This is a genomic window from Paraburkholderia tropica (genome assembly GCF_014171495.1).
Lineage (GTDB): Bacteria > Pseudomonadota > Gammaproteobacteria > Burkholderiales > Burkholderiaceae > Paraburkholderia > Paraburkholderia tropica.
Genome location: NZ_CP049134.1, coordinates 2119930 through 2177600 on the forward strand (window position 1 = coordinate 2119930; position 57671 = coordinate 2177600).

40 protein-coding genes, 1 tRNA gene and 1 pseudogene (2 of these 42 only partly in view) are annotated in these 57671 nt (G+C 62.1%); 14 read left to right on the plus strand and 28 right to left on the minus strand.

Annotated elements, in window-relative coordinates:
* Positions 1-448: the 5' portion of an excinuclease ABC subunit UvrB gene (gene uvrB / locus G5S35_RS09540; RefSeq protein ID WP_074986421.1), read on the minus strand. 1634 nt of this gene lie to the left of the window's left edge; 448 of the gene's 2082 nt are visible here — the first part of the coding sequence; it begins with the start codon at positions 446-448; the stop codon falls past the left edge of the window.
* 469 nt (positions 449-917) lie between these two features.
* On the opposite strand from uvrB, the gene G5S35_RS09545 reads away from it, so the two are divergent.
* Complete coding sequence (locus G5S35_RS09545) at positions 918-2117, plus strand: amino acid aminotransferase (protein ID WP_065061368.1); 1200 nt, start codon at positions 918-920, stop codon at positions 2115-2117.
* A gap of 143 nt (positions 2118-2260) precedes the next feature.
* Here the strand turns inward: G5S35_RS09545 and G5S35_RS09550 are convergent, their stop codons facing one another.
* Positions 2261-3571, minus strand: a complete 1311-nt coding sequence (locus G5S35_RS09550) for a DUF3734 domain-containing protein (protein WP_183038242.1) — start codon at positions 3569-3571, stop codon at positions 2261-2263.
* A 15-nt stretch (positions 3572-3586) separates the two neighbouring features.
* Positions 3587-4390, minus strand: coding sequence for a 3-hydroxybutyrate dehydrogenase (locus tag G5S35_RS09555; RefSeq protein ID WP_183038243.1), 804 nt, complete (start codon positions 4388-4390; stop codon positions 3587-3589).
* A 345-nt stretch (positions 4391-4735) separates the two neighbouring features.
* Between G5S35_RS09555 and G5S35_RS09560 the strand changes: the two genes are divergently transcribed.
* Both G5S35_RS09560 and G5S35_RS09565 read left to right on the plus strand, forming a co-directional pair.
* Positions 4736-5707, plus strand: a complete 972-nt coding sequence (locus G5S35_RS09560) for a potassium channel beta subunit family protein (protein ID WP_074986426.1) — start codon at positions 4736-4738, stop codon at positions 5705-5707.
* A gap of 243 nt (positions 5708-5950) precedes the next feature.
* Positions 5951-6796 carry a 23S rRNA (adenine(2030)-N(6))-methyltransferase RlmJ gene (locus G5S35_RS09565; protein ID WP_074986428.1) on the plus strand — a complete coding sequence of 282 codons (846 nt, stop codon included), beginning with the start codon at positions 5951-5953 and terminating at the stop codon, positions 6794-6796.
* 133 nt (positions 6797-6929) lie between these two features.
* Here G5S35_RS09565 and G5S35_RS09570 read toward each other — a convergent pair whose 3' ends face one another.
* From G5S35_RS09570 to cueR, 3 genes are all read right to left on the minus strand, one after another.
* Positions 6930-7253: a hypothetical protein gene (locus G5S35_RS09570; protein WP_110328365.1), complete on the minus strand. Its 324-nt coding sequence runs from the start codon at positions 7251-7253 to the stop codon at positions 6930-6932.
* Between the two features lie 206 nt (positions 7254-7459).
* Positions 7460-7606 carry a DUF3563 family protein gene (locus tag G5S35_RS09575; RefSeq protein WP_074986432.1) on the minus strand — a complete coding sequence of 49 codons (147 nt, stop codon included), beginning with the start codon at positions 7604-7606 and terminating at the stop codon, positions 7460-7462.
* Positions 7607-7917: 311 nt separating this feature from the next.
* The gene (cueR, locus tag G5S35_RS09580) at positions 7918-8334 is read right to left on the minus strand and encodes a Cu(I)-responsive transcriptional regulator (protein ID WP_065061362.1); all 417 of its coding nucleotides are present in this window, start codon (positions 8332-8334) and stop codon (positions 7918-7920) included.
* Between the two features lie 178 nt (positions 8335-8512).
* Between cueR and G5S35_RS09585 the strand changes: the two genes are divergently transcribed.
* Positions 8513-8716 (plus strand): heavy-metal-associated domain-containing protein, encoded by a 204-nt coding sequence (locus tag G5S35_RS09585; RefSeq protein ID WP_221224594.1) that lies wholly within the window; start codon positions 8513-8515, stop codon positions 8714-8716.
* Positions 8717-8729: 13 nt separating this feature from the next.
* On the plus strand, positions 8730-9659 hold the full coding sequence (locus tag G5S35_RS09590; protein ID WP_183038244.1) for a dTDP-4-dehydrorhamnose reductase family protein: 930 nt from the start codon (positions 8730-8732) through the stop codon (positions 9657-9659).
* Positions 9660-9741: 82 nt separating this feature from the next.
* Here G5S35_RS09590 and G5S35_RS09595 read toward each other — a convergent pair whose 3' ends face one another.
* From G5S35_RS09595 to imuA, 3 genes are read right to left on the minus strand one after another with little or no spacing between them, the layout of a single operon-like run.
* Complete coding sequence (locus tag G5S35_RS09595) at positions 9742-13254, minus strand: error-prone DNA polymerase (RefSeq protein ID WP_110328364.1); 3513 nt, start codon at positions 13252-13254, stop codon at positions 9742-9744.
* 18 nt (positions 13255-13272) lie between these two features.
* Positions 13273-14934 carry a Y-family DNA polymerase gene (locus tag G5S35_RS09600; protein ID WP_237181370.1) on the minus strand — a complete coding sequence of 554 codons (1662 nt, stop codon included), beginning with the start codon at positions 14932-14934 and terminating at the stop codon, positions 13273-13275.
* Positions 14816-15682, minus strand: a complete 867-nt coding sequence (imuA, locus tag G5S35_RS09605) for a translesion DNA synthesis-associated protein ImuA (protein WP_183038245.1) — start codon at positions 15680-15682, stop codon at positions 14816-14818. Before imuA ends, G5S35_RS09600 begins: the two co-directional genes overlap by 119 nt.
* Positions 15683-16001: 319 nt before the next feature.
* Between imuA and G5S35_RS09610 the strand changes: the two genes are divergently transcribed.
* Both G5S35_RS09610 and G5S35_RS09615 read left to right on the plus strand, forming a co-directional pair.
* Positions 16002-16078 (plus strand) — tRNA-Pro (locus G5S35_RS09610).
* Positions 16079-16517: 439 nt separating this feature from the next.
* Positions 16518-17396 (plus strand): hypothetical protein, encoded by an 879-nt coding sequence (locus G5S35_RS09615; RefSeq protein WP_183038246.1) that lies wholly within the window; start codon positions 16518-16520, stop codon positions 17394-17396.
* Between the two features lie 551 nt (positions 17397-17947).
* Here G5S35_RS09615 and G5S35_RS09625 read toward each other — a convergent pair.
* From G5S35_RS09625 to G5S35_RS09640, 6 genes and pseudogenes are all read right to left on the minus strand, one after another.
* Positions 17948-18172, minus strand: a pseudogene (locus tag G5S35_RS09625) (recombinase family protein); the annotation flags it as partial.
* Positions 18173-18223: 51 nt separating this feature from the next.
* Complete coding sequence (locus G5S35_RS09630) at positions 18224-19984, minus strand: AIPR family protein (RefSeq protein ID WP_183038248.1); 1761 nt, start codon at positions 19982-19984, stop codon at positions 18224-18226.
* A gap of 178 nt (positions 19985-20162) precedes the next feature.
* Positions 20163-21044 carry a hypothetical protein gene (locus G5S35_RS39275; RefSeq protein ID WP_202034982.1) on the minus strand — a complete coding sequence of 294 codons (882 nt, stop codon included), beginning with the start codon at positions 21042-21044 and terminating at the stop codon, positions 20163-20165.
* Between the two features lie 18 nt (positions 21045-21062).
* The gene (locus G5S35_RS39280; RefSeq protein WP_202034983.1) at positions 21063-21257 is read right to left on the minus strand and encodes a hypothetical protein; all 195 of its coding nucleotides are present in this window, start codon (positions 21255-21257) and stop codon (positions 21063-21065) included.
* Positions 21254-22027, minus strand: coding sequence for an ATP-binding protein (locus tag G5S35_RS39285; RefSeq protein WP_202034984.1), 774 nt, complete (start codon positions 22025-22027; stop codon positions 21254-21256). The genes G5S35_RS39280 and G5S35_RS39285 overlap by 4 nt, the downstream gene beginning before the upstream one ends.
* 146 nt (positions 22028-22173) lie before the next feature.
* On the minus strand, positions 22174-22773 hold the full coding sequence (locus G5S35_RS09640) for a recombinase family protein (protein WP_059721183.1): 600 nt from the start codon (positions 22771-22773) through the stop codon (positions 22174-22176).
* Between the two features lie 424 nt (positions 22774-23197).
* Between G5S35_RS09640 and G5S35_RS09645 the strand changes: the two genes are divergently transcribed.
* From G5S35_RS09645 to G5S35_RS09660, 4 genes are all read left to right on the plus strand, one after another.
* Positions 23198-25732: a type VI secretion system Vgr family protein gene (locus G5S35_RS09645; protein WP_183038249.1), complete on the plus strand. Its 2535-nt coding sequence runs from the start codon at positions 23198-23200 to the stop codon at positions 25730-25732.
* A 2-nt stretch (positions 25733-25734) separates the two neighbouring features.
* Complete coding sequence (locus G5S35_RS09650) at positions 25735-28107, plus strand: M23 family metallopeptidase (protein WP_183038250.1); 2373 nt, start codon at positions 25735-25737, stop codon at positions 28105-28107.
* A 12-nt stretch (positions 28108-28119) separates the two neighbouring features.
* Positions 28120-28536 (plus strand): hypothetical protein, encoded by a 417-nt coding sequence (locus G5S35_RS09655; RefSeq protein ID WP_183038251.1) that lies wholly within the window; start codon positions 28120-28122, stop codon positions 28534-28536.
* A 262-nt stretch (positions 28537-28798) separates the two neighbouring features.
* Complete coding sequence (locus G5S35_RS09660; protein ID WP_181441098.1) at positions 28799-29233, plus strand: hypothetical protein; 435 nt, start codon at positions 28799-28801, stop codon at positions 29231-29233.
* On the opposite strand, the gene G5S35_RS09665 is transcribed toward G5S35_RS09660, so the two are convergent.
* The 4 genes from G5S35_RS09665 to G5S35_RS09680 all read right to left on the minus strand — a co-directional run bounded on the left by G5S35_RS09665 (position 29217) and on the right by G5S35_RS09680 (position 42895).
* Positions 29217-30953 carry a ShlB/FhaC/HecB family hemolysin secretion/activation protein gene (locus G5S35_RS09665; RefSeq protein ID WP_183038252.1) on the minus strand — a complete coding sequence of 579 codons (1737 nt, stop codon included), beginning with the start codon at positions 30951-30953 and terminating at the stop codon, positions 29217-29219. The two genes, G5S35_RS09660 and G5S35_RS09665, sit on opposite strands and share 17 nt — an antisense overlap.
* Positions 30954-31488: 535 nt before the next feature.
* Entirely contained in the window at positions 31489-31899 is a 411-nt protein-coding gene (locus tag G5S35_RS09670; protein WP_183038253.1) for a hypothetical protein, read from the minus strand.
* On the minus strand, positions 31899-40985 hold the full coding sequence (locus tag G5S35_RS09675) for a hemagglutinin repeat-containing protein (protein ID WP_183038254.1): 9087 nt from the start codon (positions 40983-40985) through the stop codon (positions 31899-31901). The genes G5S35_RS09670 and G5S35_RS09675 overlap by 1 nt, the downstream gene beginning before the upstream one ends.
* A gap of 554 nt (positions 40986-41539) precedes the next feature.
* On the minus strand, positions 41540-42895 hold the full coding sequence (locus G5S35_RS09680; protein WP_183038255.1) for a tyrosine-type recombinase/integrase: 1356 nt from the start codon (positions 42893-42895) through the stop codon (positions 41540-41542).
* Between the two features lie 457 nt (positions 42896-43352).
* On the opposite strand from G5S35_RS09680, the gene sixA reads away from it, so the two are divergent.
* Entirely contained in the window at positions 43353-43817 is a 465-nt protein-coding gene (sixA, locus tag G5S35_RS09685) for a phosphohistidine phosphatase SixA (RefSeq protein ID WP_065061357.1), read from the plus strand.
* Positions 43818-44108: 291 nt separating this feature from the next.
* Positions 44109-44927 carry a GNAT family N-acetyltransferase gene (locus G5S35_RS09690; RefSeq protein ID WP_065061356.1) on the plus strand — a complete coding sequence of 273 codons (819 nt, stop codon included), beginning with the start codon at positions 44109-44111 and terminating at the stop codon, positions 44925-44927.
* Between the two features lie 116 nt (positions 44928-45043).
* Here G5S35_RS09690 and ppx read toward each other — a convergent pair whose 3' ends face one another.
* A complete protein-coding gene (ppx, locus tag G5S35_RS09695) occupies positions 45044-46633 on the minus strand; it encodes an exopolyphosphatase (RefSeq protein WP_065061412.1) in 1590 nt (529 codons plus the stop codon).
* A 238-nt stretch (positions 46634-46871) separates the two neighbouring features.
* Between ppx and ppk1 the strand changes: the two genes are divergently transcribed.
* Positions 46872-48935, plus strand: coding sequence for a polyphosphate kinase 1 (gene ppk1, locus G5S35_RS09700; protein WP_065061355.1), 2064 nt, complete (start codon positions 46872-46874; stop codon positions 48933-48935).
* Positions 48936-49062: 127 nt separating this feature from the next.
* Here ppk1 and phoR read toward each other — a convergent pair whose 3' ends face one another.
* The 8 genes from phoR to glmM form a co-directional block, all read right to left on the minus strand.
* A complete protein-coding gene (gene phoR, locus G5S35_RS09705; protein ID WP_065061354.1) occupies positions 49063-50376 on the minus strand; it encodes a phosphate regulon sensor histidine kinase PhoR in 1314 nt (437 codons plus the stop codon).
* A 175-nt stretch (positions 50377-50551) separates the two neighbouring features.
* Complete coding sequence (gene phoB / locus G5S35_RS09710) at positions 50552-51253, minus strand: phosphate regulon transcriptional regulator PhoB (RefSeq protein WP_027817258.1); 702 nt, start codon at positions 51251-51253, stop codon at positions 50552-50554.
* A 52-nt stretch (positions 51254-51305) separates the two neighbouring features.
* Positions 51306-52010 carry a phosphate signaling complex protein PhoU gene (gene phoU / locus G5S35_RS09715; RefSeq protein ID WP_065061353.1) on the minus strand — a complete coding sequence of 235 codons (705 nt, stop codon included), beginning with the start codon at positions 52008-52010 and terminating at the stop codon, positions 51306-51308.
* A 40-nt stretch (positions 52011-52050) separates the two neighbouring features.
* Positions 52051-52899, minus strand: a complete 849-nt coding sequence (gene pstB / locus G5S35_RS09720; protein WP_065061352.1) for a phosphate ABC transporter ATP-binding protein PstB — start codon at positions 52897-52899, stop codon at positions 52051-52053.
* Positions 52900-52914: 15 nt separating this feature from the next.
* Positions 52915-53811 carry a phosphate ABC transporter permease PstA gene (gene pstA, locus G5S35_RS09725; RefSeq protein WP_065061351.1) on the minus strand — a complete coding sequence of 299 codons (897 nt, stop codon included), beginning with the start codon at positions 53809-53811 and terminating at the stop codon, positions 52915-52917.
* Positions 53808-54794: a phosphate ABC transporter permease PstC gene (gene pstC / locus G5S35_RS09730; protein ID WP_065061350.1), complete on the minus strand. Its 987-nt coding sequence runs from the start codon at positions 54792-54794 to the stop codon at positions 53808-53810. Before pstC ends, pstA begins: the two co-directional genes overlap by 4 nt.
* Before the next feature lie 237 nt (positions 54795-55031).
* Positions 55032-56063: a phosphate ABC transporter substrate-binding protein PstS gene (gene pstS, locus G5S35_RS09735; protein ID WP_065061349.1), complete on the minus strand. Its 1032-nt coding sequence runs from the start codon at positions 56061-56063 to the stop codon at positions 55032-55034.
* 448 nt (positions 56064-56511) lie between these two features.
* Positions 56512-57671 carry the 3' portion of a phosphoglucosamine mutase gene (glmM, locus tag G5S35_RS09740; RefSeq protein WP_065061348.1) on the minus strand. It continues 193 nt past the right edge of the window, so the window shows 1160 of its 1353 coding nt (coding positions 194-1353); the start codon falls outside the window, past its right edge; it ends in the stop codon at positions 56512-56514.

A 57671-nucleotide genomic window follows, 5' to 3' on the forward strand; every position in this document is an offset into this window, starting at 1 on the left:
GGCTCTTGGTCGCCGACAGCCGCATCTGCTCGATGTGCTCGTTGATCGACGAATCCTTCTCGATGAAGAGATCGCGCTGCGGCACATAGGCTTCCGGCTGGTAGTAGTCGTAGTACGAGACGAAGTACTCGACGGCGTTGCGCGGAAAGAACTCGCGGAACTCGGCGTAGAGCTGCGCGGCGAGCGTCTTGTTCGGCGCGAACACGATGGCCGGACGGCCGAGGCGCGCGATGGTGTTCGCCATCGTGTAGGTCTTGCCCGAGCCCGTCACGCCGAGCAGCGTCTGGAACGAGAGGCCGTCGCCCACGCCTTCGCAGAGCGTCTCGATGGCCGTCGGCTGGTCGCCGGCCGGCAGGTAGGGCTGATAAAGCTGGAACGGCGAGCCTTCGTACTGGACGAATTTCGACTCGTCGAGCGCGGGCGCGTCGGCCACGGAATGGTCGGACATGGGTGACATCCTGTGCGCGGAGCAAACAACTATTCTAGCGTCTCGCCCGATCTTGCCGGGGGCGAGCCTTGGGGGCGCCTGCCGGGTCTTGCGGGGCGCGACGGCGCGGCTGCGGCGTGCGTTCCGGAACCGTTTTCGCCATCGGCAAAAGGCAAGCGGAGAGCTGACAGAAGGAACAGATGGGGCGTCGCAGGCGCCGCTGCAAGGGCCGCGCCGCACGCTGCGGCGGAAATTCACGCGCGGGCGCGGCGGCTGCGACATCAGGTGCAGACCAAATGGCCCCGCTGGCGTCGCAGTCGGCGGAAATACGGCCGGCGGATTCGTTACAATAGCGAGTTGCGTGGCCGGCTGCCCGGCGCTCGTCGCTCGCGAGGAGCGCGCCAAAGAAGTCCCGAATCTGCCGAAGTACCGGCGAATATCGGCAGCGTGTGGTCCACCGAGCTTCTCCCTTCACTTTTGCCGAACCATCATGTCCCTCTTTTCCGCTGTCGAACTCGCCCCCCGCGACCCGATCCTGGGTCTGAACGAAGCCTATAACGCCGATACGCGCGCGACCAAGGTGAACCTCGGTGTGGGCGTGTACACCAACGAGGACGGCAAGATTCCGCTGCTGCGCGCGGTGCGCGATGCGGAAATGGCCCGCGTGGAAGCCGGCCTGCCGCGCGGCTATCTGCCGATCGAAGGTATCGCCGCCTATGACGCGGCCGTGCAGAAGCTGCTGCTCGGCGACGACTCGCCGCTGCTGGCCGCGGGCCGCGTCGTCACGGCGCAGGCGCTGGGCGGCACGGGCGCGCTGAAGATCGGCGCCGACTTCCTGAAGCGCGTGAACCCGAACGCCAAGGTTGCGATCAGCGACCCGAGCTGGGAAAACCACCGCGCGCTGTTCGAAAGCGCCGGCTTCGAAGTCATCGCCTACCCGTACTACGACGCGCAGACCAACGGCGTGAACTTCGAAGGCATGCTGAGCGCGCTCAACGGCTACGCCGCGGGCACGGTCGTCGTGCTGCACGCGTGCTGCCACAACCCGACCGGCGTCGACCTCACGATCGACCAGTGGAAGCAGGTGATCGAAGTCGTGAAGGCGCGCGAGCTCGTGCCCTTCCTCGACATCGCCTACCAGGGTTTCGGTGACGGCATCGCCGAAGACGGCGAAGTCGTGCGCCTGTTCGCCGCTTCGGAACTGAACGTGTTCGTGTCGTCGTCGTTCTCGAAGTCGTTCTCGCTGTACGGCGAGCGCGTCGGCGCGCTGTCGATCATCACGAGCAGCAAGGAAGAATCGACGCGCGTGCTGTCGCAACTCAAGCGCGTGATCCGCACGAACTACTCGAACCCGCCGACGCACGGCGGTTCGGTGGTCGCCGCCGTGCTCGGCTCGGCCGACCTGCGCGCCATGTGGGAAGCCGAACTCGGCGAAATGCGCAACCGCATCCGCGCGATGCGCACGGGCCTCGTCGAACGCCTGACGGCGGCCGGCGTCGACCGCGACTTCAACTTCATCAACGTGCAGCGCGGCATGTTCTCGTACTCGGGCCTGACGGCGGCGCAAGTCGACCGCCTGCGCGAAGAGTTCGGCATCTACGCCGTGAGCACCGGCCGCATCTGCGTGGCCGCGCTGAACACGCGCAACCTCGACGCCGTCGCGACCGCCGTCGCCGCCGTGCTGAAGTAAGCGTGCCGAAATAAGCGATTCGCCTCGATGCGCCGTTTTCGGACGGCGCGTCGAAGTGAGACGAAAAAGGCGTCCGTTCGCAAGAACGGACGCCTTTTGTTTGGGCGCAGACTACTGCGCCTGCCTGAGCGCAAATCGCGCGTTCAACCGTGCCCGTGCATATCGCGATGGATATCGTGCGTGACGAAGCCCGAATCGTTATCGGGTTTGTCGAGCCACCCCGGTTGCCCGAGCGACGCGCGGATGTCCTGCAAGCCGCTCGTCCAGTGCTCGCGCATCGTCGAAATGCCGAACTGGAAGTCCTTGAAGTGGCCTTCGTACTCCTTGTGCCGGTAGATCAGGTGGATCACGTTGTACTTCTTCGAGCACGAGAGTTCGTCCGCCAGCTCGATCCACCTGTCCTGCCGATGCTCGGGCGCGACGCGCTCCAGCACCTCGCGCAGCACGTGCCGGAAACGCTGCGAGCGTTGCAGCATGTCGGTGACCATCCGCGTGCGGCTCGAATACTGGATGTCCTTCATGCGGCCCTGCACGTCGGTGATGTTGTCGGGCACCGGACCGCGCGCGCTCCATAAATCGACCTGAAACGCGAGCGTGTCGCGCCGCGGCGTGGTCTGAATCACCTCGTAGAGCGGCGTGTTCGACATCAGACCGCCGTCCCAGTAATACTCGCCGTCGATTTCCACCGCCGCGAAACCCGGCGGCAACGCGCCCGACGCGATGAAATGCTCGGGGCGCAGCGTGGTGGTCGAATTGTCGAAGTAGACGAAGTTGCCCGTGCCCACGTTCACCGCGCCCACCGAGACGCGTATCTCGCGCGAATTGATGCGGTCGAAATCGCAGAGCCGTTCGAGCGTGGCCTTGAGCGGCGTGGTGTCGTAATAGCTCGCCTTGCCCGGCTCGCCCGCCGCGGTGGGCAGCGGCGGCGGAAAGCGCGGCGTGAAGAAGCCCTTCTGCCCTTCGATCACCGCGCCCGCCGCCTGCAAGGCCGTGAAGCTCTTGCGCACGGCGTCGCCGGAATTGAACAGCGCGTGCTCGATGAAGGCCGGCAGCGGCGGACTCCACGCGGGCTGGCAGATCGTCTCCCAGAACTCGCGCAGACGCGCCACGCGATGCTCGGGCGCATTGCCTGCGATCAGCGCCGTATTGAGCGCGCCGATGGAAATGCCCGCGATCCAGTTGGGCGCAATGCCCGCCTCGAACAGCCCTTCGTACACGCCCGCCTGATACGCGCCGAGCGCACCGCCGCCTTGCAGCGTGAGCGCGACCGTCTCCCATTGATCGGAGTCGCTCGCGCAGCGCGAGACGCGCGAGTGCGCGCCGGAACGGGGAGCGGTTTCAGCGCCCGCCTGTACGCCTGCCGGTTCGCCAACCTGTGCGCCCGTGGCCGCGCGCAAGCCGGTTGCGTCGTCGACGGCGCTCGACTGCGCCTGCCCTTTCTTGCGTTGCGCCATGACCGGCCCTCCGCGTTACTGCATGAACCAGCCGTGGCTCACCACGAACGACTGACCCGTGAAGGCCGCCGTGGGGAATGCCGAGAGGAACAGCACCGTTTGCGCGACGTCCTCGACGGTCGTGAAGATGCCGTCGACGGTGCCGCCAAGCATGACGCGCTTGACCACTTCCTCTTCCGAAATGCCGAGTTCCTTGGCCTGCTCGGGAATCTGCTTTTCGACCAGCGGCGTGCGCACGAAGCCCGGACAGACCACATGCGAGCGCACGTTGTGCTTGCCGCCTTCCTTCGCGAGCACGCGCGCGAGGCCGAGCAGCGCATGCTTGGCCGCCACGTAGGCCGACTTGAGCGGCGACGCTTCGTGCGAGTGCACCGAGCCCATGTAGATCACCACGCCGCCGCGGTCGTCCTTGTACATATGCTGGAGCGCGGCTTTGGTCGTGAGGAACGCGCCGTCGACGTGAATCGCCTGCATCTTCTTCCAGTCGGAGAACGCGTAATTCTCGATGGGATTGACGATCTGAATGCCGGCGTTCGAAACGAGAATGTCGATCGAGCCGAATTCGGCGGCCACGCGGTCGATGCCCTGATTGACGGCGTCTTCGTTGGTGACGTCCATGGCCACGCCGATCGCCTTGCCGCCCGCGCCCTTGATCTCTTCGGCGACGGCGTCGGCGCCGCTCTGGTTAAGGTCGGCGATGGCGACGGCCGCGCCCGCCTGGGCGAGCGTGAGTGCGATCTGCTTGCCAATACCGCTGGCCGCGCCGGTAACGACCGCGACCTTGCCATCGAGCTTCGAATTCAGAGTGAGAGACGACATCGAGCACCTCCAGGAATGGGACAACGACGTAGAAGAGATGAGACCTCGACGCGCGCATACCGTCAAACCTGTCGAATGGCTTAAGCGTTTTCCTGCATTTGTCCTACGCCATCCGGCCGGATGTTGCGCCGCGGCCAACCGCGCTATTGTGCATGAAGCCGCGTGTCGCAAGCGTCGATCTGGACAAGGCGGCGCAGGCTTGCCGCAGCGCATCGTCGCGCGCAGGCACGGCGGCGGTTCGGCCATCCATGCGGTCCGGCTGTTCAACCGCTTGCACAACGCCGCGCGCGCTCAGCGCGGCCCGCGCGATCGTGCTAATTTGGCGAGCTCAACAAGGAGGCGTTCATGAACTATCGGCGACTGGGCCGCTCGGGCCTGCAGGTTAGCGAACTGTCTATCGGCTCGTGGGTCACGTACGGCAATCAGGTCGATCGCAATCTCGCGCGCGAGTCGCTCGCCGCGGCGCGCGATGCGGGCGTCAACTTCTTCGACAACGCCGAGGTCTACGCAGGCGGCAAGTCCGAGGAAATCATGGGCCAGGCGCTCAAGGAACTCGCCTGGCCGCGCGTCAGCTACGTGGTCTCCACCAAGTTCTTCTGGGGCTTGAACGAAGCGCCCAATCAGTACCACACGCTCAATCGCAAATATCTGCTGAATGCCATCGACGAATCGCTCAAGCGGCTGCAGCTCGATTACGTCGACCTCGTGTTCTGCCACCGCCCCGACCCGAACACGCCGGTTGAAGAAACCGTCTGGGCGATGAGCGACATGATCACGCGCGGCAAGGCCTTGTACTGGGGCACGTCGGAATGGAGCGCGGAGGAAATCCGCGCCGCGTGGGAAATTGCCGAACGGCATCATCTTCACAAGCCGGTCATGGAACAGCCGCAGTACAACCTGTTCCATCGCCGCCGCGTGGAAGACGAATATCGCCGCCTGTACGAAGACATCGGCCTTGGCCTCACCACGTGGAGCCCGCTCGCCTCGGGGCTGCTGACCGGCAAGTATCGCAGCGGCGTGCCGTCGGACAGCCGGGCGCAACTGCAAGGCTACGACTGGCTGCGCAAGGAAGTCACCGACGCGGACAAGAACGCCATCGTCGGCAAGCTCGCCGACTTCGCGAAGGAACTCGATTGCACGGTCGGCCAGCTCGCGCTCGCGTGGATCCTGAAGAACCCGCACGTGAGCACGGTCATCACGGGCGCGTCGCGCGTCGAGCAGATCGGCGAGAATATGAAAGCGCGCGATGTGGCCGAAAAGATCACGCCCGAAGTGAAGGCGAAGATCGAGGCGATCGTCGGCGAGCATTACGAGTAAGGCGGCAACTCAGCCTTTGGGCCGGGCCGCGCTGCACGACGCTGTACAATACGCGGCCTCGCCGGCATGCCTCGTTCCCGAAGCACGTGAAACGCCGCCGGCGCGCATCGCCAGCGGCGCGTCCCGAAAGAGCTTGCTCGAAAGAAGCTCTCGAAAGAACCTGAGCGCCGCCGTTTATCGTTTCACCGCCATTGGCGCGCAAGTGCGCGCGCCGGTCGCCACCTTCCTCGCGTCCGCCCCAACATGCTGAGCTACCGCCACGCCTTCCACGCCGGCAATCACGCCGATGTCCTCAAGCACGCCATCGTCGTGCAACTGCTGCAGTACCTCGGCAAGAAGGACAAGGCCTACTGGTACATCGACACCCACGCGGGCGCGGGCGCCTATGCGCTGCGCGAGGGCTACGCCACCAAGAATGCCGAATTCGACACGGGTATCGGCAAACTCTGGGGTCGCAGCGACCTGCCGCCGATGCTTTCGGATTACGTCGACGAAGTCGCGGCGCTCAATCCCGACGGCAATCTGCGCTTCTATCCGGGTTCGCCCTATCTCGCGTGGCGTCTGATGCGCGAGCAGGACCGCATGCGTCTGTTCGAGCTGCACAGCACGGAAATCGACGTGCTGCGCCATCGTTTTCACGACGCCGGCCGCCGCGTGATGATCTACGCGGGCGACGGTTTCGACGGCATCAAGCCACTTCTGCCGCCGCCGCCGCGCCGCGCGCTGGTGCTGATCGATCCGTCGTACGAGGACAAGCGCGATTATTCGCGCACGATCAAGTGCGTCGAGGATGGACTGCAGCGCTTCGCGACCGGCACCTACGCGGTCTGGTATCCGCAGGTCACGCGTCCCGAATCGCAGCGCTTTCCCGAGCAGCTCAAGCGTCTGCAGGACAAGAACTGGCTGCACGTCTCGCTGTCGGTGAAGCGTCCGCCGCACGATGGTTTTGGTCTGTTCGGCAGCGGCATGTTCATCGTCAACCCGCCGTACACGCTGGTCGCCGCGCTCAAGGAAACAATGCCCTGGCTCGTCAAGACGCTCGGCGAGGACGACGGCGCGCAATTCAAGCTCGAATCGCGCGGCGATTGATGCCTGGCGACTAACGCCAGGCACCTGACGCCTCGCCCCTGACGCCAGACGATTTCACGCGGCATGCCCGTTCGCGGCATGCCCACTCGATTCATCCCGCTACTTACCGCACCTTGTTGCGCCCTGTTGCGCTTTATTGCGCAGGCGCGTACTGCTGCTGCGCGGGCCGCGGACGCGGCGGCCGCCCGCCCCCGCCACCCGGCACTTCCACATACGGCGCGACGATGATCGGCTGCTGATTATTGGCATCCGGCGACGGTAGCTGCTGCATCGGCACCATCTGCGACTGGCCGAGCGGCGCATTCTGCAACACGATGCCCTTCTGGCCGTCACTGATCCCATGCTGCGTATCGAGGATCAGCGGCTGTCCCGCCTGCGCGCCGGCGCTGGTCAATGCGCCAAGCGTCACGAGCACAATCGCGCACACGGAATGGTGAAAAAAGCTGACTGGCGCCATGAACGTCCCCCGGTAGAAGAAAGCGACTCCACTGTGTTGTCGGCTTGTCGCAAAAAAGACTTTACCTTACCGCGGTGGGAAGGCTGAGACTGCCTTCATCGAAGCGTTTCAGACACGGAGCGCCGGAGCACCAGAACGCCGGACCGCAGAAATGACAAAGCCCCGCCAGGGCGGGGCTTGCGACAGCGCAGATTGCCTGCGGCTGCTTACAGCGAGTAGCCGTTCGATTCGAGCGAGCGGATACGCTGTTCGAGTTGCACGATGTCCGACGAAGAAGCGAGATACGCTTCGCGGCGACGACGTTCGGCAGTTTCAAACCAGGTGCTCAGCTTTTCAAGAAGGTACGCAAACATGATGGTGTTCTCCAAGGATCGGTCGTATCCCCGGTGGATTTGCATCAGGGATTACCCTCGTAAGGGATAACCCGCATTATAGCGGTTGCACCTGACTTTACCAGTGAATTGCTCGAATGCGGTGCATTCCAATCTGGAATGATGCGCCGCGCGTATTTGGCAACTTAATGATTTATCGACACATTTCTTGCATGGATCGGATCAGGGCGGAGTCGGGCGGCACTTTTAGCACCGACATGGTGCAAAAAAGCTCCCCCGGCGAGTCGGTTGCGACAATTTGCCTGCGCGGGTTGCACCCTCGGTTGCGGCGCTCAAGCCGCGCCAGTCTGCTCCACCGGCTCAGGATCGGCGAGGCGCTCGATGATCGGGCAGTCGGGCCGATCGTCGCCGTGGCAGTGCGCGGCCAGATGGCGCAGCGTGTCGCGCATCTGCGTGAGTTCGGCGATGCGCTGGTCGAGTTCGGCCACGTGCTCCATTGCGATGGCCTTGACCTCGGCGCTCGCGCGCGAGCGGTCGTGCCAGAGCGCCAGCAGGCGGCGGATATCGTCGACGAGAAAACCCAGACGCCGCGCCTGCCGGATGAAGCGCAACGCGTGCACCTCCTCCATGCCGTACACGCGGTAGCCCGATTCCGTGCGCGCCTTGGGCGCGAGCAGGTCCACGCTCTCGTAGTAGCGGATCATTTTCGCGGTGACGCCCGAGGCGCGCGCCGCTTCGCCAATGTTCATGCTGCTCTCCTGCCGAATTGTCATCGATGTATCGATGCTACACCTTCCCACGATGGGAAGGTCCAGCGCTCGCCGGCAGTCCCGCCGATGAGCGCCTGGCCCCCACTGGCATAATCCGGCACAGGCCGCATATGTCTTTTGTCTCCTCCGTTCCGTTCACTCAGCAAAGGAAAACATCATGATCCAGTTCAACGTCGAAGGCATGAGCTGCCAGCACTGCGTCGGCGCCGTCACGCGCGCGATCCACGAGCAGGACGCCGCCGCCCAGGTCCAGATCGACCTGGCCGCGGGCCGCGTGAGCGTCGAATCGACCCAGAGCGCCGACGTGCTCAAGGCCGCCATCGACGAAGCCGGCTACACGGTCAAGAGCACGGCGGCCTGAGGCCGGGCGCGCCATGTTCAAGGTCGCCGTCATCGGCGCGTCCGGCCTGCTCGGACGCGCGCTCGTGCGCGAACTCGACGCCGAAACCGGCTGGCAGGTCGTGCAGACCGCGCACAGCCGCGTGGGGCCGCGCCAGGTCGCGCTCGACGTGCGCGATGCGCAAGCCGTCGCGGCCTTCGTCGCGCGTGAAGCGCCCGATGCCATCGTGATCGCCGCCGCCGAGCGACGCCCCGATGTCTGCGAGCACGATCCCGCCGCGGCGCGCGCGCTCAACGTCGACGCGGTGCGCAGCATCGCCACGGCGGCGAAAGCGCGCGGCGCGTGGGTGCTGTCGATCTCCACCGATTACGTGTTCGACGGCACGCAGCCGCCTTATTTGCCGGATGCCGCGCCGAATCCGCTCAACGCCTACGGCCACAGCAAGCTCGAAGGCGAGCGCGCGCTGCTCGACGCGAGCGACGATGTGCTCGTGCTGCGTCTGCCGCTGCTGTACGGGCCGATCGTCGACTGGAACGAGTCGGCGGTCACGAGCCTCGTACCGGCGATCCGCGCGGCGGCAGCGACTGCGAACGCCGCGGCCAAACCGGCGCCGATGGACGCGTGGGCCACGCGCTATCCAACTTTCACGCCCGACGTGGCCGTCGTGATCCGCGAACTGCTCACGCGCTGTGCGGATGGCGAGGCCGTGCGCGGCATCGCGCAATGGTCCGGCGACGAGCCGATGACCAAGTACGACATCGCGCAACGCATCGCGCGCGCGCTCGGGATCGAGGCGCAGTTGATCGCGCAGACGCAACCCACGGACGCGACGCCGCGTCCGCGTGACTGTCATCTCGATTCGGGCCGCCTCGAAGCGCTCGGCATCGGGCGGCGCACGCCGTTCGACGCGGGCATCGGTGCAGTGCTCGATGCGTTCGAGCGCGAGCACTGCGGCAAAAACTGACCTCGGCGGCGATGCACGCAGCACAGCCAGGCTGCGAAGCGCGCATCGCCCTCTCCTTTTTTCTCCTGTCGGCAAACAACGCTCAGTGGAAATCGCGGCTTTCCGTCGCGAGCCGCCCGAGCAGACGGCTGTGATCTTCGAGCCGATGCGCGACCAGGTGCACCACCTCGCCCTCGCGCTGCACGACGCCCGCCACCGCCAGTAGCGACGCCCCCAGCAATTCCTTGCGCTGCGACTCCACGAGCGCGGCGTGCACGATCACGTTGACCGAGCCGGTTTCGTCCTCCAGCGACACGAAGATCGTGCCGTTCGCCGTGCCCGGCCGCTGCCGCACCGTGACGATGCCGCACACGCGCGCGAGCATGCCGTGGCGGCAACGCGCGAGTTGCGCCGCGCTGCGAAAACGCTGTTTCGCGAGCCCTTCGCGCAGCAGTTCGAGCGGATGGCGATTGAGCGTGAGACGCAGGCTGGCGTAATCGGCGACGATCTCCGCGCCTTCCGAGGCGCGCGGCAAGTCGAGCCGCGCCTCGGCCACGGGCGCGTCGCGCAGCAAGGCCGGCACCGCATGCTGCGCGGTCACGGCCCACCACGCCTCGCGCCGATGCCCGGCGATGCTCGCGAGCGCATTGGACGCCGCCAGCGCTTCCAGCTCGCGGCGCGTAAGCCCGGCGCGGCGCGCGAGGTCGTCGACATCGGTGAACGGCGCCTCGGCGCGGGCGGCCATCACGCGGCGCGCGGCGTCCTCGGAGAAGCCCTTGATGAGACTGAAGCCGAGCCGCACCGCCGGGCCGTGGCGGCCGTAATGACGCGGCGCGAGCAGGACGCGCGCGCGCACGACGCCGCGATAGCCGCGCATGAGCGGCCGGCGACGCGTTTTTTTCTGCGCGACAAAGCTCGCCGCGTTTCCATGCACCTCATCGTTGAACGTCGCGGCGCGCAACAACGCGCGATAACGCGCGACGTCGGCACAACGCGCGGCCTCGCCATCGGCATCGGCGGCAAGACGCACGCCCGGCGCGCCGCGCACTTCCAGCACCGACTCCCAGTCGCTCAAGCCGATATCGGGCGCGCGCACCTTCACGCCATGCCGCTTCGCGTCCTGCACGAGTTGCGACGGCGAATAAAATCCGAGCGGCTGACTGTTCAGCAAGCCCGCGAGAAACGCCGCGGGCTCGTAACGCTTGAGCCATGAACTCGTGTAGACGAGCAGCGCAAAGCTCGCCGCGTGACTCTCCGGAAAGCCGTAATCGCCGAAACCCTCGATCTGCTTGCAGATGCGTTCCGCGAACTCCGGCGAGTAGCCCTTGCGCAGCATGCGCTGCGTCAGATCGGCCTGATACGGTCGCAGATCGCCATCGCGCCGCCACGCCGCCATCGCGCGGCGCAGCTTGTCGGCCTCTTCGCCGGTGTAGTCGGCAGCGACCATCGCGAGGTGCATGACCTGCTCCTGGAAAATCGGCACGCCGAGCGTGCGTTCGAGCACCGGACGCAGTTCCTCCTTCGCGTATTCCACCGCTTCCTCGCCGTGCCGGCGCTTCAGATACGGATGCACCATGTCGCCCTGAATCGGCCCCGGCCGCACGATCGCCACCTGAATCACGAGGTCGTAATACGTCTGCGGCCGCAGACGCGGCAACATGCTCTGCTGGGCGCGCGATTCGATCTGGAAGACGCCGACCGTATCGGCGTGCGTGCACATCTCGTACACGGCGCGATCTTCGACGCCGATGTCCTGCACGCGGAACTGCGGCAAGCCGCGCCGCAGCGCGACGCATTCGAGCGAACGCCGGATCGCCGAAAGCATGCCGAGCGCGAGCACATCGACTTTCAACAGGCGCAACGCGTCGATGTCGTCCTTGTCCCACTCGATCACGTAGCGGTCCTTCATGGCCGCGTTTTCGATCGGCACGAGCCGCGAGAGCTTGTCGCGCGCGATCACGAAACCGCCCACGTGCTGCGAGAGATGCCGCGGAAAACCGCGCAGCTCGCGCGTGAGGCGAATGAGCTGCTGCGTGACGTGCGAATCGGGCGAGAAGCCCGCTTCCTCGAGATGATGCGCGATCGAATCGGGACCGTCCCACCACTGATGCGCGCCCGAGAGTTTTTCGACCAGCATGGTGTCGAGCCCGAGCGCCTTGCCCACGTCGCGCAAGGCGCTGCGCGAGCGATAGGTGATCAGCGTCGCGGCCAGCGCGGCGCGGCGCGTGCCGTATTTGCGATAGATGTACTGGATGACTTCCTCGCGGCGCTGGTGCTCGAAATCGACGTCGATGTCGGGCGGCTCGTTGCGCGCGCGGGACAGAAAACGCGCGACCAGCATGTTCATGCGCACGGGGTCGATCTCCGTGATCATGAGGCAGTAGCAGACCACCGAATTCGCCGCCGAGCCGCGGCCCTGACACAGGATCTTCTGCTCGCGCGCGAAGCGCACGATGTCGTGCACAGTGAGGAAATATTTCTCGTACTGCAGCTCGGTGATGAGCGCGAGTTCCTGCTCGATCTGGTCGCTGCGCTTCTTGTTCAGGCCGTCGGGCCAACGCTCGGCCACGCCCTTCATGACGAGCTTGCGCAGCCACGAGCCCGGCGTTTCGCCCGGCGGCACGAGTTCCTCGGGATACTCGTAGGCCAGCTCGCCGAGACTGAAAGTGCAGCGGCGCGCGACGTCGAGCGTCGCGTCGAGCGCCTCGCGCGGATAGATCGCGCCGAGCCGCACGCGCGAACGCAGATGGCGCTCCGCGTTGACTTCCAGCGCGCGGCCGCACGCCGTCAACGGCTTGCCGATGCGGATCGCGCTCAGCGTGTCCTGCAAGGGCTTGCGCGAGCGAGCGTGCATCAGCACGCCGCCCGTCGCCACGAGCGGCAGACCGCTTTCCTGCGAGACGTGGCGCAGGACTTCGATCTGCGCGTCATCGCTGCCGGTTTGCCAGAGTTCGAGCGCGAGCCACGCGCGCTCGGCCGCGAAACCCGCGAGCCAGTGCGCGGCGCGCAAGGTCTGCGCGAGCGTGGCCGTGCGCTGCGGCACGAGCAGCAGCACGCAGTCGCGCAGATGCTTCAGGTGCGTGAAATCCTGGGCGGAATCGGCGGCATGGGTTTGCGGATCGGTGAAGTCGGACGGCGTCACGCGGTACTGGCCCTTCGGCGCCCGCGAACGCGCGAGCGTGATCAGCTCGCAGAGATTGCCGTAGCCCTCGCGGTTCATCGCGATCGCCACGAGCGTGCAGAACGGCGCGCCGTCTTCGTCGACGAGATTCAGTTCGCTGCCCGTCAGCAAGTGCAGCGACGGCACGAACGGGCCGGGCGTGCGCGCCTCGGCGTGCGCCTTGCGGCGCGCCTCGTCGTAGTCGTTGAGCGCACTCCAGGCGCGCACGATGCCCGCGAACGAGCACTCGTCGGTGATGGCGAGCGCGCGATAGCCGTGACGGATCGCCTGCTCGACCAGCTCGCTCGGACGCGACGCGCCGCGCAGGAACGAGAAGTTGGTCAGGCAGTGCAGCTCCGCGTACTCAGGCAACTGCGCCGGCAACTGCGCGGGCAGCGACGAAGACGACGATGATGGTTGCGCGGGCAACGAATCGCCCGCTCCGCTGATCGACATGATGCTCGATAAAAACCGCTAGCCGAACAGGCCTTGCAGATACCACTGGCCGCCGATGCGCTCGCGATACAGCCAGAACATGCGGCCCTGATCGTCGGCGGCGACGTAGTAGTCGCGCTCGACGCCCTCGCCGTCCCACCAGCCGGCCTCGATGCGCTCGGTACGCGTGAGCGTCTTGAGCGGACGCCGATACACCGGCCGGTCGCCGCGCATCGCGAGCTTGAGCGGTTTTTCGAGCAGCCACGCCGGACGCGGCTGCGACGGCAGCGGCACCTCGGGCAGATCGAACGCACTCTGCGCCGGCGTGCTTTCCGGCGGCTCGCCGCTCGGCGCGCGCTCGCCCTTGCGGCCCTCGCGCGGCTTGCGCGGCGCCGCGCGGCGCGCGCTCGCCCGCCACGTGCGCGCCGACATGGCGTGCTCGGGCCGGTGATCGTCCTCGACGAAAAGTTGCAGCACGTTCTGCTCGCCCACGCGCGCGCCGATGCGCTCGAACAGTTGCGTGATCGACGCCTCCGACGCCTCGGGCATCGGGAACAGCGTGTCGGTGGGCGCGGCATATTCGCTGACCTGGTCGGCAACCAGCGCGAGCCCGATGACCGGCGCGATCAGCTCGGTCTGGTTGAGCTTCTCGCGCAGCAGCCAGAGCAGATGCTCGGGATCGCGCGACGGCGCGGCCCACGCAAGCGCGAGGCTCGACGTGCGCGGCGCGTGGCGCGACGCAAGCTCGTGTTCGAGGCGCAATTCGAAGCCGCTCAACGCGCCGTGCTGCGCGGCGAGCCAGCCCGCCAGCTGCATCACGAGACGGCGCGCGGCGAACAGCAGCGCCTCGGCGCTTTCCACGCGCGCCTGCAATTCGAGCGACGTATGAAACGACGGCGGCGCGGCGAACCAGACACGCGGATCGGGCGCCTCGCCGCGCGCCTGCGCGAGCCACGCGAGCACGCCGTCGCCGAAACGCCGCACGATGCCGTCGCGCGGCAGCCGCCGCAGATCGCCGAGCGTCGCGCAGCCGATCTGCGTGAGCGCCTGTTCGTGCTGCGCGGCGAACGGCGCGAGACCGACCGGCAGCGCGTCGAGCGCGCGCGCGAGCGTCGTTTCCTTGAGTACGTGCCAGCGCCGCGACGAGACCCGCGTGGCGCGCGCCTGCGCCAGCGTCCACGCACCCCACGCCGTGGGCGCGCAGGCGATGCGCGCGGCGTGCCCGCAGCTCGCGACCGTGGCCGACACCTTCGCGAGCAACGCGCGCACGCCGCCGAACAGCCGCAGCCCCGAGCCGACTTCGAGCAACAAGGTATGCGACTGCGCGAACGACACCTTCGGCGTGTAGGCGAGCAACGCGAGCGCGAGCGCCTCGAACGCGCGCTGCTCGCGCGCCGCGTCGGCTTCGAGCAGCACGAGGCCCGGCGCGAGCGCCAGCGCATGCGCGCGCGTGGCGCCGGGCTGCACGCCGAGACGGAACGCGTCGAGATCGGCGATCAGGATGCGCGCGTGATCGGCGAGCGCATGGCAGCGCTCGGGCGGCGCGGCGGCTTCATCGTGCGGATGGGCGGGATCGGCGTGCTCAGCCCGCCTGTCCTGCGGCGGCAGTGACGACAGTGACGGCGGTGACGGCGGCGCGGGCGGCAGGATCGGTTTGACGGCCTCCAGCGGCAACAACGGCAAGGTGACGGCGATCCACAGCATGATGATTGGCCCCGGGCCACGGCAGCGCCGACGCCTCGCCCGGCTGGGGCAACAGCGACGCCTGCAACGGCAAAGTAATGACGAGTGGCTGGGCGGGCGGCGGCCCGCGGCGTTTGAAGATATCGACGGACACGGCGGCGAGCTGCATCCAGGCGCGCCGGTTCAGACTCGCGTCCGCCTCGGGCGGCGGCACCGGCGTGCAGACCATGCGCAGCGGCGCCGGCGACGACTGGTTGCGCGCCGCAGGCGGCCGCATGAGAAACGCGAGCGCCTGCGAATCCTGCGCGGCGACCTGCAGACGGCGCAGGGTGTCGGCGCGCGCCTTCGGCTGCCAGAGCATCACGGCGCCGATGCCGTCCTGCTTGAGCGCCTGCTCGGCGGCCCAGGGCGCCTCGTGCTCGCTCGCGCGCACCCAGATCACGCGGTCGAGCGCGATGCCCCACGCCTTGAGCGCGCAGGCGTACGGCTGCCACGGCGGTGCGACCAGCAGCACATGACGGCCCGCCTGCGCCGTCAGCGCGCGCAGCGCGGGCGCGACGAGCCGCATCTCGCCGATGCCGCCCTGCTCGACCAGCAGCTCGGTCAGGCTGCCCGCGGGCCAGCCGGCGCCGGGCAACAGGGCGTCGAGCGCTGCGTGACCGCTCGACACCGTGCGCTCGCTCGCGTACGCGAGCTGATCGCCCTGCCAGACGCGGCTTTGCAGCCGCGACGGCAGATGCGCGGTGAGCTGAATCGCGGCGGCCATGCGTGCGCTCCGTTGCCGGGTTGCCCTGTCGATCGGGAATAGTTCGCCCTGCCCGGCAATGAAGGGGCATGGCGAAGGGAGTTGGGCGGGCGCATCGGGTGGCGCCGTAGTCCTGTATATTTATACAGTATTTCTGCGCGTTCCTGGAAGGGAGTTTTGGGTGGCCAAGGGGTGGCCCGGGGTGGCCAGGCCAAGACGCGACGCGGAATTTTGAGGGGCGGATGGCGTGCCGGGATCGTCGCAAAAGCATCGCCAGCAAAAACAGCGAGCAAACGGATTTGACGCCGCGGGTAGGAAGACGCTACAATCCGCGGCTCCTCGGAGCGTAGCGCAGCCTGGTAGCGCATCTGATTTGGGATCAGAGGGTCGTAGGTTCGAATCCTATCGCTCCGACCAAGGAAATCAAGGGGTTACAAGTCGTTGGCTTGTAACCCCTTTCTGTTTTTGTTTTCCGTTACCGTTCTGTTACCGGAAAACGGGGCGCACGACGCAAGACGTTACCGCGCTACGTCACCCCTTATCGGACTCAACATCGCGCACGCGGCGATTGAAGCGGTGTCAACTCCGCCGGGATGCGATCCGTCTTGACTACGTCGAACGGACATCGGTTGCCACGAGCAGTCATCGTGAGCATCTATATAGAAGACACATCGTAGAAGGCACATCGACGCCAGACTGTCAGTTGCGTTAGGAATTGTCCGCTGACCAAAATGATATAATGACTTCGGTGCTCCATTCGCGCGCCTCCCCAGCTTACCTAAAGCTGACAAGGACACATGTCCAGCAGAACCGCCCGCTCCCCTAGGAGCGCGTCCGTTTTCGCCTGGAGATTTTCATGTCCGCGTCATCCTGCAGCATCGCCTTCGGCTACGACGAGTTCTACGCCGAGTACCTAAACGTCCCTTGGAACAAGGGACTGATGGAGCGCTCTTCCGCTCCCCTGCCTCTTCCCGCGCAATTCTCGTCCCACAATCCGCGAGATTGTTGCCTGCTCGCACTACACGGGCACATTCTTTATCCACATGACGAACGAAGTGCCAAGGAACGCGTCAAGGACGGCGGCTCATATGGCAAGACTGTCGCGCATCGGATGCAGTTGTTTGAAGACATGGTGGGGGAATTCAACGCCTTGCAGCAGCAAATGAAGCACCTGTTAGGCGGAGCCATCACCATCACCATTGATGATGGTCCGGTACTGGATTCGTTTCCACTTGCTGACTTTGGTGGAGCGGCAATCGTAGAGGCTGCACCGCAGTACGAAGCGGACCGCAAGCTCTTGAAGTTGGGTCAATCGGGGCGCCTTAATCACTTTGCGCAAGAGTACGGGTTCGCTAACTACCCAAAGTTTCGAGAATTCCTCGAGCGCCTCGATGAAGAGGCGCGGCGCATGGGGTACCCCTCATACAGCGCAATCTGTGTTCCGACACGCTACCTTGAGCATGTGCAACGTCAACTAGCGGCAGACGACAGCATGCAATCTACGCTGGCAGAGCTGGCGGAGAAGCACGCTCTTCTCCAGCAGCAAACGGCGTTCACCATTGAGCGCTTCGTCGCATGTAGACGCGCGCAAAAAACGCTGGACTTCTTTGTCGATGTAAGCGAGGAAGGGGTGATCATCTCTCTACGTGATGGCCCCCTCGCAAGCACCGGCGTCGTGTCTTCAATGCACATGTCGGACCGCAGCGAAGAGTTTCATAGCAAGTGGTTTGCGTGACCGGAGGGATGATCATGTCGACCAACTACGATCTCTACGACGATGAAGCCACATTTCCTTGCGCTACGTGCCATGGGCGAGGCTCGGATGTAAATGTGACCTGCCCCGAATGCCGAGGTACTGGTTACGATCCCAATGAGGACAATCCATTCGCTCAGTGCCACCGCTGCTACGGAGAGGGAGAGGTTGTCCTCGATATCTGCCCAAGCTGCGGGGGAACTGGCGAGGGAGATGCTTCGGACGAATGCGGTCAGTAGCAAACTTCAGCACCTCGGGAAGCAGGCATCTGGCCGACCTTAGCCTATAGGGGGTGACTCGAAGCGGTCTTAGCGACCGCTTCGAGTCGTGCAGAGACACGCTGCGTCGCCAGTGTGAAATGGATCAGGCGAACACTGGGAAGGGCTGGCCCAATCGCCCGAAGTGCCGCGGTAATCAACCGTCCGATACGCTACCGCGCCGATGGCGTGCGGGAACGCGGTAGACAACTGCGACCGCGCTTGTTGACTACCAGTGGCTCCGATTTCCACGATTGATTACCGGTCAGATGGTACTTACTCGGCGCACGCCCGCTTGACGGTCGCTGTACCGACGCCGAATTCTTCTGCGGTTTTGCTGATGGTCGCGCCATGCTCGGGCCGCCATGCCTTGATTGCTGCGTAGTCGTGGGATCGCGCGCGCCCCCTGTATTTCCCTTCCGCCTTCGCGATCGCCACGCCGCGACGCTGCATCTCTGCACGGTTGCGGTAGTCGGCTTCGCCCTGTGCGGCCAAGCCAGCACCACGTCGAGCCCGAACGGCTCCAGTACCTGCAACCGCGCTCGAGAGCAGTTAGTCAGCAGACAACCGGTATTCAAACGCGTCAACGGGCAGCACAGTCGCTTCGTCCAACTGCTTCTTAATCTCAGCGCCGCCGGGAAAGCCTTTCAGCATATTGAGATAATTGCGTACTGCGCCATTGATCCCTGCAAGGCACGCCTTGGACTTGACCCAGTTTTGAGGGCTGAACACCCGGTTACCGGCTTGGGGTTCGTTCGCCGCTGCCTCAAGCGCCATGTTCAGGCATGTCCCGGCGATCCGTACGATTTGGTCGACCATGCCGAACTGCTGGGCAGATGCTAGAGCCCTGTGAGCACTGGGAACACGGTCGGACTGGTTGCTTGAAATTGCGAAGATTATCGCTACTGCGTACAGATGGTGGTATGGCGCGTACGCCTTCATCGCCAAGAGCGTTTCATTCAGGCTAAGCGGATTCTCCGGCACCCAGGCAGCCAGGACTTCGTTCATCCACGTATTGAGGGCACTGACATTTTCGGGCGGGTAATCCTTGTTCTTGAAAAGGGTTTCGAAATACTTGTCAAAAATTTTCGTCTCGCCATAGGAGAGGTTTGGGCGCAAGGTCTGCCACGCGACCAAATTCTTCGCGAAAGACGATAGGTCCACCACAAGTTTCTTGTCTTTATCGGCCGGGGCCGTCTCGCCGCGCTTGGTTATGAAATAGCCAGTCGGGTAGCGCAGCTCATACGCTTTCTTGATGGCAAGTACGCGTTTGTCGTTGCTGCGAAGATCGCGCGCCTTTACCGCGCTTTGCGAGTTGGTGTAGATCGAAATCTTGTCGGCCCGGTCACGCTGGGGGATTTCGTAGAATCGAAACAGGATGAATGCATCGTCCACCTTTTTGACCGTTTCGCTACACGACAGGATCGTATTCAGCGATTGACATCCGTTGACGATGCTAAGCCCCCAGAGAGAAAGTGTGTCGTTTTCCAAGGTCAGCTTGTTGCAAAGTGCCGTCACTCCGTTATGGAAGAAGAAGAAATCGCTGCGCTTGTCACCCAAAATTGAACTGCGAATGCCTTTGTTGACAGCATTGCTCGACCCCAAACTTTGACGCACGTTTTTTTGAAACAGCGTGCCGTCCTTGATGCCCGGAAGCTTCACGCACTCCTTCAACGGCAGCGCGGCGATGAGAACTGGCGTCCCAGCGATTTCATGGTACATGTGTTTGACGCCCGCCAGCGGAAGTTTGTAGTTGATACTGGGATTGTCCGCCTCAATTGCATAGTCGTAGCGCCGCCTGAGTTCGTCGGCGTCAATGACATGAATGGTGGCATCAAAGGCTTCATTCTCACTTAGCTTTGCCAATTCCTCCTGGAAAGCCAGAAGGTCATGTTGAGCGGCCTCGGTCAGTGTTCCGGTCGTAACCAGTTCGAACGACACTTCGTAATCCTCTTCGAATGCATCGGCCAACTCGCGAAGCTTTCTTGCAAGCTTCGGGTTAGCAACGTTCTGAAGCCGAGCAAGGTCTTTGATTTGCAGCCACGACGACAGGACTTCACGAAGAGGTTCGGCATCGACTGTGCCGCCCTGAACGAACTTCCCTTGAATTATGCGCACCAACGATTTGTCATCGTCCACGATTAGCGCATCAATTTGCTTGTCATCCGCACCGTCGGTGATGTCGTCACGTGTCTCGTTCATGTCACGGAACAGAATATTCCGCAGATACCATGCGACGAAGCGTTGCCCGTCGTTCGCAAATTTGTGCTGAAAGAAGTCGGTTGCAATCTGTTTTTGAATGAGTTCGTACATTTGCTACCCGATGAAAGCGGATGTGGAGTGAAACGGCACCTGCGTTCAATGTTTGTGCAGGCCAAGTTTATCGAAGAGCACCCTGTTTCGCCGCTTGGCATCGCGAAGCAACTTGTCGTACGAGATGATCTCGATCGATCCGTTGCCACCTGGCAGGGTATAGAAGTAGCCTTCGTTGTCAGCAGTGCGGTGGTAACGCGGCCACTTGTCGTTGCAGCGTCGGCGTTAAATCTGCTATGAGGTACCCGGTATATCTCAGGCGGTCCGGATTGATCAGGCGGCCGTCAATGTCTTTGACGCCACCCTGATCTATCTCCACGAAACGCTGGATGATCTGGTCGGCTGGGTCCTTGTCATAATCGTCTCGACCAGGTCGCTTGAACTCAACTATAACGACTCCGCCGCCGGGTAAGTTTTCCGGCTCTGCCACTCCGATAGGGGTGTCGTAGAAAAACGCAAAAATGTCCGGCTCCTTTCCGGATGTTCCTTCAAGCCCAGGGACCTTGTTCAGCTTCTTGTCGGAAGTCAGAAGGGTGTGAAAACACAGGCGTTCATCGATCAGCCAAAGATTTTGCTGGTCGAGGAAGATATCTTTTGACGACACTCCCATCGGGAAGATCATTTTGTGCAACACCTTCTCGAACGGGTATTTGCCATCGTGCTGTACCCGCTTGAGACTTTGGTCAACCAGATCGAGGATTGTTCGACGATGCGCGACATAGTCAGCCAGTTTGGCCTTGCCCACATCGTTCATCTGCTCCATTAGCCCCTTGATGCGTTCCTGATAGGTATCAAACGATTCTTTTTCAATGAGAGCAGCCACATGGCGCTCCTCCGTGCGGATGGTGTCTTCAATTGCTCGGCGAATATGAAGCAGCGCTTCATCCAGCTGCTCGTCATTAAGGCCGGGCTGCACACGCTGCTCAAGCAACGGACGGTACTTGTCCTGGGTTAATACCCTGTACTCTGGTGCATGCTCAATAAATCGAGTGATCTGTTCGATCTTCTCTTCGTCAGTGACCTTGAGATCGGCGGCAAGTACCGACCTGAGCGTCGCCACCAGCGCCTTGTTAAGGGCTTAGCGGGAGACCAGAGTCTGCTCAAGCTCCGGCTCTTCCTCAGACTGAAATGCAATCTTTGTCCGCTCCTGATTCGCGTGGTCGTCCAGATACTCCCCGGTGACCAGGACGATCAGCGTGTACGCTTCCTGCGCTTCATCTACAAGTCGTTCAGGAAGCTCGGGAAGGAGGTCGCGCAATTTCGACGTCGTCACATCACGGCCGTTGGCACACAAGTGATATTCGTGTCGAGCACGACCGTCCCTGTGGCGAAACGCCTGGAGGGCAAAGGTATGCCCATGCACATCGAAGAAGCGCTCTTGAATGTGCGGCTGAACCGAGGAGTTAAATAGCTCGTGCAGGTCGATCGACTCTCGCCCCGGAGATTCGAGGATCGTCTGGGGCAGGACCGCGCTGCAAACCGGATCAGGAAGTGCGCAACGATGCGCTCGGCAACTATTGCGGGATCGGTTGGCCAGGCAACACGATAACGATTTGCAAGCCCGGTTACGCGAAGCTTGGTCCCGGTCGGCGCATGAATCGGTGTGATCTTGTCCGCACCGTTCAGTTCTTCGGTAATGGAAAAATTGAAGTTCCGGGCGAAATGCTTTCCGTCCCGCTCAAACACGCTACTAACATCGCAGTGACTGAAGACCTTGAGAAAGGTAAATCGACCAACGCCCTTTCCTCCAACCTTGATCTTCGAAAGCGTATACGCTTCCCCGAAGCAGGCGATGTTGAGTTCGTTGAAGCCCACTCCATCATCGACCACTTCGAAGCCGTTTATAACGAATGTGTCGTCACCCCCGGCTCGGGCCAGATCGCCGGATAAAAGCAGTTTGATCGTTATCGATCCAGCTGTCGCACTGCCATACTTTTCCTCAATGGCATCTATAGCGTTAGATACCGCCTCAAACAGCGGCATGAGCCCTCGCGATGGAGCCAGATCGAGCCGATCAACCAATCCCCGGACGTTTGTGAGCATGGCACTCCTCATTCTGATTCTCTGTCGCCTGCTGCCAAGACTCGAAGTCCATAGCGCGCGATCTGTGGATCATAATACCGACCGCCGCCGTTCGCGACCGATTTTCGCGATATACAATCTGCGGCAGTCGATCGATACGGCCACCGTCACGCATGCTGATCGGTTGCACATGCTCGCTTGACCGTCGCCGTCGCCACGCCGAATTTTTCGGCAGTCTCACGAATGCTCGCACCGTGCTCTTCCCGCCATGCTTTGATCGCCGCGTAGTCGTGTGAACGCGCGCGGCCCCTGTATTTCCCAGCCGCCTTCGCGATCGCAACGCCCCGGCGTTGCATCTCTGCGCGATTCTTGTAGTCGGCCTCGCCCTGTGCGGCCATGAACGCCAGCACGGCGTCGCGCGTCGCTTTCTCAATGGGGTCTTTCGCCTTTCCGTCGAACACCATCCCGTTGAGCGTGCATTCGACACGAACGCCAAGGTCCATGAGTCGGCGCATAGTCCGGTGTAGCTCGTCATAGCGGCGGCTGATGCGATCGAGCCAGCGCACGATCAGCACGCCGCCGTGGCGCAGATCATGCTCGGCTTTGCACCACTGTTCCCGCGCGTCGGGCGCGACGTGGTAGCCGCTCACGCCCTCGTCGATGAAAACGTCCTTGTCCTGCACGCCGTGGGCTTTGGCGTCGTCGTACTGGCTTACTGAGGACTGGCCGTCCGTGGTCGAAATCCGCCCGTAGTAGAGCTTGCGCATGGTTTGATGTAGATCATTTGAGTATATGGATCAATTATAACATGGCTCAAATTGACGATTGATCCTATTGATCTATCTGCCGGCCCGCCAGTCACTGGCTCATTACGGTGTACCCAACTGATCCGCGTTAAACGCCATTCGGCCAGCCGAACCATTACAGTTGACCGCTCGTTGTGAATTGACAGTCGATGCGCATTGAATAAATGTGATGGGCTAAATTCGACGTTCCCAGATACTGGATACCCGCAATTCCGGTGGTAAATCCAAATTTAACTTTCTTCGAATATGCAGGTAACTTTAATATGAGGTAAATTCCGTCCGGTTGAAGGACCAATTACGTCGCTGGGTTCGACTTTCTGGAAGCCGCCCCCGCGAGACAGTGCATGGACAGCACTGCCCGCTCGGCCGAGAAGATGGATAACGAATGAACATGACTGATCTGGTACAGGCCATCCGGGGCGGCCTGATTCAGCAGGACCGGCTGCTGAAGACTGACATACCGTCTTTGCCCAACGATACGCTAGTGCCACACCGCGCTGTCACGCACGGTGAGTTGGGCCGTGACTTCAGCGTCGCGCTCGACATGTTGTCTGCAGTCGGCGATATCGAACTCAAAAAGCTCATCGCACAGCCGATGACACTCTGGATTCAGCAGCCGGACAAATCGTATCTACCTGTAAACGGCTACATCCATACAGCGCGGCGGCTCGGTGCGGATGGCAGTTTGAGCAGCTACCAGATGACCTTTGCATCGTGGATGCATTTCCTGAAATTCCGCCACGACATGCGCAATTGGCAGGACAAGTCGGCCGACGAAATCATCACCGACGTATTTAACGAGCATCCGCAGGCCAAAGGTTACTTTCAGTTCGCGCTTTCGCAGCCGTTGCCGCAACGGTCATATTGCCGACAAAGCGAAACGGACTGGAATTTCGTGCATCGCCTGATGGAGGACGAAGGGCTCTTCGGTTTTTGGCAACAGAGCAAGGACGGAAAGTCTCATATGCTCGTGATCACTGACGATATCTATACCCTTGACAGGATGTCGCCAGAGACAGTTGATTTCTACAGGTCCGGCGCAGCCAGCGAAGCCAACGCATTCACGCGATGGGCCGCATCGCGTACCCTGCAAAGTTCGCTGCATACGACCCGCACGTTCGACTACAAGTCCCCTTCGGCACCGTTTAATCCGAAGGGCACCGTATTGCCCACACGATCAGAACAAGGAAGTCTGCCCGAGCAGGCGGAGGTGTATACGTACACAGGCGCGTATACGTACGCGGCGCAGGACCGGGGCGAACATCTTTCGAAAATCCGGCTGGAAGAATGGGAGTCACGGGCCAAACGGTTCCACGGTGAAGGCGGTGTGCGCGCAATCGATGCCGGGTTGCGTTTTGTACTTACCAACCATCCGGAACATGACCGTGACCCGGTCAGCCAACGCGAATTCGTCGCTATCAAGGTCTCGCGATACATCGAGAACAATCTCCCCGCGTCCTCGAGGGAATCGAATTTCCCTCATAGCCTAAAGAATCAGCTGGCGCAAGTCAGGAACGATAGTTCCGACCTGAGATCGTTGGCCGTTCGCCACGCGGACGGAAGCGAGGGCTTCTATCTGGTGCAGGTCGAAGCGCAGCGCGTCACTGTGCCGTATCGCAGCCCGTTTGAGCACCGAAAGCCCGAGATGCAGCTTGAGACGGCGATCGTCGTCGGGCCAAGCGGCGAAGAGGTCTACACGGACGAACTGAACCGGGTAAAGGTCGTTTTTATCTGGGACCGGTTGAACCCGGGAGACGAGCGCGCGTCATGCTGGATTCGCGTTGCGCAATCGGACACTGGGGGCGGATACGGTAGCGTGCATATTCCGCGCGTCGGCGAAGAGGTGATCGTCGGTTACGTCGGTGGCGATTGCGACAGGCCGCTCGTTCTACACCGCGTCTATAACGGCGCGGTAAAACCGCAGTGGCATTCGAACGGCATCCTGTCCGGCTATCGCTCGAAGGAATACGCTGGCGCAGGTTTCAACGAGATGGTGCTCGATGACGCGACCGGCCAGAACCGCGCGAGGCTGTTCAGCAGCAGCGCGAACAGTCTGCTCCATCTCGGCTATCTGATTGACCAGAGCGGCAATACGCGCGGCTCATATCTAGGAACCGGGTTTGACCTCAAAACAGATGCTTATGGCGCTCTGCGTGCGAACAAGGGGCTTTATGTCACGACGCATACAACTTCGGTAGGCGGCCAACCGCTGGATGCGTCGGCTACCCAGCAACAGCTCACGCGCGCGGAAAACGTCGTAAAAGGTCTGTCCGACGCAAGCAAACAGCGTAACGCCGAAAGCCTGCAACCGGGCCACGATTCGCTGACACAATACTCCGATGCGACACGACACACGGCATCGGGTCAATCGAACGGCGGACGGACTGCGGGTGGCGGTTCGGGCAGCGCCGCGGCCTTCCGGGAGCCGGTAATGCTGTTTGGCAGCCCGGCCGGAGTTGCTATCTCGTCCGAAAAGTCGGTCCGCGCTACCGCTGACAAGAACGTGAACCTCGTGAGTGGCGAGAGTACCTATATTGCTGCGGGTAAATCGTTTGTGGCAAGCGTCGCAGAGAAGATCAGCCTGTTTGTTCAGAGCGCCGGGATGAAACTGTTCGCCGGGAATGGAAAGGTGGAGATTCAGTCGCAAAGCGACGGCATGGACCTGTTCGCAGAAAAGCAGCTCCATATATCGAGCGCCGGACAGGACGTTCTGGTCGCCGCCAAACAGAAGGTTGTCGTGACGAGCGGCGGTGCGAGCATCACGATCGAGAACGGCAATGTGGAAATCCGTTGCCCCGGAAAGTTTACCGTGAAAGCCGCGTCCCATTCGTTTGAAGGTCCCGCTAGCGGCGATACGCCGTTGCCCGCGTTGCCGCAAGGTGATCTGACAATTAAAAACGTCTACAACCTGTCGCGATAGCAATGATTATCAGCCCTCCTTTTTTGGCCGCCGCGGGCGCGCCTTCAAGTAACCCCGACGCCCCCGATCCGATGATGGATGCGGTCGATCAGTTCGAACTGGCGCACGGCATTTACCCGATCGCCTTTGACGGGCGCTGGCATACCGGTGTCCATCTGATGCCCGGAACGCAAAACGAACGCGTGCGAGCGATCGCCGATGGCGAGGTGGTCGCGTACCGCGTTGCACAGAAAGCCATCGATGGCGGCGACGGAGCGCTGGACAGCAACACAGGATTCGTTCTGCTCAAGCATACGACGGAGACCGGTGACGGTCGGTCGATCAGCTTCTATTCGCTGTACATGCACTTGCTGGAATTGGACGGTTACGCGGGCGTTGGTGTTCAGGTGAATTCCTTGCCGGAATTCCTGAGGACACCAACGCCTGACGAGGGTCAAGCAGGCGGTGGCAAGAAGGTGTACCGCAAAGATGTGCTGGGACTGCCGGGTCGATGCCATGGTCAGCGGCACGTCCACTTCGAAATTTTCATGCTGCCTGGCGACTTCGATGCCTACTTCACCAGTACGCAACTCGGCAACGCGCAACCTGTAACGCCAGGCCATAGCGACTGCTGGGGACACACGTACTACATGATCCGTCCCGGACAGACGTTCCTTGCTAGGCCTACGGGAGCGGATGCGCACAATAAGGTCAACGGCACGCTCTTCCCTCCACTTCAAGGTGGTACCAACCAGGACTACGCACTGCATGTCGAAACATATTTTCATAAAGGCGCGAGGTATACATCGAGCTGGCGCGTCGAACAGGACGGCACACGTACGTTGCTCACACCACAGCCCGTGAAAGAGGCGGGTTTTGAATATGGCCTGATAACTCGCGCAAAGAACCTGTATCCCGCTTGCCCGAGTGATGGCTTAGAACTTATGCGCTTCGGTCGCATACTAACGACTCCGGCGACTTTGTCGGATACTTCTGCCAATACGCCGCCTAGCGTTGCAGCGGGTGTAAGCGGCAATCCACATCCGATGGCCCAGGCGAGCCCGCGTACTACATGGCTTCGCGTCGCCTATGCACCGGGTCAAGAAGGCTATCTGGACGTCAATGGTCCCGGTGTCGCGGTGCTGTCCGACGCAGATTTTCCTTTCCTCGCTGGATGGCAGAAGATCAGCGAAGGCAACACCCCGTACAGCGACGACGGAATGTGCGACGTCGACGCGCTCAAAAAAATTGTTGGTGACATTGCGCCGCAGTCGGGGAGTGCCGCAGCGGCCGATAGTGGAGACGCTCTCAGCAACTATGTTAGAGACCATGAGGCCGTTCGCACACAGTTGCGCGGGTTTATTTGCGAGGCGCCGACCGAGTGGAACAGCGCGCACAACGATATCCGCTATGCGAAGCTGAACGACCCGGAAGGTTTCTACGGGAAGCAGAAGGAGACGAACCCGGATGGTTACGCCAAATTCCTAGACTTGCTGAAGAAATTTCAGTTTTGGGATAAGACCGGCATAACTGAGGACAAGCTTTGGTTCTTCCACCCACTGCAGTTCATCCGATATTTCAGAAGGTGTGGGTGGTTGAGTGCGGATGAGATGGCGCGGTGCTTCCCGCGTAGCCTTCTTCATCTCACCCTGACGCAGTTCCACGCGTCGACTACGACCTGGAGCGACGCGCGTGCGCGCGCCGCAACGTGGGCGCTACCGTTTAACCAGGCGACAAGAAAATACGGCGTGTCCGGTTCGCGGCAACGCCTACTGCACTTTTTCTCCCATGTCGTGCCGGAAACCGGCAATCTCCATTACGTGCGGGAAATCCGAGGGGAAACTAAGTCCTATAACCCGTACTACGGCCGTGGCCTTATCCAGTTAACCCACCTGGACAACTACCAGGCGTATGGGAATTTCAGAAAATTTCCTCAAGGCAGTGCGCCCGCCGAATATTCCGCACTCGGGTGGGACCCGAACGCTCTGATTGCTCGCGACAACGACGGACATCACAACGCCTACAACTGCGTGGACAGTGCCTGTTTTTATGTCGCAAATCGGTCCAATATGCTAGGCCACATGGATGACGGTGTCAGCCAGGACAGGGCGATCACCGTCAGCAAAGACGTCAATGGCTATGTCGCTATTGAGAACCTGAACGGTCTCGAGGTGCGACTGCAGTCCGTTCTCTATCTGCGCAATGCGCTGCTTGATGACATCTTTGCCGGCACCTCTGTATCGTTGACGTTCGAGTGGCGACGAAACAGTCAGCAGGAACCGGTGCTGGACGCTCAGGGACATCCGGTCATGGTGGGCCACCCGCCGCATCCCAAGAAGAAATACTACGCAATGCAACACACCATCACGTCGTCCCTTGAATTGCAAAAACCCTGAACTTGAACGCTTATGAAATCCATCTTTGCGGTTGCGCTCTTCGCTCTACCTCTTGTCGCGCATGCAGAAATAACGAGCGAGACATTCTGTTTCAGTTCCGGCAATGGGAAACCGATCAACTTTGAGATGCGAACGTACTACGACTCAGCTAGCAAATTCTCGTCCGGCTTCGTAAGATACCAAAACTCAAAACAACCGATCCCACTGGTCCTCGCCAACTCAGCGGAGGAAACTCTGAACAAGGATGCGCCCGATCAGGAGACCACAACATGGATTGAGATATACAACGGACAGGCGACCGGTGAGTACGAAATGATTACGCAGGGAACGGAAGTTTCCTCCATGGTCTACACCAATAAGAAAAAGAATCAGAAGACAGGATTCATGCTGAATGCAGGCGCAATTGGTCAAGGCAGCTGTAAGTGGTGATGCCTGAACTTTGACGGACGCGGGCTCTACTAGCGGCAAGCGCAAAGTCAAACTGAACGTCGTATAGCAAGGGAACAGAGCTCGTCTACCATGATCTAATACCACTTTTCCTCGTCAGAGCATTCAATAGATACGATTCTGCAGCCAGGCAGCTGAGGACGCCGCTTTGCCAGCGGCGAGTTCAGGTATTTACGTCAGTCGCAACTTCCCAGCCGGAAATGTCGTTGCGGTAGCCGCTTGTCCCGCTTGGTATCAGTACGCAATGCAGTTCGTTTCGATTGTCGAAACCGATGAGGATATTATCGCCCTCGCGGGCGCGGGCCATCACCTTATTTTCCCGAAAATAAAGACGGTGTTCGGATCGCGTTGGATGCTTCCTCCGAGCGTCGTACCAGGTGACTTTTGCTCTGTCAGTGATGGCCTCCCCCCTCAACGAGAAGACGGCCTCTCGTTCAAAGCTCTCCTTTCCGAATATCTGCTCGAGCTGCGCGACACCGTTGAACTCGTGCTGATGGGACTTCCGCGGGTCAGCTTCGGTTGCCGAGAGCAGCTTGATACAGGCGCTCCTCAAGACAATTGGTCTATCGCTCATCTGCCGTCTCCCCGCCAGCAATCGCCGGACTTTCTTGCCTCGTTTGTTTGCTCATGCGATATCGTGCCGATCACCGGCTTTTCCATCTTCAAAATTGCCCGGTGAACTGAAAACCGAGCGTAATCCTCGATGCGGGAAAATCAGACGGCGCATATATCGGCGTTCCTGCAAACACATCATAGCCATACGTACCCAAACCCGTCGATATCGAACCCTTCAGGCCGATGGCCGCGCCCGAAAGTTGCGTACCGGCGAGGTACGCGGTTGACGGCCCCCAAAGGTGGCCATAATCGATGCCGGCGTAAAGAACCTGCCCCGACTGGCCGAGCGGATATTGGAGTTCGTTCCGCCAATAGAAGCCTTTCTCAGCTGCCAGCATCGTCTCGCCGCTGAAGCCTCGCACCGTGTAACGGCTGCCGATCGTCAGGTCGTCAATGTAATTGAACTGGTCGTTCGTGAACTGCCCATGCACGGTGCCGACGTAGCGAAGCGTCTGTCCGGCGACCGCGAACGGCACCGAGAGGTTCGCGTCGAGCATAGCCAGGTGAAAGTAATAGGTGGGGCCGTCCGACGAGTCTGGCATCGCCCCGAGCGCACCGATACCCTGACGATAGGCAAGCGTACCGTCGAACTGCGCTGCGCCGAAATAGTGACGATTAGTCAGCCCAGCTTCGATGAACGTGTTATCGCGATACTGCTGAGGTATTTCAGTATCCTCAATGAAGCTCGCGCCGAACCGCTTGATAAGCTGGAGCTCGATACCTGACTTGTCGCTCTGGCTACGGTAGAAAACCCGCTCCAGTTTCAGGCCCGCAGTCTGCGCGTTGCCGCTCGATACGAAAGTCTGGTTAACCCCGGCAATCTGCTGGTAATAAGTATTCGTATAGCCGTAGAGCGTACCGGTCCAATAGCCCCAAGGCACGGAGTATGACGCGTTCCACCCGTGCGTCCCCAGTGAATGATCGCCGAACTGCAAATCCTGGTTGTAGCCGCCTGAGAGAACGTCGTTCAGGCCGAGAAGATTGTACAGCCCGAGCGTCACACTACCGAGGTAGCCCCCTGTTTCGCGCGTCCCCGAGTTATCCGCCGACACGACGAGCGACCACGGCTTTGTACGCTTGACGGTCACTACGACATCGCTTTCGCCGGGCGAGGCACCGGGAACGATCTGCATCGCTGCGTCCTGATTCGGCACCCGTTTCATCTGCTCGAGGCCCTGCTCAAGGTCGCGCAACTGGAGCACGTTTCCGTCCCTAGTGGGAAATGCGCTTTTTAGAGTGCCGCGCGTATCAGCGTCGGCGAACTCCAGGTTGCGGATTACGCCAGGCACGAGAGAGAACTTCAACGTCCCCTTCGAGAGGTCCTGAGTCGGAAGCAGAACGCGCGTCGTGACGTAGCCACGACTCAGAATGACTCTTTGCAGCCCCTTGGTCAGCAGATCGAGGCCCTGTTTGCCGACGCATTGCCCCTCGTAGTGTCGAAGCCAGTCGTGCAGGAACGCGAACGGGTCCATGGGCAACGCGGACGCCCCCTTTACGCGAGCGACCTCGGGCAGCGTATCGGGGACGTCAACCGTGAACGTGTTGATCTGAAAGCACGGCGTCTCGACAGGCAGGACGGGGTACTCTCCCACTGCGGGCGCAGTCGAGCGGACAACGGGTGCGGCGATGGTCGCCGCGCGCTGCTGTGCGTCGCGGCGCTGCTCTACCTGCTGTTGCTGTTCGGCGTTCGTGCGAGCGGCTGCGTCGGGAGGGACTTGCGCGTGGACGGCGAGAGGGACGAGAACCGCGAGCGGCAACCCCGTAAGTATCTTTTTATTTTCCATTACTAATTTATTTATGGCAGGCGCCCACCTTTTTTACGCTACGCCTAACGATAATTGGGCAGCTATTAGCCACCCCTACGCCCTACGTCCTTCTAAAATCCGGGCGCGCTCCGCCAATGCACACAATCAGGAAAGGCATCGCCGTTGAGAAACGCAGCAAATAGTTCGACGACTTGGTCCGTCGTAAACCACTCGTCGGATCGCATCACAATATTTCCCGCTCTAAACACGAGAACAGTCCGTCCGGCCTGATCGGGCTTGGTTTGTCGTGATACGCGCGCTCGCGCGTATTGGTTCCGTTCTCGTACCGCTCAACCATGCAAGTAACGCCGCCACCGGCCACCTGTATGTAGTTGCCGTGGTCGTCCGTCAGCGACGCGTACGAGGATGGGCCGTAGCTTCTGAGAGACTTCAACGCCGAGCGGAGCCGAGTAGCACTAGGCTAGGCCAGTTCGGCCTTCCCTTCAATCTGGAAAATCACTATGACTCCAGCAGTGAGCCCGGCTACCATTGCTCCGGCAATCGCTAGACCAGCTCAAAGATTTACGGAAACGAGAGCGCATTTCTCTGATGCTTCGAGCAGGAATCTATGTAATTTAGCTAGTTCGTCAATTGCGTCACTCGGGGCTACCGTAGCAGTAATCGAAGATCCGTCAGGTAGCCGCCGATACACGAATTCGAAAGGTTGCTCGTGCCCGCTTCGAAGCTGGCCAATCCTCTCGCCTATCGAAGCAGCAATTTCCTTCACAACGTCCTGGCCAGCCTCGTCCTCTTCGAATTGGTCGAACATCGTGCCGTGCGCTGCATTGAAGTCACGCCAGAAACCTGTCGCAAATAGCCATTCAGACAATGCGCCGGAGAGCCGAAACTCAGCTCCTTCGGCAACTTGAAACTCAGACGACAATCCTACGAACGTCGATTCTCTCATCCGCATATTCATCACCATCAATTCTTTGGATCGGTATTATTGTAGTGCGTTAAGGCTTGACGAATGCCAGACGGTACGCCTGTCTGAGTCGTCTTGTTCGCCCCAACAAGCGGCACGTTGTTCGGCATCGGGTTTCCACTTTGGTCTAGGTACTGTCCGGCGGCATTTGTTACACGATAGTAATTCCCTGCGTTGTCGTAGACGACCGAGTTGCCGTTCGTAGGGTTGGTATAGATCGTCTTGCCAGAATTAGTGTATGAAATTTCCGGATTCGGTCCCGCGATGTTAGCGACCGTCTCAGACAGAGAACCTGATGACCAGTTGCCGCTATTTGCTGCGGCACGGGCGGCACCGCTCGGATTACTCACAGGTTGAGTTGGTGCGTTTCCGGCTCCATTGTTTGCGCCACCATTGTCGTCCCCCGATGACAGAGTCGCATTAGATGGCGTACCGCCGGATGCTCCGGGCGTAGCAACCGGCGGCGATACTACACATGCGCCACCGGGACCACATGCGACGACTGGAGGCGTTACTACCGCTCCCGCCGTACCGGACGGCGTATTTCCGCCATCATTCGCCTGTACGAGCGGGTTCGGATCGGCTGGAGGATTTTGGCCGTTATGCGCCTTGATCTGCCCGATAACGCCACTGACGGTCGAGGAAATCGTATTTTTTACGGCTTGCCGTCCCTGCTGAATCTCGTTGTACAAGTCGGCGGCCTGCTGCGTCAGGCTCTCGGCCTTTGCATTCGCGGCCTTGTTCTTGGTATCCATCGTCTGGTTGTACAGATCGACGTTCGAAGCCGCCGCCGCACCTGCCGAACCGCCAACCAGCGCGCCCGCAAGGTTCGCGAGGATATTGCCGGTTACATTCCCGATGATCGTCGAGCCCGTTGCACCGGCGACCGAATCGCTAACCGACTGCGTCTGGTCCGCGAGCTTGGACGAGAGCGCCGCCCCCGCAGCTCCGCCAATCGTCGTAAAGACGCCACCGCCGCCGAGGCCACCAATCAACGCGCCGCCAGCCGCTTGCAGCTCGGCGCGCAAGTTGCCGCCTTCCTTCCAGTTGTTATAGTCCGCGAGCGCCGCACTCGCCGCGTCGGGATCGCCGTTATCGACTGCCGTTTGCGCCGCCTTAAGTGCCGCGTCGCGCTTCGAATCGGCATACGCACCGATGCCCTGCGCCACGACCTGCCCCGCCGCCTGCGCTGCCTGCATCGTATCGGCCTGCTGCGACAGGAGATTGTTCAAGTTCGGCGTATTCGCGACCGTGCCGTTCGTATTGGTTGTGTCGTGACTGAGTCCTAAGACGTCCTGCGTTTGCACACTCTTATTCGTAATGTTGATCGTGCCCGTGCTGATCGCGCTAAGTGTGGTCGCGCTCGAATCGCCGTTCGAGTCCTGCGAAATCATCGGCACCACGCCACCCGTTCCGCTGACCGAGCCGGGTCCGGTTGCTTTACCTGTGTTACCCACGCCGACGCCCGCGCTGATACCGTTGCTCGCCGCACTGTAGTGCGACTTGTTTTCGATGTTGCTAAAGGTCAGCGTGCCAGTCGTGAGGTTATTCTGCGACGGATCGGCGGTGCTCGAAATGACCGCGCCGGTCAAGTTCGTATTGCCCTTGACGTTGATATCAAAACCACCGCTACCCGCCTGGATACCGGCCTGCTCATTGACCTGGGCGTAGTTCGAATCGGCGTGGCCGTTCTGCGCGCTAAAGCTCGCGCTGCCGCCGCCCTGGCTGATGCTAAAGCCGCCGCTCGTACTGCTCTGGTGCGCGGTGCTGACCGTCGTGTCCTGGACGCTCTTGACGTTGAGGTTACCGCCAACGTTCGCAGTTACCTGCTTGCCCGAGACGTCCGAGCCGATAACGTTCGTATCGCCGCCGCTCGAAATCGTGACGCTGTTCGCGCCCGTAACGTGCGAGTTGTTCTGGATCGCGGCGTCGCTGTTCGCGTCGCCGTGCGCGTTCGACATGGACGCGGAGACGCCGAACCCCTGGGTACCATACGACACGCCGACGCTCGCGCTGCTCGACTTGTTCGTGCTCGCGGTCGTATCGGTGTTCGTCGTATTGACAATATTCACCTGATTCTTCGCGGCGAGCAGCACATCGTTTGCGCTGACGTTCGAACCGGCAATCGTTACGTTGCCACTGCCCGGGGTACCGTTTCCGGTTGCGACGAATGCCGCAGTCCCGCCAGCCTGAACGGTCGAGCCTTTCTGCGTCGTCTGATCCTCCGTGAACGTACTCTTGCTCTGGCTCGAACCGAAACTCAACTGCACGGAGATACTCGGCGCGTTCGGCCCCGATGCGCCGCCCATCACGCCCGCCGCACCTACGCCCGCCATTGCAGCGTTGCCGCCCAAAGCGATCGCGTGGAGCGCCGTCGCGCGTCCGTCGCTGTTGCCGCTCGCGATAGCCTGACCCTGCGCGACCGCGCTGTTGATTGCGTCGCCGACGCTACCCCCGAGGCCGAGCGTAAAGCCGCTCTGGTGCATCTCCTGGGTTTCGTCGTGATGCGAGGTATCCGTCGCCGCGTTGATGGTCACGTTCGCCGCGGTGCCGGTAACGTTCTGCGCCGCGATGACATCGCTACCGGTTACGGTCAGGTTGTTGCCCGCCGTCATCGAAACGCTACCGCCAGTGCTACCGACGAGGCTCCCGTTATCCGTGACGCTGCTGTCGTGCGTCGTCGTTTTCTGGTCGCTCGTCCCGTAGTTGATACTCGCGCCGCCGCCCGAGAGCGCGCCGAAACCCGACTTCTGCTCCTCATGGAACGTGCTGCTCTGACTCGTATCCTGCGTCGTGGTAACGGTCAGGTCGTGACCCGCCGCGAGGCTCATGTCGCCCGTCGAGGCGACGGTCGATCCGGCGATGGTCAGGTCGTGGCTCGCATTCGCTGCGACCGTATTGCCCGAGACGGTCGAACCTTGCGCAATTGACTGCTGCGAGGTCGACGAATCGGTCGTCTTGGCGCTCGACAGGAAACCGGACTCGTTCGTATGCGACCAGTGCGACGCGTCGTGTTCCCCGGCGACCGAGCCGACGTTGATATCGCCCGTCGATTGCAGGCTGACCGCGCCGCCCGTTGCGCCATTGACGCCGCCGGTCGTGACCGACGATCCGAGCACCGAGAGATTACCCGTCGAGCCCTGGCCCGCCGCGAGGGTCGCGTTACCGCCCGCATTGATGCTGCTGCCCTGTACGCTCTCGTCGTACGTCGAGTCCTTATGCTCCGATATCTTGCCGCCCATCGACTGGCCGTTATACGTCGCGGCATCCTTCGCTGCGGTCACCGTCAGGTTACCCGCCGCGACCATCGTCGCATCGCCGCCAGCCTGTACCTTCGCATCGGTCAGCGTCGTATCGTTGCCCGAGACGGTCGTCAGGTTGCCACCCGCCGTGATCGTGCTGCCAACGTTGTGCGTTGCCGTCGCATGCCCGAACGCCTCGCCGTCCGTCATCCCGGCATCCTGCGTTGCCGTAAGGGTTGTCGTTCCAACGTTGATATCGTGGCCTGCCGCAATCGTCGCATCGCCGCCGGTCTGGATCGCCGAGCCAGTCAGATCGACGTCATGCCCAGCGATCAGCGTCGCGCTATTGGTCGCCGATATCGTCCCGACCGACTGGACCGCCATACCGGTAGCGGTCGAGCTGAACCCCGCATTGCCGGTCGTAACCGCCGCCTGCGCGACCGTGCTCTGGTTGATGATGTCGTTGCCCGCCGTGACAACCGTATCGACGCCGCCAATGCGCCCGCCAAGGTTCGAGACGTCCTGCACGGCCTGAACGGTCGTCGTGCCGCCGCTGCCGATGACGCCGCGATTGACGACGTTGTTGCCTATAACGGTCGTCGCGACGTCGCCCGCTACGTGGCCGCTATTCGTGACGTCGCCCGTCGCGTTGAGATCGACGTCTTTACCGGCCACAAGCGCGCCACTATCCTGAAGATCAACCGTGTTCGACTGCGCGAGGTAGAGCTGCGGAACGAGGACGGTCTGCTGCGTACCGTCGGGCAACGTAACCGTCTGGTTGACCAGCCACACCATGTCGGTCGTGAGCTCCGACATCTGCGCGGGGGTCAACGCCACACCAACGCTCAGGCCAAACGACTGCGCATACTGAACGCCGTTGTTCATCAGCGCCGTATATTCGTCGAGGTTGTCGGTGTACGAACCGAGGAACGTACGACCGGTCAGCTGCGTCACCTGGTTCATGACGAGCTGCTCCTCGTACATGCCGTCGCCGAGCCGCTTTTCGACGTTCTGCGGGTCAAGCCCCAGCGCGTTGAGCATATAGTCGCTCGAAACGAACTGCGTATAGCTCGTAAAGCGCGAATTCGTCTCGACCAGATACTCGGCGCCAGGCGCCGTGTTGTATGAATAGAGCGCGTTTTTGGGAAGGACTAGACCAGGAATCGCGACGCCTGCGCTGCCAAGCGTCTGCGGGCGCTTGCCGTTACTGACAACGCTGGCGCTCGCCTGCGGGCCGCTGCCTGCCCCGCTGACGCTGTCAAGCTGCATGCCTGTGGCGTCTCCGCCCGCGACGCCAGCACCCGTTACCGTCTGGCCCACGCGATTGACGGAGCCGATATTGATGTTCTCGGCGTCGGTCTCGACCGTCTGGTTCGACGTCGCAATCGCGGGCAGCGCGGCGACAGTCGTCGTCGGCAGCGGCACCGCTGTATCGTTGACGGTCTGCGTATCGTTGCTGCCACCCGTTTTCTGATGCCAGTAGAAAACCGAGGTATCGGTCTCGCTCCCGGTCTGCTGCAACACGACCCCGTTATCGTTGACCGAGCCACCCGTCGCACGACGAACGAGGTCACCGCCCGCCGCCATGGTCGACGAGTTGTTATTGATCGCGCCGCCGTCCGAATTGATACGGATCGCGCCCTGCGCCTGCATGAGCGCCGCTGTGCCCGCGTTCAGAAGCTGGTCAGTTGACGTCGTCGTCGTGACCGTGCGGCTCAGCTCAACGTAATCGTGGCTGTCGGTGCCGAGGTCATAGCGCACCTGGACCTGCGCCGGATTGATATTTACGTTCGGATTGTAGTCCGGATAAAAGCTGATCGTTACCGTGCCGTTCGCATTTTGAGTCAGGCTCTGGTAATACTGCGTCGGGTTATTCGTAATCGTGCGCGTCTGTGGCGTGCAGTCCGGGCAGTAGAGGTCCGTATAGTACGTATCGGTCAGCGCAGTCGTCAGCGAAAACGTCTGGTTACCTGAATTGATGTTCGTGACCTGGGATGCGGGCAGCGTCACCGTGAGCGGCTTCGAGAGCACCTGGATCGACTCGGTACCGACGGCCCCTGCCTTGAAATACCACTGAGGGTAGGTCACGCTCTCGTAGCTTCCGAGTTCGCTGATGGGGATACCCGCCGTCCACAGCGTCAGCGTCGAACCCGTCGTCGTAACCGGCGTACCCGCCTGCGTCTGGACGCCCGTACGGTCGTTATTGAGCGTGTGAGCGGCGACGTCGATATTGCCTGTCGCCTCGATCGTCGACGCACTATTCTCAATCGTGCCAGTCTGGTCGGCGAGCAGGCCCGTCGAATCGCGCGCGTTGTCGCGCGCGAGTTCCATATTGCCGCCGCTGTAGATCAGCGCGCCGTTCTCGTTGGTGATCGAATTCGACGCATAGACGCCAACGAAGGTGGCCCCGGCGATCACCGCCTGCGCGCCATTGTTGGTCACGTCGCCCGCATTGACGACAACGTTGTTGCCAATCAGCGCACCAGTATTTTCAAGCGTCGAGCTTTTCGTCGTGACGTTGTTGCCTTCTATGACGCCTGCATTGTTGATATCGTTCGCCGCGTTGACGGTCGTCGTCGCCGAATTCATGTGAGCGTTTGCGCCGTTGACGACTTTTCCGGCATTGACGGTCAGCGCATTGGCCGCCTCAAGGACCGAGTTGTTCGACAGCGTTCCCGGTAACGTGAACGTCAGATTATTGTCAGCATTAAACGACGACGTGCCGTCGTTGGTATAGTCGCCGGGCAGCGTTACCGAGAGATTGTTGCCTGCGGTCATTGAGCCGCCACCCGAAAGCGCACCGCTCATGCTGATATCGTGGTTCGCATTGACCGCGCCACCCCCGTTGGACATGGACGCGACCTGAAGCGAAACGTCCTTGCCACCCTCGATTTTCCCGCTCCCGTTGACCAGCGCTACGCCCGCCTGATCGAGGTTGAGCGACGTACCGCCGTATGCGAGACCGTTCGTGTTGTCGACCTGACCGGTTACTTTGAGGTCTGCCGCGCCTGCGGCGACGAGCTGGGCATTCGCATTGTTTTTCAGCGTCTTCGCGTCGATCTCGACGTCGCCGTTACCACCCATGACGCCGCCGGTATTCGCAATATCGCTCGTCGCAGCGATCGTCGTTTTTCCCGAGCCCGAATTCGTCAGGGTGCCTGAGGTATTGTCGACGCTCGATGCGGTTACCGCGAGCGTACCCACAGCCCCGTTCGCGGAAATGACACCGTTCGCGTTCCCGAGCGCACCACCTGCGGTTATGACGATATTGCCGCCAGACTGCGCCGAGCCGCCCGCGTTGTTGAAATCGCCCTGCGTCGTGGCGGCCAGACCCGTATTGCCATAAATCTGACCGCCGTTCGCGTTCGCAATACCGCTCACCGCGCTCACGTTAGCGCTCTGCTCCGCAGAAAGCACGCCGCCTGTATTGTCGAGACTCGCTGATTGCAAGTTCAACGCGCCGTTCGTCGCAATCTGGCCCGCGACGCTCGATAGCACACCCGGTGTCGTGATGGCGAGCGTGCCGGTGCCCGCGTGACTGACCGCGCCCCCATCGTTGTCGATACTGGCTCCGCTGAGTGTCAGGTTTGTCGCGTTCGAACCAACAGTCCCGCCTGCATTTTCGAACGCACCGCCGGCGTTGATTGTCTGGTCCGCTGTACCCGACTGCTGGATCGTACCGCCACTGTTGTTGAGATCTCCCGATGCCGAAACGGCGACGGTCGTACCAACGATCTGGCCGCCGTTGCCGTTTTCGATGGACGAACCAGAAACCGAGGTCGCCACACCGTTGAGCGCGCCCCCTTCGTTGTTCATCGCACCGATCGTCAGCGCGTTGAGCGCACCGCCTGCGAGAATCGACCCGGCGTGATTGTCGAGGGTCGTATTCCTGAGGGTCGCGTTACCGACGGCGAGAATCCTGCCCTGGTTTGCAAGGCTCGCGGCGCTCTCGCGGAGTGCGCCGTTCGTACCAATGGACCCATTAGCGTTGGAAATTGCATTCGTTGCAGCGACATCGAGAGCCCCCGTCCCCGCGTGCTGAATCTCGCCGTCGTCGTTAACAATGTTGCCACCGCTAACCGTCAGATTCTGCGCGTTCGTCGCGATGGTGCCGCCGGTATCGTCTAGCGTACCGCCCGCGCTAACCGTCTGGTCGGCGGTCCCCGACTGCTCGATCGTGCCCTTACGGTTGAGCAGATCGCCTGGCGTCAGGACGCTAACCTGCGTGCCGTCGATCTGGCCGGAGGTGTTGTCTATCGAAGCACCAGAGAGCGAGACGTCGGTTGCCGAGAACTGGCCACCAATATTAGAGAGCGCACCGCTCGCCTGGGCCGAGAGCGCTCCGCCAGCACTCGCCGAGCCACCATTGTTGCTGATACTCTGAGCAACAAGTGCGGCATTCCCCAGAGCTGAAAACTGGCCTGCATTCGAGATAGAGCCTGCCGAGAGGCTAACGTTACCATTGCCGCCAATCACACCGCCCGCGCCGTTCACGAGTGCACCGCTCGCGTTGACTGTCAGGCCGTCGGCGTTGAGCGAGAGAATCTTGCCTTCGGTATTGTCTACGGAACCCGCCTCGATGGTTTCCTGCCCGGCAGCCTGGAGAATGCCCTGCAGGTTGTCGAGCGCACCCGCCGTCTGGACGTTGAGCGTCGTGCCAGCGACGGCCTGACCGCCCGCGTTCGTAATCTGCGCAGCAGTGAGCTGCATAGCCGCACCGCTGCCGAGCTTCGCGTTGCCTGAGTCGAGCGTACCCGCGGAGTCCACCGTGAAGCTTGTACCTGCTGTCGCGTTCGCGCCGGAGAGACCCATATTGCCGCCGGTCGCCGTAAGCGCGAGCGCGCCTCCCGCCGAGACCTGCGCGCCCGAGAGATCGAGGGTCACGCCGTAGAGCGAAACTGTGCCCGGAGCCATGGTCTGGCCTGTCGCGGAGAGCAGGCCCGCTGACGTCACTGAAAGGCTGCCACCAGTACCAGTCGTGCTATCCGGGTTGATGCCTGCGCCGAGAAGGCCGCTCGAGGCAACGCTGGCCGCATTGATCACCGTGTTCTGCTGCGAGGCAATCGTTCCGCCATTCGTCAGCGCCCCCGACGAACTGATCGTACTGTTTTGCTGACCGTAAATTGTCCCGGTGTTTGCGATGCCTGCTGCGACGACACCGATGTTGCCGCTCGCGTTCATCTTGCCCGACTGCACAAGCTGACCCGCAGTCGTCAGCGTCAGGTCCCCCGCCTGGGCTGCGATTGTCCCGGCATTCGCGACGCCTACGCCGTTTTCGTTGCCCACCAGAATGATGCGGTTGGCGTACATGCCGCCGAGCTGTGCGACATCGATAGAGACGCCTGGAGCCGGGCCGCTACCCGCGATCGGTGTCGGATTGAGCGACGCATAGTCGATGCTGTTGGACCCGGTGACGACGTGCAACGTATTGCCGTAAATTGCAGCGTTGGCCTGCACGGCGCGCGACAGGAGGTCCACCTCGTCGATATTCGAGGCATTCAGGCCCGCGCCCTGCAGCGTGATCGTACCGCTCGTTACGTTAAACCCGGTGAGATTGCCGCCACTGTCAATTATCGGGTTGCCCGTTGTTAAGATGCCTTTCGATGTATTGATAAACCCGCCGCCGTCAACGACCAGACCCGAACTGTTTGCGATCACGACAGCAGCGGTTCTTGCGCCCGCGACCTCGACATAACCGCGCAATTGTGACGGGCTGTTGCTGTTCACCTGGTTGACGATAATCTTCGCGGCATCGTTCGCGCCGAAATTTGGATTGCCGTTAATCTGACCGGCGATCTGCGTACTGGTTATCGTGGGGGAGTTGGTTGGTAGATGTCGGCTCATTTGCGCCAAGAGAAGGCGAGCAATTATGTGCAGCGAGTTGACGACGCGCTGCGCGCGACAAGTCGTCGTATGTCACTGGATGATTGATCGCTTCACCTCGAGACGCGTGTGCGTCGTCGACGGAGCCGGGGGAGTCAAGATAGAGAGGGGCCGCGCTAGTTGGCGGCCGCTCGATAGAGAGTTTTGAACCCATGGCAATCAGTTTGAGTTGATGGTTCGGCTCGAAAATATTCCAGACACACAGAGAGTCCTTTATCGACCATCACACACCAAGCCGCACGAAGACGAGGCTGACATGTGAGCGCGTCTGGGCGCTTATGGTGCTGCACACCTGCGAGCATGACTTCGCGAAGGCAGGTGGTGATAAAGGGCTTCCGAGCCCTGGAATACTTTGCCCGACCCGATTCCCAAACTGCGGGGTTCTCAACATCGGTCGTATCCACAGACGACCGCGTTAGGCAGAGCTAGAACTGTATCATCCTCTAAGATGCGTGCAATCCTGTCAAAACCCGACCGCCACACTCTTCGATCAGGAGTCGGACTGAAATTGGGTGCTATACCGGCGTCGTGGTTAGTTCGGTCAGAACCTGGAGGCGCTGTCCCAAGGCGTCCCACGCATGTGTCATCTCATCGGCATAGTCGTGCTGCAAGTAGACTCGATCAAGCTTGTCCGCTCGGGCGTGGTTGAGGCATCGATGCACGATGCTTTCCGCGATGCCGAGACTCTGCATCAGCGTTCCGCAGGTTCGCCGCAGATCGTGGCACTTCCATTGCCCGCCTTCGAGTAGTAATGCGTTCGTGTGCTCTGTTCGGCCGGGCAACGGCTTGCGATCCGGGCGCTGTCGATCTGCCAAAGCTTTCCCGACAGTCTGGTTGTTCAGTGCAGCGAGGTGGTTTCGGCTTGATGGAAATACAAATTCGCTGCGCAGCTCTTCCGGGAGGCTTTCGCGCCAATCCCATAACGCAGCAAAATGCGAGTGCGTGAAGTCGGACATGCGCACATTGTGCGTAACGCCAGACTTCGCGTTTTCGGCAGGGATGAGCCACGATTTTTTGTCGAGGTCGACATGCTTCCAGCACGCAGCGACGGTCTCGCCCACACGCGTCCCTGTAGACAACATAATCCAGATCGCGGAACGGATTGCGAGCGATAGTTCGGCTTTCGGTATGAGCTGAGCGAGCGTACGGATTTCGGCCTCGCTCAAAACTCGGTCGCGCTCGTTGTCCCTAACCGGGTCGTAGCCACCGCTTACGATGTCTTCGGCGCGAATGGCCAAGATGTCGCTACTTGCGAGTAGGCGCTTCCACGGCTGATTCTGATCACCCCAGCGAAACATCTGCTTCAGGTCAACAAGTAAAGCCGTGGCCTGTCTGTTCGCGCCGCGATCCGAGATTCGCGTAAGAATCGGCCGCACGTCTGTCGCGTACAACTGGGTTAATGTTTTGTCGCCGATTTCGCTAAGGACGAACTTCGCGAATGTTCTGACGATCTCACTGCCGCCGTCCTTTCGTCCGCGCTTGCCTCGCTTTGTGGCGATTGTGGGGAACCATGCGTCGTACAAATCTCGCACGGTTCTGGCTTCCGATTGCTCCTGCTCGCGCTGGCGACGCTGCGCCTCGAGATCATCTTTCACCTTCTGTTGATGATCGACGCCGCTCCGCGCCAGAGCGCGAATGGTAGCGGCTTCATGCCTTGCATCGGCAAGTGACAGGCGGGCGGCGTCAGTATTTGACCCGTAGCGACGGGGCAGCGTTACCGTTGTTTCCTTGCCATCAACTGTGTATTTGACCTGCCAACTCTTCGTTCCGTCCGTTGCAACGCGAACGCGCAGGCCGTCGCCATCCGAAAGACAGTATGCCCTATCCTTTCTTTTCGCCAACTCTATTACCCTAACTGTAAGCTTCCCCATACCCCGGTGATCCGTCGTCGTTACGTTACCGGTATATTACCGGATTCCGTCCGAATTCAACCGAACTCAATGGGACCGAAACGGATACGCAAATCCGACAATGCATTGAAAATAAACATACTTTTCAGATGGCGCGAACCTTACCGAACCAATCCGGACTACGCGAGAAATGATTTGGGATCAGAGGGTCGTAGGTTCGAATCCTATCGCTCCGACCACAGCTTCAAGCAAAAAGCCCAGCCTTAACCGGCTGGGCTTTTTGTTTTTCCGGCAGTCCTTCGACGCTTCCCGGCTGGGCAGCAATCCGGGCAATCCACACCCTGCCGCACCCTTCGCCGGCACACCCCATGCTCCCTACAATGGCAAAACACCGGCGAAAAACGAAACCGCGAAAAATAACGAACCCCGCGCCTCGCGACATCCCGCCCATCTCGCCCATCTCCCAGGAGAGCCGCTCATGAATCTCATCCTCTGGCGCCACGCCGAAGCCGAAGACTTTGCGTCCAGCGACCTCGCGCGCCAGCTCACCACACGGGGACGCAAGCAGGCGCAGAACGTCGCGCGCTGGTTGCGCTCACGTCTGCCCGAAGACGCCGTGATCCTCGCCAGCCCCGCCGCGCGCACGATCCAGACCGCCGAGGCGCTCACCGACCAGTACCGCGTGGTGCGCGAAATCGCGCCCGATGCCAGCGTCGACGCCGTGCTCACCGCCGCCGGCTGGCCCGACGGCATCGCCTCCACCGTTGTCGTGGTCGGCCATCAGCCGACGCTCGGCGAAGTCGCCGCGCACCTCCTGTCGCACGACAGCGACCGCCGCGGCTGGCCCGTGAAGAAGTCGGGCGTCCTCTGGATCAAAAGCCGCGAGCGCAACGGCGACGGCGCAGCCGTCCTGCTCGCCGCCATCACGCCCGAACTCGTCTGATCGGCGCCACACTGCGCGACTGCGCACCACGTCGCGCGCAAGATCGCGCGCCTTCGTCGCCCTCTCCTCACGCGCCGCCGCTCGCGGCGCGACTCCCCGCCTGAATGCCACCTAAGCCCGCCTGAACCCGCCGAAATTCCGCAAACGGCGTCACTAAACCGCACAACGGCCTCGCACCGCTCTGTCAGCCTTACAGAGCGTCATCGAATCGTCATTGCGTTTTCATGGAAACGTAACCGCGTATTACTAAATTGCCGGGAAAGTTCTCTTACTTCCCGACCAGGACGCCCCATGCGAGATCTGCCGATGCCCACCCTGCCGTTCGCCTCGAGCCTCTTCGAGTCGAATCGGCGTCTGCCGCGCGCCGAAGAAACGGTCACCGCGCAGCACCGCCTTCAGGTGGCCTGGGCTCGCAGCGACGAAGAACTGCGCGAAGCGCAGCGCCTGCGCTACCGCGTGTTCGCCGAGGAAATGGGCGCGCGTCTGACCGGCCCGGCCGGTCTCGACGTCGACGCCTTCGACCACTATTGCGATCACCTGATCGTGCGCGATCTCGACACGCTCAAGGTCGTCGGCACCTATCGCGTGCTGCCGCCGCACGAAGCCACGCGCATCGGCCGCCTGTACGCCGAGAGCGAATTCGACGTGTCGCGCCTCGCGCATCTGCGTCCGAAGATGGTCGAAGTGGGCCGCTCGTGCGTGCATCCCGACTACCGCAGCGGCTCGGTCATCATGTCGCTGTGGGGCGGTCTGGGCGCCTACATGACGCATAACGGCTACGAGACGATGCTCGGCTGCGCGAGCGTGGCGATGGCCGACGGCGGCCACTACGCGGCCAATCTCTACGCCTCGCTCGGCGCGAACGCGCTGACCGATCCGGAATACCGCGCCTTCCCGCACACGCCGCTGCCCGTCGAGGAACTGCGCACGGGCGGCAGCGCCGTGCCGCCGCCGCTGATCAAGGGCTATCTGCGTCTCGGCGCGAAGATCTGCGGCGCGCCGGCCTGGGATCCGGACTTCAACACCGCCGACTTCCTGACGCTGTTCCGTCTCTCGGACATCAACGAACGTTACGCGCGCCACTTCCTCGGCGAGGCCGCCACGCGCTGATCCACCGCGGCTTCACCGCATTCACGACGTCGCAAAACAAAACGCCCGGCCATTGAGCCGGGCGTTTTCATGTCCACATCGTCACGCAGGTCGTGCAGAACGCGCTGAGCGCGCGATCACTCTTCCGTATAAACCACGCGATACGGAATGCCGATCTTGCCCCACTCCGCCGCTTCCTGAACGAGGTTGTAATCGGTGAGCGGATTGTTCTGCACCCAGGCGTTCGGCAGCAGCACCTCGAAGCCCTCGCCTTCGCGCATGACCTTGATGTGCGGCAGGCCGACATCGGCGCGACGGCGGCTCAGCAGCGCGGCCAGACGCAGGCAGAACAGCAGCGGCCATTCGACGTCGCGCGCCTGCGAGAGCTTGCCGAGCTTGCCCACGTGGCCGAGCACGAGCGCCGCGAGACGCGCCTGGTCGGTGCGCGAGAAGCCCGGCATGTCGGCGTTGCTGGCGATATAGGCCGAATGCTTGTGATACGCGCTGTGCGAAATCGACAGGCCGATCTCGTGCAGCGACGCCGCCCAGTTCAGGAAGTTGCGGCTTTCCTCGCGGCGCTCCGCGTCGGGTTCTTCGAGCTGGTCGTAGAAGCTCACCGCGAGTTCGGCGATACGGCTCGCCTGCGCGCGATCCACGCCATAGCGGCGCATGAAGCCTTCCACCGTGACCGTGCGCATGTCTTCGTGCTGCGACCGGCCGAGCAGGTCGTAGAGCACGCCCAGACGCAGCGCGCCGTCGGTGGTGTCGACGTAATCGATGCCCAGTTCGTCGAACACGGCGATCATGATCGACAAGCCGCCCGCCAGCACCGGAATGCGGTCGGGCTTGAGCGCGACGAGCTTCAGCCGGTTGACGTTCTCCGCCTTGATCAGCGCGCGCTTCAGGCGTTCCAGGCCGCCGCGCGAAATGCCGTGCGTGATGCCCGCATCGTTGAAGCCGTTCGCCTCGACGAGTTCGGCCAGCGCGCGCGCCGTGCCCGAGGAGCCGATCGCCTGATCCCAGCCGGTCGCGCGGTAGTCGGAGGAAATGATCTGGATTTCGCGCGTGGCGGCGAGTTCCGCCTGGCGCATGGTGTATTCGTCGACGTTGCCGGCCGGGAAGAACTGGCGGCTATGGCTCACGCAGCCGATATACAGGCTTTCCATGCGGATCGGCGTGTAGTGCGAACCGATGATGAACTCGGTCGAGCCGCCGCCGATATCCACCACGAAGCGCTTGCCCGCGCTCGCCGGCACCGAATGCGCCGCGCCCGCGTAGATGAGGCGCGCTTCTTCGCGGCCCGCGATCACTTCGATCGGGAAGCCGAGCGCGGCTTCGGCCTCGCCGAGAAATTCGCGCGAGTTCTTGGCGACGCGCAGCGTGTTGGTCGCCACGGCGCGCACGTGATCCGGATGAAAGTCGCGCAGACGTTCGCCGAAACGCTTGAGCGCGTCCCAGCCGCGCACCTGCGAGGCGCGGTCGAGCTGTTTGTCCTTCGACAGGCCCGCGGCAAGGCGCACGGGTTCACGCAGGGCGTCGACCGGGTAGATCTGGCTGCCGGCGTCGGTTTCTTCGACCCGACCGACGATCAGACGAAAGCTGTTCGAACCGAGGTCGACGGCGGCAAGCAATTGCGGATTGGTGACCATCGAGGGGGCGGGCTCCATGCGTGCGAACGCGGTCATGCGGGCTCGTTGAGCAGCGGCCGCGTTGTCCAAATATGCCATTTTAAGCGTACCCGACTTCGTCATGTCGCACCTCGCGCGAGTGACGGTCAGAAACGCCCGCAACGGGACTTTCGGGGACACCCTGACCCACTGTGCATGATTGCCGCCCAAGGTGTCGAACACGTGAAAATGCGGCGTAGAATTTATGACACACCAATTGTCACAATAAAGTCATATTACTGTGAGAATTTCCGAGCGTCCGTTCGAATCATCCCCCGAAATTCCGCGTTCACTGCCAATGTCCATCCGCTACCCCCTTCTCAATCGCGAACTGGGCATTCTGGGATTCAACGAGCGTGTGCTCGCACAGGCCGCCGACCCCACCGTTCCCTTGCTGGAGCGCTTGCGCTTCATCTGCATCACCAGCAGCAATCTCGACGAATTCTTCGAAGTCCGCATGGCCGGGCTGCAGGAGCAGATGCGCGACAACCCGGGCGTGCTCTCGCCCGACGGCATGTCGCTGCAACACGTCTACGAACTCGTGGTCGAGCGCGCGCAGCGCCTCGTGCACCGCCAGTACCGCATGCTGCACGACACCGTGCTGCCCGCGCTCGAAGAAGAAGGCATCTACTTTCACGGCACCGACGCCTGGAACGAAGCGCAGACCGCCTGGGCGCGCAGGTATTTCCTCGACGAACTGCTGCCCGTGCTCACGCCGATTGGCCTCGACCCCGCACACCCGTTCCCGCGCGTGCTCAACAAGAGCCTGAACTTCGTGGTCGAACTCGAAGGCAAGGACGCCTTCGGCCGTCAGGCGCTGATGGGCATCGTGCAGGCGCCGCGCGCGCTGCCGCGACTCGTGCGGATGCCGCAGGAACTGTCGGGCTTCCAGCACGGCTTCGTGCTGCTTGGCTCGCTGCTGCAACGTTTCGTGGGCGAGTTGTTTCCGAACCTCGTGGTGCGCAGCTGCAACCAGTTCCGCATCACGCGCAACAGCGAGCTGTTCGTCGACGAAGACGAAATCACCAATCTGCGCGTCGCGCTGCAAGGCGAGCTGCCCGCGCGCCATCTGGGCAACGCGGTGCGCCTCGAAGTGTCGGCGGATACGCCCGTGCACCTCGTGCGGCGTCTGCTCGACGAGAGCGGCCTGAACGAGAAGGACTGCTACTACGTCGACGGCCCGGTGAATCTCGTGCGCCTCATGCAGTTGCCCGAGATGGTCGATCGCCCCGATCTCAAGTTCGTGCCGCACGTGCCCGCGATTCCGCAGCGCATCGCGGCCAACAGCAACATGTTCGACGTAATCGATCAGGGCGACGTGCTGCTGCATCATCCGTACGAAAGCTTCCAGCCCGTGCTGGAGCTGCTGCTGCAAGCCGCCAACGATCCGAACGTGGTCGCGATCAAGCAGACCATCTACCGCACCGGCACCGACTCGCCGCTGATGGACGCGCTCATGCAGGCCGCGCGCAACGGCAAGGAAGTGACGGTGGTCGTGGAACTGCTCGCGCGCTTCGACGAAGAGACCAACATCAACTGGGCTTCGCAGCTCGAAGCCGTGGGCGCGCATGTGGTGTACGGCGTGGTCGGCCACAAGTGCCACGCCAAGATGATGCTGATCGTGCGCCGCGTACCCGTGAACGGCCGCATGCAGCTGCGCCGCTACGTGCACCTCGGCACCGGCAACTATCATCCGCGCACGGCGCGTCTCTACACCGACTTCGGCCTCATGACCTCGGAGCCGAAGACCTGCGAGGACGTGCATCACGTGTTCCAGCAGCTCACCGGCATCGGCGGCGAGCTGCAACTGCACGAACTGTGGCAGTCGCCGTTCACGTTGCATCCGAAGCTCGTCGAGTCGATCCGCGCCGAAGCCGAAGCCGCGCGCCAGGGCAAGAAAGCACGCATCGTCGCGAAGATGAACGCGCTGCTCGAACCCACCGTGATCGACGAGCTATACGAAGCCTCGCAGGCGGGCGTGAAGATCGATCTGATCGTGCGCGGCGTGTGCTCGCTGCAGCCGGGCGTGCCGGGGCTGTCGGAGAACATCACGGTGCGCTCGATCGTCGGGCGCTTCCTGGAACACCATCGCATCTACTACTTCTACGCAGGCGGCGCGGAGAACGTCTATCTGTCGAGCGCCGACTGGATGGACCGCAATCTGTTCCGCCGCGTCGAAGTCGCGTTCCCGATTCACGATCGCCGCCTGAAGCGCCGCGTGATCGCCGAAGGGCTTTCGTGTTTCCTCGGCGACAACCAGTCGGCGTGGCTCATGCAAAGCGACGGCCACTACAAGCGCCGCCGCGCCGGCAAGGCCGTGCGCAACGCGCAGATGAGCCTGCTCGCGAAGTTCTGTTCGTGAAAGTTTGAAGCGTCTGAAGCCCGCGCCTTTGCCGATGGCGTAAAAAAGCCGCTTCGAACGAAGCGGCTTTTTTATTGGGCGCCGGTGAAACCATGTACTACGCGATGCGCCACCCATCCCACCGCGCTCACACCGGCGCAGGTTGACGCCGCGTCGTACGCGCCGACGGAAAGCGCACGGTGAACGTACTGCCGCGCCCTTCTTCGCTCTTCACCTCGAGCGCCGCATCGTGACGCTGCAGCACATGCTTGACGATGGCGAGCCCGAGACCCGTGCCGCCCGTATCGCGCGAACGGCTGCGGTCCACGCGATAGAAGCGCTCGGTCAGGCGCGGAATGTCGCTGGCCGGAATGCCGAAGCCGGTGTCGGTGACCGAGAACACCGCCTGGCCGCCTTCCACGCGCCACGCCAGATGCACCTTGCCGCCTTCGGGCGTGTAGCGCACGGCATTGGTCGCGAGATTGCCCAGCGCGCTGAGAATTTCGGTTTCCGAGCCCGTAAGCGAGAGCCCGTCGTCGAAATCGGCGCTGATCCGATGATGGCCGCCCGAGAGGCTTTCCGCGTCTTCGCGCACGTGGACGAGCACGGCGCGCATGTCGATCATCTGATCACCCGGCGAACGCCCTTCGCCTTCGAGCTTCGCCAGCACGAGCAGATCGGTCACGATGTGACGCATGCGCGACGCCTGCTGCTCCATGAGGTCGAAATAGCGGTTGCGCTCGTCTTCGGACAGCGGCAACTCGCGCATCGTCTCCAGAAAGCCCGAGAGCACCGTGAGCGGCGTCTTGAGTTCGTGCGAGACGTTGGCCACGAAGTCGCGGCGCATGGCGTCCGTGCGTTCGAGTTCGGTGATGTCCTGCGAGAGCACGAGCTTGCGATTGTCGCCGTAGGGAAACACCTGCACCGAGAGCACGTTCTGCCGCTTCGTGCCCATGCCGCGCATGATCAGCATCTCCTTGTAGTCGTGCGAATTCAGATAGCGCACGAAGTCGGGCTGACGCACGAGATGGGTGATGTGCTGGCGCAGGTCGCGTTTGGCGTCGAGGCCGAAATGGACTTCGGAAATCGCGTTGCACCACTCGATCTGATCGTGATCGTCGAGCATGGCCACGCCGTTGGGCGACGCCTGAATGGCCTGGATGAAGCGCGAGTGCTGCTGTTCGACCTGGCGCACCTGGGCGTGCCAGCGCTTCGCGAGCTTGTGCAGGCGGTAATAGATTTCGCCCCACACGCCCGGCGCGCTCGGCACTTCGCCGTAGACCGGCGCGTCGAGCAGACGCCACAGGCGCTGTTTGTGGAACGTGCTGAAAACCATTTGCGCGGCCAGCAGCGCGACGGCCAGCGCCAGTGCGAGCTTCACGCCGAAAAACGCGCCGACGCCCGTGCAGACGAGCGCAAGCAGCACGATCGATACGAGGGCGCGCGCCCAGATGATGTTCATGTTCCTGCGATCGATGAGAAGAGGAGTCCGGACCGGGGCGCTGCGGAATCGGAAAGCGCCGGCGCGCGCATCAAGCAGGCTTGCGCTGCGTCACCGGCGTACTGCCGCCCGAGCGCGGGCGCTCAGGCTTCGGAGCGGCTCAGCAACTGAGCGCCCCGCTCACCCGCTTGCCGGTTCAGGCGCTCTTGGCGAGCCGGTAGCCGCTGCCGCGCACCGTTTCGATCATAGCATCGCAGCCCGCGGGCTTGAGCGCGGCACGCAGACGCTTGATATGCACGTCGACGGTCCGTTCCTCGACGAACACGTGGTCGCCCCACACCTGATCGAGCAGTTGCGTGCGGCTGTGCACGCGCTCCGGATGCGTCATGAAGAAGTGCAGCAGACGGAACTCGGTCGGGCCGAGATCGAGCTTGATCTCCGAGCCTTCGGCGTGCGCCGCGACGCGGTGCGTGGCCGGGTCGAGCTTGAGACCGTTGATGGCGACCACGTCTTCCGTGAGCTGCGGCGCGCGGCGGCGCAGGACCGCCTTGATGCGCGCCATCAGTTCCTTCGGCGAAAACGGCTTCGTGACGTAGTCGTCGGCGCCGATTTCGAGGCCAAGCACCTTGTCCTGCTCGTCGCCGCGCGCGGTCAGCATGATGATCGGAATATGCTTCGTGCGCTCGTTGTTGCGCAGATCGCGCGCGAAATTGACGCCCGACTTGCCCGGCAACATCCAGTCGAGCAGGATGAGGTCGGGCAGCACGTCGCTGATCAGGTTCTGCGCCTGTTCCGCGTTGTACGCGCGAATCGGGCAATGACCCGCGTGTTGCAGGTTCACGGAAATCAGCTCGGAAATCGCGGGCTCATCTTCGATGACGAGAATGCTGCTGGGCATCGGCACCTCTGGCACTAAGACCTGTTAAACCGTTGTAACGTGATGTGAAGGATCAGCTGAGCGCTTCGCGCTCGAGTGCGTCGCGCGACTTGTGGCGCACGTCGGTGCCCTTCACGATGTAGATGATGAATTCGGCGATGTTCTTCGCGTGGTCGCCGATCCGCTCGATCGCCTTGGCGATGAACAGATAGTCGAGGCCCACGGAAATCGTGCGCGGATCTTCCATCATGTAGCTCACGAGCTTGCGCACGAAAGCACGGAATTCCTCGTCGATCGCCTTGTCGTCGCGCACGATCTGCGCGGCCGCCACGGTGTCGAGACGCGCGAACGCGTCGAGCGCGCGGCGCAGGATCGACACGGCCATCTCGCCCGAGACCTTGATCTCGGCGATGTTCACCGCGCGCGAGGCGCCGTCTTCCATCAGGCGCTTGGTGCGCTTGGCGATCTTTTCGGCTTCGTCGCCGGCGCGCTCGAGGTTCGTGATGGTCTTCGAGATCGCGAGCACGAGACGCAGGTCGCGCGCGGCCGGCTGACGGCGCGCGATGATGTTGCTGCACTCTTCGTCGATCTCGACTTCCATCGTGTTGAGGCGGTCTTCGGCGGCGATCACGCGCTCGGCGGCTTCGCCGTCGAACTCGTTGAGGGCCTGCATCGCCGTGATGATCTGCGATTCCACGAGGCCGCCCATTTCGAGCACCTTCGACGAAATCAGGTTCAGGTCGGCGTCGAACTGGCTGGACAGATGCTTGTCGGACATGTCGTTTCTCCCTTCTTCCGCTTGGGGTTCCCCAACGGGATCAGCCGAAGCGGCCGGTGATGTAGTCTTCCGTTTCCTTGCGGACCGGCTTGATGAAGATCTTCTCGGTGTCGCCGAACTCGATCAGTTCGCCGAGATACATGTACGCAGTGTAGTCCGAGCACCGCGCGGCCTGCTGCATGTTGTGGGTCACGATCACCACCGTGTAGTCGCTCTTGAGTTCCGCGATCAGTTCTTCGATGCGGCCCGTGGAAATCGGGTCGAGCGCCGAGCACGGCTCGTCGAGCAGCAGCACTTCCGGACGGATCGCAATGCCGCGCGCGATGCACAGACGCTGCTGCTGGCCGCCCGAGAGGCCGTAGCCGCTCTGGTTGAGCTTGTCCTTCACTTCGTTCCAGAGCGCCGCCTTGGTGAGCGCCCACTCGACGCGGTCGTCCATTTCCGGGCGCGACAGCTTCTCGAACATCTTCACGCCGAACGCGATGTTGTCGTAGATCGACATCGGGAACGGCGTCGGCTTCTGGAACACCATGCCGACGCGCGCGCGCAGCAGCGAAATGTCCTTGTTGTAGGTGAGCAGGTTCTCACCGTCCATCAGGATCTCGCCTTCGGCGCGCTGCTCGGGATAGAGCGCGTACATCTTGTTGAAGGTACGCAGCAGCGTGGACTTGCCGCAGCCCGACGGGCCGATGAACGCCGTCACCTTGCCTTCGGGAATCTGCAGGTTGATGTTCTTCAGCGCGTGGTACTTGCCGTAGAAGAAGTTCAGGTCCTTCACTTCGATCTTCGGTTTGCCGAGCATGAGGCCGCTTTTGCCCTGGGCGGGGTCGAGGCCCGACGGCGCAGTACCGTTTGCAACGGGATTAAGGTGACTCTCTGCCATATTCATCGGATGACTCCGCCCTTACTTTTTCGAAAAGATGGTGCGCGCGAGGATATTCAGCCCCAGCACGCCCAACGTGATCAGGAACACGCCGGCCCAGGCAAGCGACTGCCATTGCGAGAACGGGCTCATCGCAAACTTGTAGATGGTGACCGGAAGGTTCGCCATCGGCTGATTCATGTCCATGCTGAAGAACTGGTTCGACAGCGCCGTGAAGAGCAGCGGCGCGGTTTCGCCGGCGATACGCGCCACCGCGAGCAGCACGCCCGTCACGATGCCCGCGATCGACGCCTTGAGGGTGATCGACAGCACCATCTTCCACTTCGGCGTGCCGAGCGCGAAGGCCGCTTCACGCAGCGCGTTAGGCACCAGCTTGAGCATGTTCTCGGTCGTGCGGATCACGATCGGGATTTCCAGCAGCGCCAGCGAGATCGCACCCGCCCAGCCGCTGAAGTGGCCCATCTTGGCGACCACGAGCGCGTAGACGAACAGACCGACGACGATCGACGGCGCCGACAGCAGAATGTCGTTGATGAAGCGCGTGATGCTCGCGAGCCAGCCCTTCTGGCCGTATTCGGCGAGATAGACGCCCGCCAGGATGCCGATCGGCGTGCCGACGAAGGTGGCCAGCGCCACCAGTTGCAGACTGCCGACGATCGCGTTGGCGAGACCGCCGCCATCGGTGTTCGGCGGCGGCGTCGACTGCGTGAACAGTTGCACCGACAGACCGCCCACGCCGAGCGAGAGCGTCGTGTAGAGAATCCACACGAGCCACAGCAGGCCGAAGGCCATCGCGCCGAGCGACGCCGTCAGTGCGATCGCGTTGGTCACGCGGCGGCGGCTTTGCAGCTTGCCGCGCATGCGTTCGAGTTCGGGGCCGTAGATGGCGCCCGGGATTTTCAGCAGCGGCTCGCTCATCGCGCACCCTCCGACTTTTCAAGGCGCAGCAGCATGATCTTCGAGATCGCCAGCACGATGAAGGTAATCACGAACAGAATCAGGCCGAGCTCCATGAGCGCCGCCGTATGCAGGCCCGGGCTCGCTTCGGCGAACTCGTTGGCGAGCGCCGAGGTGATGCTGTTGCCCGGCGAGAACAGCGAGACGTTGTCGAGCAGGTTCGTATTGCCGATCACGAAGGTCACGGCCATCGTTTCGCCGAGCGCGCGGCCGAGGCCGAGCATCACGCCGCCGATCACGCCGGTCTTGGTGAAGGGCAGCACGATCTTCCACATCACTTCCCACGTCGTGCAGCCGATGCCGTACGCCGACTCCTTGAGCAGCACGGGCGTGACTTCGAACACGTCGCGCATCACCGAGGCGATGTACGGAATGATCATGATCGCGAGAATGACGCCCGCGCACAGAATGCCGATACCGATCGGCGGGCCCTGAAACAGCGGGCCGATCAGCCACACGTCGCCGAGCAGATGGCCGAGCGGGCGCTGGAAGTATTGCGCGAAGATCGGCGCGAACACGAGCAGACCCCACATGCCGTACACGATCGATGGGATCGCGGCAAGCAGTTCGATGGCGATGCCGAGCGGGCGGCGCAGCCACGCCGGCGACAGCTCGGTAAGGAACAGCGCGATGCCGAAGCTCACAGGCACGGCGATGATCAACGCGATCAGCGAGGTGGCGATCGTGCCGTAAATGGGCACGAGCGCGCCGAACTGGTCGCTGGGAGGATCCCAGTCGGCCGTCCAGAGGAATGAGAGACCGAATTTCTGGATCGTCGGCATCGAAGCGACGATCAGCGACACGATGATGCCGCCGAGCAGCAACAGCGTGACAATGGCGGCGCCGCGAGTGAGGCCGCCAAAAATGATGTCCCCTGCCGGGCTGGGCGCTTTCTGCTGCGCGGCGTTGCCGGGCGGGTTCGAGACGAGCGGGACGTCGGACATGATGACCTGTATCCAGTTGCCGCAAGCGAGGCTCGCGACGTTGATGCGGTTCCAGAACCGCCGACCGCCCTGCGCCGGTCCATTGACCGGTCGATCAGCAATCAGGGCGGCAGATCGTAGCGGGTGTATTTACGGAAATATTGCAGATTTATTACAACTGCATAACCAGTGTTCCGGAAGCAGCACGGGCCGCACGCGTGAGGCGGGCGGCCCGGTTCAGCTACACGGTCGGTCCGCTTATTCGGCGATTGCCTTGCCGCTTGCGTCCTTGACCTTTTCCTTCCACTGCGACTTGATCTCGCTCACGACCGATTGCGGCAGCGAGATGTAGTCGAGGCTGTCGGCGGCCGGCGTGCCGTTCTTGAATGCCCAGTCGAAGAACTTGAGCGTTTCCTTGCCTTGATCCGGCTTGTCCTGTGCCGTGTGCAGCAGCACGAACGTGGCGCCCACGACCGGCCATGCGTCCTTGCCCGGTTCGTTCGTCAGGATCTGGTAGAACGACTTCTTCCAGTCTGCGCCGGCGGCAGCGGCCTTGAACGTGTCCGTGCTCGGCTCGACGACCGCACCCGACTCGTTCTTCATGGCAGTGTAGACCATGTGATTTTGCTTGGCGTACGCCCACTCGACGTAGCCGATCGCGCCCGGCAGACGCTGCACGAAGGCGGCGACGCCGTCGTTGCCCTTCCCGCCGGTACCCGTCGGCCAGTTCACGGTCGAGCCTTCGCCGACCTTGCTCTTCCACTCGGGATTGACCTTCGACAGGTAGTTCGTCCAGATGAAGCTGGTGCCCGAACCGTCGGCGCGGCGAACCACGGCGATGTCCAGATCCGGCAGCTTGACCTTCGGGTTCAGCGCGGCGATTTCGGGGTCATTCCACTTCTTGACCTTGCCGAGGTAGATGTCGCCGAGGACCTGGCCCGACAGCGTGATTTCGCCTGCCTTGATGCCCGGCACGTTGATCGCCGGCACGACGCCGCCCACCACCGTCGGGAACTGGAACAGGCCTTCCTTCGTCAGTTCGTCGTCCTTCAGGGGCGCGTCCGAACCTGCGAAATCGACCGTCTTGGCGACGATCTGCTTGATACCGCCCGACGAGCCGATGCCTTGGTAGTTCACCTTGCCGCCGCCCGACTTTTGATAGGCATCCGCCCATTTCGTGTAGATCGGTGCTGCAAAGGTGCTGCCCGCGCCGGTGATGTCAGCAGCGTGGGCTGCCATCGCGAAGAGGGCGCCAGCAACGCCAGCGAGCGCGGTTTGCATCAATTTCATGAGACCTCCAGGTGTGTGAGCGGATGAACGACAGGGCGAAGAATAGGGCCTCTGTGTGACAGTACTGTGACGATTCATGAAGCGTTCGTGACAGTACGATTACCGCCTGAAAGTCGGGGAAACGAGAAGTTAGGCGTTCGCTTCAAAAGCGCGAATGCCCGGCTGGCAAGCCGTTGCGGCCGCCCTGCCCCGCCCGGCGGGCGTTTGCCCGGGCGGAGGGGTCCGACTGGAAATGCCGCGCGCAGGCGTCTGAAAGCTTTTCGAAAACGCGCGTGGGCGGTTCGCAAACGTTTTGGAACGTTTGCTCCAACATCGAAATTTCCGCTGAAGAATGTGGTGCGGCGCACATGGAAAACGCGATGCGCGACGCATTGTCGCGCCCCGCATCGCGTTTTTTGCAGCCCTCAGGACCGCATTGCGCAGCCCAGGATCAAGCGGATGAAGCGGATCAGGCGATCGCGCGCTTCACCGTATCGGCGATCGATTCGGCGTAATGGAGCGTGTCGCGCTCGTCGCGCGCTTCCACCATCACGCGCAGCACCGGCTCCGTGCCCGACGCGCGGATCAGCACGCGGCCCTTGCCCTTGAGCTCGGCTTCGGCGTCCGCAATCGACTTCTGGATGGCGGCGTTGCCCTTCCAGTCGGCGCCCTGCGCGATGCGCACGTTGATGAGCTTCTGCGGGAACAGCGTGACGCCGTCGGTGAGCTCGGCGAGCGTCTGGCCGCTGCGTTTCATGGCCGCGAGCACCAGCAGCGCCGACACGATGCCGTCGCCGGTCGTATGACGGTCCAGCGAGAGAATATGGCCCGACCCTTCCGCGCCGATCTGCCAGCCATGTTCGCGCAGCTGCTCCAGCACGTAGCGGTCGCCCACGTTCGCGCGCACGAACTGCACGCCGAGGCGCTCGAGCGCCTGCTCGACCGCGAGGTTGGTCATCAGCGTGCCGACCGCGCCTTGCACCTTGCCGTCGGTCGCGATGCGGTCCTTCACGAGCACGTAGAGCAGCTCGTCGCCGTTGTAGAGGCGGCCCTGTGCGTCGACCACCTGGAGGCGGTCGGCGTCGCCATCGAGCGCGATACCGAGGTCCGCGTGATTGGCGCGCACCGCGCGCACGAGCGCATCGGGCGCCGTCGCGCCCACGCCGTCGTTGATGTTGAAGCCGTTCGGCGACACGCCGATCGGAATCACGTCGGCGCCCAGTTCATGGAACACGTGCGGGGCGATGTCGTAAGCCGCGCCGTTCGCGCAGTCGATCACGAGCTTCAGGCCGCGCAGATTGAACGCCTGCGGGAACGTGCTCTTGCAGAACTCGATGTAGCGCCCGCCCGCATCATGCAGACGACGCGCGCGGCCGAGCTGCTCGGAAGGCGCGCAGTCGAGCGGCAACTCGAGCTGCTCCTCGATCTGGGTTTCGACATCGTCGGGCAACTTGTTGCCGTCGGCCGAGAAGAACTTGATGCCGTTGTCGTAGTACGGATTATGCGAAGCGCTGATCACCACGCCGGCGGCCAGACGCAGCGCGCGCGTGAGATAGGCGATGCCGGGCGTGGTCATCGGTCCGGCCAGCATCACGTCGATGCCCGCAGCCGACAGCCCCGCTTCGAGCG

What these genes read in the sequence shown, in the direction of transcription:
- ppx (WP_065061412.1), bottom strand. Translation starts at nt 46,633, where the DNA reads ATGGCATATTTGGACAACGCGGCCGCTGCTCAACGAGCCCGCATGACC.
- G5S35_RS09560 (WP_074986426.1), top strand. Translation starts at nt 4,736, where the DNA reads ATGAACTATCGGCGACTGGGCCGCTCGGGCCTGCAGGTTAGCGAACTG.
- phoR (WP_065061354.1), bottom strand. Translation starts at nt 50,376, where the DNA reads ATGAACATCATCTGGGCGCGCGCCCTCGTATCGATCGTGCTGCTTGCG.
- G5S35_RS09675 (WP_183038254.1), bottom strand. Translation starts at nt 40,985, where the DNA reads ATGAGCCGACATCTACCAACCAACTCCCCCACGATAACCAGTACGCAG.
- G5S35_RS09665 (WP_183038252.1), bottom strand. Translation starts at nt 30,953, where the DNA reads ATGGAAAATAAAAAGATACTTACGGGGTTGCCGCTCGCGGTTCTCGTC.
- G5S35_RS09595 (WP_110328364.1), bottom strand. Translation starts at nt 13,254, where the DNA reads ATGTCGATCAGCGGAGCGGGCGATTCGTTGCCCGCGCAACCATCATCG.
- G5S35_RS09690 (WP_065061356.1), top strand. Translation starts at nt 44,109, where the DNA reads ATGCGAGATCTGCCGATGCCCACCCTGCCGTTCGCCTCGAGCCTCTTC.
- ppk1 (WP_065061355.1), top strand. Translation starts at nt 46,872, where the DNA reads ATGTCCATCCGCTACCCCCTTCTCAATCGCGAACTGGGCATTCTGGGA.
- G5S35_RS09670 (WP_183038253.1), bottom strand. Translation starts at nt 31,899, where the DNA reads ATGGTGATGAATATGCGGATGAGAGAATCGACGTTCGTAGGATTGTCG.
- pstB (WP_065061352.1), bottom strand. Translation starts at nt 52,899, where the DNA reads ATGAATATGGCAGAGAGTCACCTTAATCCCGTTGCAAACGGTACTGCG.
- pstS (WP_065061349.1), bottom strand. Translation starts at nt 56,063, where the DNA reads ATGAAATTGATGCAAACCGCGCTCGCTGGCGTTGCTGGCGCCCTCTTC.
- G5S35_RS09555 (WP_183038243.1), bottom strand. Translation starts at nt 4,390, where the DNA reads ATGTCGTCTCTCACTCTGAATTCGAAGCTCGATGGCAAGGTCGCGGTC.
- G5S35_RS09545 (WP_065061368.1), top strand. Translation starts at nt 918, where the DNA reads ATGTCCCTCTTTTCCGCTGTCGAACTCGCCCCCCGCGACCCGATCCTG.
- G5S35_RS09590 (WP_183038244.1), top strand. Translation starts at nt 8,730, where the DNA reads ATGTTCAAGGTCGCCGTCATCGGCGCGTCCGGCCTGCTCGGACGCGCG.
- G5S35_RS09570 (WP_110328365.1), bottom strand. Translation starts at nt 7,253, where the DNA reads ATGGCGCCAGTCAGCTTTTTTCACCATTCCGTGTGCGCGATTGTGCTC.
- phoU (WP_065061353.1), bottom strand. Translation starts at nt 52,010, where the DNA reads ATGTCCGACAAGCATCTGTCCAGCCAGTTCGACGCCGACCTGAACCTG.
- G5S35_RS09655 (WP_183038251.1), top strand. Translation starts at nt 28,120, where the DNA reads ATGAAATCCATCTTTGCGGTTGCGCTCTTCGCTCTACCTCTTGTCGCG.
- G5S35_RS09680 (WP_183038255.1), bottom strand. Translation starts at nt 42,895, where the DNA reads ATGGGGAAGCTTACAGTTAGGGTAATAGAGTTGGCGAAAAGAAAGGAT.
- cueR (WP_065061362.1), bottom strand. Translation starts at nt 8,334, where the DNA reads ATGAACATTGGCGAAGCGGCGCGCGCCTCGGGCGTCACCGCGAAAATG.
- pstA (WP_065061351.1), bottom strand. Translation starts at nt 53,811, where the DNA reads ATGAGCGAGCCGCTGCTGAAAATCCCGGGCGCCATCTACGGCCCCGAA.
- G5S35_RS39285 (WP_202034984.1), bottom strand. Translation starts at nt 22,027, where the DNA reads ATGCTCACAAACGTCCGGGGATTGGTTGATCGGCTCGATCTGGCTCCA.
- sixA (WP_065061357.1), top strand. Translation starts at nt 43,353, where the DNA reads ATGAATCTCATCCTCTGGCGCCACGCCGAAGCCGAAGACTTTGCGTCC.
- G5S35_RS09660 (WP_181441098.1), top strand. Translation starts at nt 28,799, where the DNA reads ATGCAGTTCGTTTCGATTGTCGAAACCGATGAGGATATTATCGCCCTC.
- G5S35_RS09650 (WP_183038250.1), top strand. Translation starts at nt 25,735, where the DNA reads ATGATTATCAGCCCTCCTTTTTTGGCCGCCGCGGGCGCGCCTTCAAGT.
- G5S35_RS09585 (WP_221224594.1), top strand. Translation starts at nt 8,513, where the DNA reads ATGATCCAGTTCAACGTCGAAGGCATGAGCTGCCAGCACTGCGTCGGC.
- G5S35_RS09565 (WP_074986428.1), top strand. Translation starts at nt 5,951, where the DNA reads ATGCTGAGCTACCGCCACGCCTTCCACGCCGGCAATCACGCCGATGTC.
- G5S35_RS09575 (WP_074986432.1), bottom strand. Translation starts at nt 7,606, where the DNA reads ATGTTTGCGTACCTTCTTGAAAAGCTGAGCACCTGGTTTGAAACTGCC.
- G5S35_RS09645 (WP_183038249.1), top strand. Translation starts at nt 23,198, where the DNA reads ATGAACATGACTGATCTGGTACAGGCCATCCGGGGCGGCCTGATTCAG.
- G5S35_RS09615 (WP_183038246.1), top strand. Translation starts at nt 16,518, where the DNA reads ATGTCCGCGTCATCCTGCAGCATCGCCTTCGGCTACGACGAGTTCTAC.
- imuA (WP_183038245.1), bottom strand. Translation starts at nt 15,682, where the DNA reads ATGGCCGCCGCGATTCAGCTCACCGCGCATCTGCCGTCGCGGCTGCAA.
- G5S35_RS09550 (WP_183038242.1), bottom strand. Translation starts at nt 3,571, where the DNA reads ATGGCGCAACGCAAGAAAGGGCAGGCGCAGTCGAGCGCCGTCGACGAC.
- G5S35_RS09640 (WP_059721183.1), bottom strand. Translation starts at nt 22,773, where the DNA reads ATGCGCAAGCTCTACTACGGGCGGATTTCGACCACGGACGGCCAGTCC.
- phoB (WP_027817258.1), bottom strand. Translation starts at nt 51,253, where the DNA reads ATGCCCAGCAGCATTCTCGTCATCGAAGATGAGCCCGCGATTTCCGAG.
- G5S35_RS09630 (WP_183038248.1), bottom strand. Translation starts at nt 19,984, where the DNA reads ATGTACGAACTCATTCAAAAACAGATTGCAACCGACTTCTTTCAGCAC.
- pstC (WP_065061350.1), bottom strand. Translation starts at nt 54,794, where the DNA reads ATGTCCGACGTCCCGCTCGTCTCGAACCCGCCCGGCAACGCCGCGCAG.